The organism is Pseudomonas sp. No.117, from assembly GCF_054558395.1.
On record NZ_BAAJNP010000004.1, the window covers coordinates 560,421 to 618,091 of the forward strand.

Below are 57,671 nucleotides of genomic sequence, written 5' to 3' on the forward strand. Positions count from 1 at the left end.
CCAGTCCCAGGGGCAGGATGATGCTCGCCAGGCGCCGGCTCATCGAACGTAGAACCCGAAGGGTTGCCCAGCGGCCTGGCCGCTGGACAGGCGCTGCGGTGGATCCAGCGGGGTACGCAGCTTCTCGGGATTGCGCACCGGCTCGACCAGGTAGGGGGTGATCAGGATCACCAGCTCGGTCTCGTTGCGCTGGAAGCGCTTGGAGCGAAACAGGTTACCCAATACCGGGAGGTCGCCCAGGCCCGGCACCTTCTCGAGATCCTGGGTGCTGTTACGCTGGAACAGCCCGGCGATGGCGAAGGTCTGGCCACTGCCCACCTCGACCCGGGTATCCGCGCGGCGGACGCGGAACGACGGCACGCTGATGCCGCCAACGCTGACCGCCGTCTCGCTCAGCAGGTCACTCACCTCGGGGCGCACCTGCAGGGCGATGCGCTCATCCGGTAGCAGCGTCGGCTTGAACAGCAGCGACACCCCATAGGACTTGTATTCGATACCCACCAGATCGCGGTTGACCGGCACCGGGACCGGTACCTCGCCACCCGCGAGGAAACTGGCGGTCTCGCCACTGACGGCGGTGATGTTCGGTTCTGCCAGGATTTCCAGCACCCCCTTGCTCTGCAGGGCTTCGAGCAGCGAATCGATGTTGACGTTGCCCGACGCCAGGCCGGCGCTGATCAGATTCGAAGCGCCACTCGCCGCCTGGGCGGGCAGCGCGCCCCCGGTCAGGAAGCCGAAGGAAAAGGTGCCGTTGTTGAACAGCGCATTCCAGCTCACGCCGTAGCGCAGCAGTTCACTGCGTGAAACCTCGGCGAAGCGAACGCGGATATTGACCTGGGGCGAGCCCGAGTAGCGTGCCGTGTTGACGCTGCCCTTCCAGGCCTGGTCCCGCTCGTCGAGCAGGGCATCGAGCTCCAGGGCTTCACCGACGTCCGCGGTGCGGCCGCGGGCCGCCAGGCGATTGCCCGCGCCCCTGACCTGCACGCCGCTGCCAGGATGAGCCTGGCGTAGGGCCTGGCCTACCCCGGCCCCGCTGGCGGACACCTCCAGCGCGATATCGGCCAGGGTATCGCCCGCTGCATTGACCGCTGCCAGGGTGGTATTACCGGGACGTTTGCCAAAGACATAGATGACCCCGGCCGAGACCACCTGCAGGTCGGCGATCTCGGGATCGGCCACCAGTACCGTATCCACCGGAGCCTTGAAATGCAGCAGGCGACCTTGGCCGGAATCCAGCGCCAGTTGCCGTGGCAGGCCGGCCGCCTCGGCGCCGGTGTGATACCCCAGCGTCAGACCCAGCAGGGCCATACCCAGCCAGAGTGCCATCGTCATCCGTCTCATAGGGGGCTCGCTCCCGCCAAGGCGCGCGCCCGGCGCGGCTCCTGCAGCTCACCACCCGCCACCACGCGCGCCGCGTGCAGGCGATAGTCGTCGGCGATCTCGGCGAACGACAAAACCGCGCCCAAGCTGCGCAGACGCTGGCGGGCCAGCCGCCGCACGGCCGGCCGCAAGCCGGGATGCACCACCAGCAGGGGCGGCCGCTTCGCCTCGCGACAACAGGCCGCCAGGGCGTCCACCAGCACGTCCGCCAGCTCGCTGGGCACCTGCTCGCCCGGGCCGCGGCGTACCGCCGCCAGGAGCCGCTCTTCCAGCGCCGGAGCCAGTACCAGAGCACTGATCAGGCGCTCGGGATCGGCATGTCGATGGCTGATCTGGCGGGCCTGGGTGCGCCGGAGGCGTTCCACGAGTAATGGCGTCTCGGTACCGGCACCGCTCTTGACCACCCCTTCCAGCACGCCACGCAGATTGCGCAGCGAGACGCCCTCGGCGACCAGCAGCCGCAGCGTCTCGGCCAGCCGCGGCAAGGGTACGCAGCGCAGCGCCTCGCGCACCAATTCGCCATAGTCCTGCTCCATCGCCGTCACCAGGAGCTGGGTTTCCTGCAGCCCGAGGAACTCCGCTGCCTGCTCCCGATAGAGTCGGCGCAGCCCATCGGCGAGCCATTCGGGCAGCGACCAGTGGGGGAGCTCTGCCGCCTCCAGCAGGGCGCGATACTCGGTAGCGACCCAGTAATTGCCCGGCTCTCCCGCCGTGCGATAGGGAATGTCGAACAGCGCCAGGCGATCCTCTTCGCCCCGCACCAGCAGGGCGTCGCTCGGCCAGGCGCGCCCTTCCAGCGGCACCTCGTCCAGCTCGAAGCCATAGGCCTCGACCGTCGCAGCATCCCGGACCAGACCACAGCGCGGCAAGGCCACACCCAGCTGGTCCTGGACCGCCAACCGCGCGCCCTCCAGGCGCTGGCGGAGGGCCGCGCAGTCCAACACCACGTCCAGGCCGCCAGCGAGGCGCAGTCGTAGCCGTCCCTGGACGTCCTCCACGGGCGCTGGCTCCGCCACCTCGGCGGGCTGAAGCCCTTCGTCGTCTGTCGCCGCGGCAGGCACGCTCGGCGCGGCCGCACGGCCGCGCCGGCCTGCGGCATAGCCGCAGGCGCCGAGGATCGCCGCCAGCACCACGAATACCAGGCTGGGGAAGCCGGGTACCGCGGCCAGGGCAAGGGTCACCGCCGCCGTGAGCAGGAGCGCGGCGCGGCTGGCACCCAGTTGCTGGAAGATCTCGCCGCCCAGGCTGGTGGTGGCCGTCTCGTTGCGCACCCGGGTGACCACGACCCCGGCCGCAACGGAGATCAACAACGCGGGAAGCTGCGCGATCAGACCATCACCGACGCTGAGCAGGGTATACAGGTGGGCCGCTTCCGCAAGGCTCAGGCCCCGCTCCAGCATGCCGATCAGCAAGCCGCCCAGCAGGTTCACGGCGAGGATGACCAGGCCGGCGATGGCATCGCCCTTGACGAATTTCATCGCCCCGTCCATGGCGCCGAACAGCTGGCTCTCCCGCTGCAGGTCGGCCCGGCGGCGCCGCGCCTCCTGGGCATCGATGTCGCCGCTGCGCAGGTCGTTGTCGATGCTCATCTGCTTGCCCGGCATCGCATCCAGGGAGAAGCGCGCCGCGACCTCGGCGACCCGCTCGGAGCCCTTGGTGATCACCACGAACTGGGCCGTGGTGATGATCAGGAAGATCACCAGGCCGATCACCACTTCCCCGGCGATGACGAATTCGCCGAAGGCCTTGACGATATGACCGGCGTTGCCCTGGACCAGGATCAGGCGCGTGGTGCTGATGGCCAGGGCCAAGCGGAACAAGGTGCTGAGCAGGATCAGTGGCGGCAGCGCCGACAGCTCCACCGGATTGGTGAGGTAGAAGGCCACCACCAGGATCAGCAGGCTGAAGGCGATGTTGATGGCGATCAGCACGTCTACCAGCGCGGTGGGCAGGGGTACCACCAGCATGACCACCGCCATGATCATGAACAGGGCGATGATGATGTCGGTGCGCCGCGCGGCGACCTGAGCGAACCGGCTCAGCCGCTCAAGCATGGGTGACCTCCTGGCGAACCCGGGCGAGCCAGGGCTGCAGGCGCTGGCGTGCTTCGTCACGCCGACCGAGCGCCCAGAGCGCCTGGCTGGAGAGACGAAGCACCGCGGGACGCTCGACCGCCTGACCCGCCAGGTTGTCCAGTGCGGCCAGGGCGCGAGTCGCCTGGCCGCTGGCAAGAAAGGCCGCGGCCAGTGCCAGGCGCAGCTCGGTCTGCGCCGGGGCGAGCCGGTCGGCGAGAAGCAGTAACGCCAGGGAGCGCTCGGCGTCGCCTGCCTCGCGATAGAGTTCTGCCAGCCGCTGGAGCAAGCGCGTCGTCAGGGCATCGTCATTCATGTTCGCTCTCCAGGGGATGACGTTGGTCGGCCAGCCATTCCAGGGTCCTCAGTTCGTCCTGCAGCAGTTGTTGCGCCTGCTCCAGAGTCGCGGGATCGAGGTCGAGGGCGGGCAGGCGCCGCTCCAGCAGATCCCGCAGCAGCCGCGGCGCCTCGGCCAACACGCTGGTCTGCCGCGCTGGATTGCCCAGGCTGTCGAGGCTGGCCGAGTCCCGCAGAGTCTCCTGCGGTCGTGCTGCCGGGGCGGCTGGCGCAGCCAAAGGGTGGTGGGCATCGGCGCGTGGCTCGACGAGCCTGGCCAGTGGCTCGGTGCCGACCCTCATCGGCGCGCTTCCAGGCGCGGGACATCCAGCACCAACTGGCGCTCACCGTGCGCCAGTACCAGTTGCCGGTCGGCGATGCGCGCCAGGGTCCAGCCATCGCCGAGGGCCGCGCCCTCGACGAGGCGCTTGCCTTGATCGACGACGACATAGGGCGAAGGACCGAACCAGACCGCCCTGACCGCCAATGCGGGCGGCGGCGCCAAGGCCTCCACGCGCACGGCGTCGTGCCAGGGGTAGCGGCCGCCGCTCACCTCGTCGAAGCGCCGCTGGACAGCGATCCAGGCCGGCTGTTGAGCCGGAGTGATGACCCCGGTGGCGGTCAGGCGCTCGTCCTGCCAGCCGAGGCGAATCGTAGCGAGCTGCCTGGCGTCCAGCAGGGGCTGCATGAGCGCCCGCGGGTCCGGCGTCGGCACAGCCAGGGCCGGTACCGCGGCGTTCGGTACGGAAGACGTCGTCGGCGCGTCCACCGCGGGCCACATGGCGTAGGTGGTCAGGCAAACGCCCATCAGTACCGCCGCGACGCCCCACTGCCAGGGCAGCCTGACCGGCGCTACGGTCGGCTTGGCCGGCCCGTTGAGCACCAGGCGCGCGGCGCCAAGGGTCAGCTCCACGGGCAGTTCCAGGCGGCAACCCTGCCCCGCCTGGAGCCTGATGCCGACACCATCCTGCACCACCTGTACCGCGCCGTGGAGGGCGCGTACCTCGACCTCGCGGCCGGTGAGATCCAGCTCCAGATGCCCTTCGACCACCCCCTCGTCGAGCAGGACGACGTCGGCGCCCGGCTCCGCCCCCACCCGGTAGCGGGCACGGGACAGCGGCAACTGGACACCGCGGTGACGCCCTTCCAGCACCGCGAGCTGGAGGGCATCGGCGAGCGTGGTGGGCAATTCGATGGCGGCGGCGGTCATGATCGGAGGACTCCCACTACACCGGCGACTGGCCAGGCAATCCGAAGATCAGGCGCTCGCGGACATCCGTCTCGCGAACGCCGGGAATTGGAGGCGCGAGCGGCGCGCAGCGCCACCCGCGCGGACGGCTAGTTCTGCGGCCGCTGTTTGGTCGCGTCGAGCTCGGCCTTCTTGGCAGTAGTGAGTTCGGTGATCTTGGCGGATTTCTCGATGGCCATGTCGAACACCGCGGACATCTTGTCGATAGCGGCGTCGGTACCGCCGCTGCTTACCGGGGGCGTATTGCTCATGGTTTAGCTCCAGAAACGAGGTCATGGTGGGCGACGTAGAGGGTCGCTTGCGTAACCGAACGACTGCCTGGTCCGAGCGAGGTCGGGATGGGCATCGGCGCAATCCATGCTAGGCAGGCGTCTGGAGCTCGGGTGTTAAAAGTTGTGAAGTGGCATGAAGCCCCGGCCAGGTGTGATGCAGTCGGCGTCCACGACGGCCGGCGAGGCGTGAAGCTGGTTGCCCGAGCCTCCTGCCCTGCCCCGGCTGTCAATCGCGCGATGACGGGCAGCGTCGCCACTTCGGCAACTGAGCACTGTCCGATGTCTTGAGCGAGTGCCTTGCCTCGTCGCCGGCGAGCGATCATGGCAAGACGCTCTTGCGCCCCTACTGCAGGAATTAGCCATGTGCGGTCGTTTCGCCCAATACCGTTATGCCCTCGACTACCTGGACGCCCTCGGTGCGGGCGTGTCCGAGGTGCGTACCGGCCTGGAACCGCGCGCCCTGGGGCGCTACAACGTGGCACCCGGCACCCGGGTTCTACTGCTCAAGCAGCAGGCCGATGGCCTGCACCTGGATCCGGTGCGCTGGGGCTACCAACCTGCCTGGGCGCGCCAGGCCAAGCGGCCGCCGGTGATCAATGCGCGCGTCGAAACCGCGGCCACCAGCCGGATGTTCCGCAGCCTCTGGAAGAACGGACGGGCCCTGGTGGTCGCCGATGGCTGGTACGAGTGGAAGAAGGATCCGGAGGACCCCAAGCGCAAGCAGCCCTACTTCATCACCCTGAGATCCGGCGAGCCGCTGTTCTTCGCCGCCATCGGCCACTTCGGGCCGGCGGACCAGGCACCCCAGGAGGATGACGGCTTCGTCATCATCACCGCCGCCGCCGATGCCGGCATGGTCGACATCCACGACCGGCGCCCCCTGGTCCTGCCCCCGGCCGTGGCCCGGGAATGGCTGGATCCCCAGCTCTCCTTGGAGCGCGCCGGCGAGATCGGCGAAGTCGAGGGCACGCCCGTGGACGCCTTCGACTGGTACCCGGTGGGTAAGGCCGTGGGCAGCGTGAAGAATGACGGGCCGGAGTTGTTGACGCGGATCGCGGAACCCTTGGTGTAAGGGAGGCGCGGAGCACAGCCCTCTAGGCCGGTACCCTTAGCGCTTTCCCCTCCCGTAGCCGCGCCAGATCACGGTAAGCGGCCGCTGGATGTTCGGCCGGCAGTCGCGCGCCAGCGCCCCCGAGCTTTTCGCGCAGGGTGCCCTCCCGATAGGCGTGCTTGTAGACGCCACGGCGTTGCAGCTCAGGGACCAGCAGCTCCACCACGTCGGCAAAGGTCTCGTGGGTCACGGCATAGGCCAGGTTGAAGCCGTCCACGTCGGTCTCCTCGACCCAGCTCTGCAACTCGTCCGCCACCGTCGCGGGGCTGCCCACCAGCAGCGGGCCGAAGCCGCCGATGCCGACCCAGTCGGCCAGCTCCTGCACCGTCCATTGCTTGCTGGGATCGGCAGTGGAAAAGGCTTCCACCGCCGACTGGATGGCATTGGTGTGCAGGTGCCTGAGCACCTGGTCCGGCCGGTAGGCGGCGAAGTCGATGCCGGTCCAGCCGGAGATCAGCGTCAGGGCACCCTCGTAGCTCACGTAGCCTTTGTACTCCTGCCACTTGGCCCGGGCCTGGGCATCGGTTTCGCCGACGATGACCGTCTGCAGGTTGAAGATGAGCACCTGGCGCGGATCGCGACCGGCCTCGGCGGCGCGGCGGCGGATGTCGGCCACGGTCTTCTTGAGCACCGTCTTGGACGGCGCGGCGACGAAGACGCACTCGGCGTGCTCGGCGGCGAACTGGCGCCCGCGACTGCTGGCGCCGGCCTGGTAGAGCACCGGGGTGCGCTGCGGCGAGGGTTCGCAGAGGTGGTAACCCGGCACCTGGAAATGCCGGCCGTGATGGCCGATGGGATGCACCTTGGCCGGATCGGTGAAGCGCCCGGAGGCGCGGTCGCGTAGCACCGCGCCCTCCTCCCAGCTACCTTCCAGCAGCTTGTAGACGACCTGCAGGTACTCCTCGGCATAGTCGTAGCGGGCATCGTGGTCGGCCTGGGCGGACTGGCCGAGGTTGCGCGCGCCGCTTTCCAGGTAGGAGGTGACGATGTTCCAGCCGATGCGGCCCTTGGTCAGGTGATCCAGGGTGGAGAGCCGGCGAGCGAAGGGATAGGGATGCTCGAAACTCAAGGAGGCGGTGAGGCCGAAGCCCAGGTGGCGGGTCACCGCCGCCATGGGGGTGATCAGCGCCAGGGGATCGTTGACCGGTACCTGGGTGGCCTCGCGCAGGGTAGCCTGGGGGCCGCCGCCATAGACATCGTAGAGGCCGAGGACATCGGCGATGAACAGCCCATCGAACAGGCCACGTTCGAGCAGTTGCGCCAGCTCGGTCCAGTAGTCGAGGTCCTTGTAGTCCCAGGAGCGGTCGCGCGGATGGCGCCAGAGGCCGGGGGACTGGTGGGCCACGCAATTCATATCGAAGGCGTTGAGACGGATTTCACGGGACATGGGGGCTCCTAGCGGGAGGCGTCGTGGCGCCGGGCGAGTTGATTGAGGGTCAGCACCAGGAGGATCAGCAGGCCGGTGGCCACCTGTTGCCAATAGAAATTCCAACCCACCAGCAGCAGGCCATTGGCGGCCATCGCCAGCAGCAGCACGCCCAGCAGGGTGCCGGGCACATTGGGCCGACCATGGCGATTGAGGCTGGCGCCGATGAACACGGCGCCGATGCCGTTGATGAGATAGGCACTGCCCGAGAGTGGCACGTAGGCGTCGATGCGCAGCGCCAGCAGCATCCCCGCCACCGCCGCGGCCAGGGCGGTGGCCAGACAGGTCCAGAGCGCCAGGCGGCGTAGCGCCAGCCCCGAATAACGCGCCACCAGCGGCTGGCTACCCACGGCCAGCAACGCACGGCCCAGACGCCCGCGGGCCAGCACCAGGCCATAAACCCCAGCCAGCAGCAGTACCGTCCAGACCGCCGCCGGTACGCCGAGCCAGTTGCTCGCCGCCGGCCGGAACTCGGGTTTCAGATAGAGCGGCAGGCCACCTTCCGACAACAGCTGTTGCAGGCTGGTACCGATGAACAGCAGCCCCAGGCTGGCCAGAAAGGGCGACAGCCCCACCCCGGCCACCAGCAGGGCATTGGCCACGCCCACCAGCAGCCCGAGGCCCAGGCCACCGGCGAGCGCCACGGCCAGCGGCAAACCGGCGTTGAGCAAGGCGATGCAACCGAAGGCCGCCAGGTCCAGGGCGATACCCACCGAGAGATCGATGCCGCCTGCGGCGATGGCATAGGTCAGCCCCAGGGCCACCAACGCCGGTACCAGGCCATTGTTCAGCAGCAGGCTGAGCAGGTTGCCCTGGCTGAGAAAACCGGGCGCGGCCAGGGCGAAGACCACCACCAGGGTCAGGAACAGCAGTGGCAGCGCCAGGCGCAGGCCCGGGCGGCCGAGAGAGATCGTCGCGCTCATTGGCTGCCCTCCTGGCGCAGACTAGCCGCCGCTACCACCAGCAGGATCAGCGTGCCTTGCACGCCGTTGACCAGGAAACTACTCACCCCGAGCAACTGGAAGCCGTTACCGAGCATGCCCACCAGCAAGGCCGCCAACAGGGTGCCGCCGACACTGGGTTGCGAGCGCCAGGAAAACACCGTACCGAGAAAGGCGATGGCCACCACCGGCAGCAGTAACTCACCCGAACCCGGAGTACTGCCGCTGAACCAGGCGACCGATAGCAGTGCCGCGAGTCCCGCGCAGCCACCCGCCAGCAGGTAGCTGGAAAACACCAGGGTACGTACCGGCAAGCCGGCGGCCCGAGCCGCTTCGGGGTGGTCCCCCACTGCCGCCAGGCGCAGGCCATAGGGCGTATGTTGCAGCAGGACCGCCAGCACCAGGGCGCTGCCCAGCAGCACCCAACCCGCCGCCGGGATGCCGAGGAAACTGCCCATCCCGAGCAGGTCCAGCCAGGGCGTGCTGGCGGGCAGCACGGTGTTCTCGCTCAGCACCAGCTCCAGGCCGGCCACCACATTGAGACTGGCCAGGGTCGCCAGCAGCGGCGGCAGCCCCAGCAGGGTCACCGCCAGGCCGTTGACCGCCCCGACCAGCAGGCCGCAGGCGAGGGTCAGGCCGATCGCCACCGGCGCACCGTATCCCGCGTTGACCAGGGTCGCCTGGACCGCCGCGCAGAGGCCGAGATTGGCCGCCAGCGAAAGATCCAGGCCACCGGCCAGGACGTTGCCACCTCCGCCGACGATCACCAGGGTAAGGCCCAGCGCCAGGATGCCGGGAATGGCGGCCTGGGCGAGGATGTTGGCGAGATTGCCGGCCCCCAGGAACTCCGGCGCTCGCCAGGCGAACAGCGCGGCGATCACCGCGAAGGCCAGCAGCGCGCCGTGACGCCAGGGGTCCAGCCGCCCCGTCGGGACGGGTGCCGTCAAGAATTCAGGAGACGAGGCCAAGATCCGCCCTCCTCTCCAACTCCGCGACCGGTGCGACCGCGCCGGTCGCCGTGGCCAGCAGCTCCTCGGCGCTCAGCTCCCTGGCCGGACGCGCCGGTAGCAAGCGCCCGCGATGCATGACATGGATGCGGTCGCAGAGATTGAGCAACTCGGATAGATCCACCGAGAGGATCAGCACCCCGGCGCCCTGCTCCACCAGACGCGCGACCTGGCGATAGAGTTCGGCCCGCGCGGCGAGGTCGATGCCCACGCTGGGTTCGTCCAGCAGATAGAGCCTGGCGTCCCGTGCCAGCCATTTGCCCAGGGCGACCTTCTGCTGGTTGCCGCCACTGAGGTGGCGCACCGGCGTCTCCAGGTCCGGGGTACGGATGTCCAGCGCCTGGCGTAGCCGTAGTGCCGCCTGGCGCTCGGCGCCTGGCCGACGGAGACCGAACCAGCTGAAACGCTCCAGGGCGGCCAGGGTGAGATTCTCGGTCACGGTAAGGTCCAGGGCCACGCCCTGCTGCCGGCGATTCTCCGGCAACAGTGCCAGCCCCGCCCGCACCGCTGCCCGGGGCTGGGCGAAACGCTGCGGCCGGCCCTCCAGCAGCAATTCGCCCTCCGCCACCGGCAGCAGACCGAACAGGGTCTTCAGCAATTCCTTGGCGCCCGAGCCGACCAGGCCGGCCACGCCCACCACCTCGCCCCGGCGCACCTGCAGATCGACCTCGGCGAAGGCGCCCGGTCGACCGAGCCCGCGGGTCTCCAGCAGCACCTCGCCCGGCACCGCCTGCGCCTTGGGATAGGCCTCGCCGAGTTCCCGGTTGATCATCAACCGCGCCATGGCGGCCGCTGGTGTGACGCGGGGCTCGACCTCCGCCACCACCTGGCCACCCCGCAGCACCGTGGCGCGGTCACAGAGGCGTTCCACCTCCTGTAGGTAATGGGACACATAGAGCAAGGCAAGGCCCTGATCGCGCAACTGGCGCAGCAGCCCGAGCAGACGCTCCACCTCGCCATGAGCCAGGGCCACCGTCGGCTCGTCGAGCACCAGCACCCTGGGCGTGCCCAGCAGCGCCCGGCTGATCTGTAGCAGTTGCTGTTCGGCGCTGCTCAATTCCGCCACCCGGGTGCGCGCCCGGCATTGCAGATCGAAGCGCTCGGCCAGTAGCCGTTCCGCTTCGCGCTCCTGGCCACGACGATCCAGCAGCGGTCCACGGCGCCGCTCCTGACCGAAGAACAGCGCCTCGGCCAGGGTGAAGTTGGGCGGCAGCAACCGCTCCTGGTGGATGATGGACACCCCGCGCTGGGCCAACTCCCGTGGTCCGGCGCCAAGCAGCGACTGGCCCTCAAGGCGCAGGTCGCCGGCATCGGGCGTCACCAGGCCGCCGAGCACCTTGATCAGGGTCGACTTGCCGGCGCCGTTCTCGCCGATCAGGCCGTGGATCTCGCCGGCCCTCAGGGTCAGGTCGACACCGTCCAGCGCCTGGGTCGCCCCGTAGCGCTTGGCGATGCCGCGCAATTCGAGTACCGCCGTAATCATCGATCACCCCGCAGCGCCGCGACCTGGTCCAGATTGACCTTGGTGGTGAGCAGGGTCGGCACATGGGTTTCCTTGGGCAGGTCGCGGGCGCCGGCCAGGTAGCGGGCGACGTTCTGCACCGCGGTACGGCCCATCAGCGCCGGTTGCTGGGCGACCACCGCGCCTACCGGGCTGTCGTCGCGCTTGAGCAGCTCCAGCACCTCGGGGGTGCCGTCGACGCCGTAGGTCTTGATCTCGGTCCGCCCGGCCTCGATCAGCGCCTGGCTGGCGCCGAGCTGGGGAATGTCCCAGGCCGACCAGATGGCGGCGATGCTGCCCTTGGGATACTTGTTGAGCAGCGCCGCGATCTGCCCGCGCGCGTCCTGCACGGTGTTGGGTATCACATCGCGCAACTCGGGCTGGATGATCTTCAGCCCCGGATGGGCGTCCAGCACCTTGCGCAGCTCGGCGTAGCGGATGGCGCACACGGGAACGCCCTGGAAGCCGTTGAACACCAGGATGTTGCCTTGGCCACCGGTGTCCTTCGCCATCTGCTCGGCGAGCTCACGACCGGCCGCGGCGTTGTCGGAGGTGGTGTTGTTGAGGCTGTACTGGGACGGCGCGTCTATGGTGAACAGCGGGATACCGGCCGCCTTGATGCGTTTCAGCCAGGGATCTATCACGCTCAGGGTGCCGAGGGTCTGGATCACCGCATCCGGCTTCTGGGTCACCAGGGTCTGCAGCTGGGTCACCAGGTTCTTGTCGTTACGCCCGGCGTCCAGGGTGATGGGGGTACCGCCCAGCCGCTTGACCTCCTCCACCTGGGCCTGGAATGCCTTGAGATCGAAGTAGTGGCTGGTGCCGGTCATGCTGATGGCGATGCGCTTGCCAGCCAGCGAAGGGATCTCGTCGGCGGCGGCGAAGGCGGTAGTTGCCAGCAGCGGCAACAGCAACAGGGCGCGAAGCAGTGTGCGAAGAGCCATGAGAATCCTTTCTGTTCTAGTCGGTGATCGTCAGGTGGTGCTCGCCCAACAGGCGCTTGAGGTCGCGGGGTGCCGGGCCGGATGAGCGCTGCACGACGGTGTCGGACAGCCATTCGCGCTGCAGGTCGGCGGCGAGCTGGCGGGCACTGTCGGCCGCCAGGCGCGCCTGGATCTGCCGCACCGGTCCGTCATCAGCAGCACTGGCGCGTTGCAGGGCGCGCGCCGCGGCCAGGCGTACCTGCAGGTCGCCGACCGCGGCGATCACCAGGGGGTCGCGGGCGCGTGATGCCTTGGGCAGCGCCTGGCGCAGCTGCTCGAAAACCTGTTCGGCAAAGGTCAGCTCTGCCTGGGTGGCTAGGGCGAGATCGGTCATGGCATCAGTTCCAGGCGTGACGGGGCGGCTCGGCGCCGTTGAGCAGGTAGTTGCCGATGAGGTGGTATTTCCAGCGCACCGGATCGTGCAGCGTATGGGTGCGGGCATTGCGCCAGTGACGGTCATGGCCGAAGCGTTGCGAGACGCTGCGGGTGCCGCCCAGCTCGCACAGGCGGTTGGCCGCTGCTAGGGCAATCTCGGTCGAGGCCACCTTGGCCTGACCCACCACCACCGAGGCCTCGGCGACACTGGCCGCCGATGGCGCGGCCAGGGCCCTATCCACCGCCGTCCCCGCCTCTTCCAGCAGTACCTCGGCCGCGGCCAGGCGCCAGCTCAGGTCACCGATCAGGGCTTGGCTCAACGGATCCTGCCAGCCATGCTCAAGGCCGCTGTCGGTCCAGGGTCGGGCCTGGCGCGCCGCCGCCAAGGTCGCGGCGAAGGCGCCCCGGGCGATGCCGACATCCACCGCCGCCTGGATGATCTGGGACACCGGGCCATCCGCCGTGGGTCGCTCGAAGGCCTTCCAGGCCGGCAGCACCGCGCTGCGCGGTACGCTCACCCCCTTGAGCAACACGCGACCACTGGCGGTGGTGCGCTGGCCGAAGCCGTCCCAATCATCGATCACCGTCAGGCCGCCGGCGTCGCGCGGCACCAGGGCCAGATGCGCCAACCCTTCCTCGTCCAACGCCACCGTGGGCACCACATGGGCGAACAGCGCACCGGTGCAATAGGCCTTCTCGCCATCGATCCAGGCCGTGTCCCCGGTGAAGCGAATGCGCGTCTCGAACTGGGTGACGGTCTTGCTGCGCGCCTCGGAAAAGGCATTGCCGAAGCGATAGCCCTGGAGCACCAGGCCCAGGTAATGGCGCTGCTGCTCGGGAGACCCCGTCAGCAACAGGTTGTTGACCACCCCCAGGTGGTTCTGCGGCAACTGTCCCAGCGAGGGGTCGGCGGCGGAGATACGAGCGATGACCTCCGCCACCGTCCCGAAACCTACCCCGGCCCCACCGAAGGCTCGCGGGACGGTAATGGCCCAGAGGCCACTGGCGGAAAATCTATCCAGTTCGGCCCAGGGCAGCCGGCGCTCCTGGTCACGACTGCGCGCCTCCTGAGCGAAATCTTCCGCCAGGGCAGCGGCGGCATCGAGGGCCTCGGTAGCATCGCGCAGGACGACGGCGGGACGTGCCGGAGCAGCGCGGGGAATGGCATTGAGCGAAGGGGCAACGGCCATGCAGGGACTCCCATGAGGAAACCCTGTAGCCTGAGCACGGGCTGTGCCATCTCTGAAAATCCAGAACTGTCAGTCACTTACGAGTGGCTAGCCACTCTGCCGAGTGGCTAGCCAGACACTTCTGCCGATTCACTGTTGCGTTTCGGACAGTCTGGCCAATGCAGGGCGGTGCCTGCCACAGGAGGGGTCGCCGCCCCTCCCTGCCAGAAATGAGTCCTGTCACCCTGCTGCCGTTGTCGTGCCCGGACCTCGGCACCGCTCGATGAGGCCAAACAAGCAGCTCGAGCCACAGGGGCTGTCGCCTTGATTGCACCCTCGTCATGACCAGCGGCATTCAGCGGCCAGGTGTGCTGACGATTGTAGTGTGGCAGGGGCCCTTGCTATTCGACCCCTGAGAATTTCCTGCAGCTTTACGCGATTCATAAACTTTCAGCTTGTCACTCGAGTGCCAAAGCTTGATACAACCAATCTTCGAGGCTGGACTTTTCTCAGAACTTCACGGCAGGAGAAAGAAGGCATCCAAGGCCAACGCTATAATTAAATTAATCTCGACCGCTAACGCAAACCCATATCATTCGAACACTCATCCAGACTAACAACCAAATTTTTACGTGAAATTTACGGCGCTCAGCCCTTGGAAACCTTTAGCCTTGGGCGGGGCGTTCCAGACACTTAGCAAGTAGGCAAAGGCTAAAGTAAGACCAATAGCCGAGGAATTGATCTGCATAATAATTCACTACCGCTCAGGTCGAGTTTATTACCGCCCGGCTTTATTTACGCAGTATTGAAGTCAAGCGCCGAAAGATACCGCTTCGCTGATGTCCTAGCTTTCCGCATAGCATCGGCCAAACGCCAAGCGACCTTCTTTCGTACTGAGACTCTTCAATGAATCTTCTCGCTCCTGCGGTTTTCGTGATGAATCGCCTCCGGTTCTCCGCCAAGTTTGCCTGCCTGGCAGTCATCGTGCTGATACCCCTGCTCACCCTCAGTGGCTATCTCTACCAGGACATCCAGGAACAGCGGACGAGCCTGCAGCAGGAGGTGCAGGGGCAACGCTTCATGACCGCCCTGGTGCCCGTGCTGCGCGCGAGCATGCTGCAGCGCGCCCTCACCAAGAGGTTGCAGGAGGGTGACACCTCGGCACAGGCCGATTGGCAGAGCAATCGCGATTCATTGGCCCAGGCCTACGACCGCCTGGACCAACTGGACCGCGAGCTGGGCAAGGCGCTTGAAACGGGTGATCGCCTGGGCCAGTTGCGCTCGGCATCCGATCGCCTGGTAAAGGGCATGGCGGCCACGCCAACCCAGGTATTCGAAGCCTGGAACGAGCAGGTGACCAACATCCTGAACCTGTTCTACTACGTGTCGGCCACCTCCGGCCTGGCGCTGGACTCCGACTACAACAGCCTGTTCCTCATCGACCTGACGTCGCTGCGCCTGCCGCGGGAAATCAACCTGGTCGGCCAGTTGCGCGGTCTCGCCTCCGGCCTGAGCGCCACCGGAACCTTCGACGAGGCCAGTCTGAACGTGGCCCGTAGCGTGCTGCGCCAGGAAAAACAGGCCGCGGATGAGTTGGCTCAGAGTCTCGCCCTGCTGGCTCGCCAGGGCCCGGAGTTGACGCAGCAACTGAATACCTCCCTCAGTCAAGCGGCAGGCGACTATGCCGGATTCCGCCAGGGCTTGCTGTCGGTCATAGACGGCCAGCCTTCGGTAGCAGCCCGAGCCCTGGGGGGCCAGGGCAATGCCGTCGTGGCGCGTTATTTCGAGGTACAGGGCCAGGCGCAAGGCATGCTGACGCAGTTGCTCGCCGAGCGCCTGACGCAGCAGAGCAGGCTGCTCGATCTCGTGGTGGGAGGCATCGTGGGCGTGCTGCTGCTGCTGACCTATGCCCTCGCCGGCATCTATTCCGCCCTGCGCCAAGGTATCACCGAGCTGGTGAAGGTCACCGCCAGCGCTGCCGCAGGCGACCTCAGTAGCCGGGTAGTGCTACGGGGTCGAGATGAAATCGCCGATATCGGTCGTGGCCTGAACACCATGCTGGACGCCTTCGGCCGCTCGCTGCTTGAGGTCGACCGAGCCTCCGACGCCGTGGCGAATGCCTCCCACCAGTTGGCAGGATCCATCGGCGCCGCCCGGCGCACACTGCAGTCCCAGCAAGCGGAGACCGATCAGGTGGCAACGGCCATCACCGAAATGACGGCGAGCGTGGCCGAGGTCGCCCGCAATACCGAGGGCGCTGTAGCGGCGGCTCACCAGGCAGAACAGGCCACTCGCGGCGGCTCCCAGGTCATGCAGAAAACCCAGAGCGCGATCGAGCTACTCGCTGCCGAGGTGGACCTTACTGCGACCAAGGTAGCGGACTTGGAAACCCATAGCCAAGCCATAGGCGGGGTTATCGCCGTGATCCGCAATATTGCCGAACAGACCAACCTCCTCGCCCTCAACGCCGCCATCGAGGCGGCCCGGGCCGGCGAACAGGGCCGCGGGTTTGCCGTGGTCGCCGACGAGGTCCGGACGCTCGCTTCTCGTACCCAGACCTCGACCGAAGAGATCCGGCAGATCATCGAGCAACTGCAGGAGGCTACCAGCGACGCGGTCGCCCAGATGCAGGCCAGTCGTACCCATGCGCTAGGTGGCGTGGAAGCAGCCGTACAGGCAACCGCCAGCCTGGCCAGCATAGGCTCGGCCGTGGACCTCATCGTCGACATGAACGTACAGATCGCCAGTGCCGCGGAGCAACAGGCTGCCGTGGCGGAAGACATCAACCGCAATACCACGGAAATACGCACTACCACCGTCCAGGTGCTGGGCGGAATCGAGTCCGACGCCGGCACGGCCGATCGGTTGGCCACGCTCTCCCAAGAACTGCGCGGCGTCGTAGCACGTTTTCGCCTCAGCGCCTGAGTGGGTTCGGCTGACACCGAGGCAGCTATCGCTCGGCTCCGACCTCTAGGCAATTTGCCACCGGGATGCTGCTGGCATCGGCAGCATTTCGAAGAAGATTCTCCTCGGGGTTGCTGGGGCGAGCACCTGGGACGAAAGGTGACAAAGACGGGCATGGGGCAACTGCCTGCCTTGCGCGATCAGCCTGGCGCAGCGCCTGGGATGTCGGTCGAAACAGCCGCGCATCCACGGCGTCGGTCCCGCCAGCACTCAGGGATTTGTTAACGGAAAAGGGAATGCCAATGTCATTCGTGTTCTACGCCTCGAACAAGCTTGAGGACTGGTGTGGCAAGCGGCCGGCAAGCCAGCGAAGGGTCATCGGCGCTTCCGCTTCCCCTCCTCGGGCCTTCGCCTTGCAGAATGGACACCCTGCCCAGTTTCTTCAGGAGGCCGCGGGATGCCCAGCCTAAAACTCTATACCAACGAGGACGCACGACTCCGGGCGCTTGCGGAATATGACCTGGCGAATGGCAATTTCGGCCAGTCACTCGATCACCTCGTCGAGGTCACGTCACGGCTCTTCGACGTGCCCATGGCCTTCATCTCCATCGTCGAACGGGAGCGCCAGGTATTCCAGGCCAGGGTAGGCATCGTGGCCTGCGAAACGGATCGGGGCATCGCCTTCTGCTCCCACACCATCGAGCACGATGACGCCATGGTCATCCTGGATGCTCATCTGGACCCACGCTTCTGCAACAATCCTTTGAGCCGCGGTGAACCCCATATCCGCTTCTATGCGGGCGTCCCGCTGCGGTCGCCGACGGGACAGGCCATAGGCACCCTGTGCGTGGCGGATAGCTGGCCGAGAAATCAGTTCAGCGAAGACGATCTGCAAACGCTCAAGGACCTCGCACAACTGGTCATGGACGCCTTCGAAGCACGGCGGCTCGAAGTGGCGGGCAAGATCGGTCAGACGCGCTTCGAGCAGATAGCCAATACCTCCCCCGATGGCATCGTCTGCGCCGATGCGGAGGGCCGGATCACCTTCTGGAATCGAGCGGCGGAAAAGCTGTTCGGTTATACCCGGGAAGAGTCCCTGGGGCGCGACATAGAACTCATCGTTCCGCCGGCCATGCGCAACCAACACGGTAGCGGACTGAAGAAGGTCGCACAGGGGCGAGAGCCACGGCTGATAGGAAAAACCATCGAATTACCAGCCCTGCACAGGGACGGGACGGAAATCTTCGTCGAGCTGTCGCTTTCCACCTGGTTCGAACAGGACGAGGCGGCCTTCGGCGCCATCTTTCGCGACATCCGCGAACGCCGCAAGAACGAGGAAAAGCTCTTCAAGCTGGCGTACCTCGATCCGCTGACCCAATTGCCCAATCGCAGCGTACTCAAGCAGCGCATCGCCGAACTGGCGACCGCTGGCCGGCCGTTTGCGGTCATGATGCTGGATCTCGACGAATTCAAGCAGGTGAATGATTCCTTCGGTCATCCGACCGGCGACGTCATCCTGCGTAGCGCCGCGAAACGCGTGCTGCAATGCGTCCGTCCGGCGGATACCGTGTGTCGAATGGGGGGCGATGAATTCGCCATCATCCTCACTGACGTTCACTCCATCGACGACGCCACCGCCAAGGCCGACAAGATCATCGCCTTGATGACCGAGCCCTTCAATCATGAGGATCAGCTGCTCTACCTGGGCGCCAGCATCGGCATAACCCTGTGCCCTGAAGACAGCCTGGAGCCCGACGAACTCATCTCCAACGCCGACATGGCGCTCTACGAAGCGAAGATAGCGGGTCGCAACAGATTCGAACGCTATGCCGCCAGCTTGCGCCTGCAGGCGTCGACGGCCCGCACCCTGAGGCAGGAACTGCGGCTGGCGGTGCAGCGCCACGAATTCGAGCTTCACTATCAACCCCAGGTCAGCCTGACGACTGGCCGCCTGATAGGGGCCGAGGCGCTGCTACGTTGGCGACACCCCACGCGTGGCCTCGTCTATCCGGGCGATTTCCTTGGCGAACTGGAAAAGATGCCCGATGCCCTCAACGTCGGCTGGTGGATCTTGAACCAGGCGTTGCAGGACGCCAGCAGCTGGCGCCAACGGGCGTCCCCGGCCTTCCGCATGGCCGTCAACCTGTTCGGGGCGCAATTGAACGCCAGGGAGCTCGAGCTCGAGGTGGCGTGTGCGCTGGAACGAGCGAGCCTACCCGCCTCGGCGCTGGAACTGGAGATCACCGAAAACATCAGCCTTCCTTCGGACTGCGACGCCATACCACGACTTAAGCGGCTCAAGGCCATGGGCGTCAGCATAGCCTTCGATGACTATGGCACCGGCTACGCTTCGCTGAGCCTGCTGAAGCACTTTCCGATCAACAAGCTGAAGATCGATCGAAGCTTCATCATGAACATGGTGTCCTCACCCGCTGATGCGACGATCATCAAAGCCATCCTGGCGATGGGCAAGGGACTGGGCATGAGCGTACTCGCCGAAGGTATCGAAACCTCGGCGGAACTCTTCCACCTGCAGCGCAACGGCTGCCAGGAAGGCCAGGGCTATTTCTTCGGCAAACCCCTACCCGCTGCTGCCTTCGAACAGGAGTGTCTTGGCAAGGATTTCTTCAACAGCCTCACGCGAATCTACTGCTGAAGCGCTCAGCAGCTGGCTGCCGAAGCCTGCGGCAGCCACTCGCAGGCCGCTGAGGCCTTGCCAAGACGTTCAGCAAGGCGCGAGCAGCCAACGCCCCGCGGATGCGGTCTACCTGGGCGACACCCGGCTCCTGCAACCACCGGAACCCGCTACCCTCTGAGTTCAACCAGCTGAACTCAGCATCTCGCTGATCTTGTTGGCCAGCGCCTCGATGGCGAAGGGTTTGGTGATGATCTCCATGTTGGCGGCGAGATAACCGCTCACGTTGGAGCCTTCCGCATAGCCGGTGACCAGCAACACCTTGAGCCCCGAACGCTGGGTCTGCGCCAGATCGGCCAGCTGCCGGCCGTTCATGCCAGGCAATCCGACATCAGAAATCATCAGGTCGATGCGCTGGCGGCTTTCCAGCAGAGGAATCGCCTCCTGGGCATTCGCCGCTTCGAGGGTCTGATAGCCGAGCTCACCCAGCACCTCGACGATGAGCGAGCGCACCACGGCTTCATCCTCCACCACCAACACCACCTCGCCCCCACCCAAGGGTGCGGCCTTGCTCTCCTCGACCGCCAGGCCAGCCAGGTCACCGCCATGGCAAGGCATGTACAGCTGCACGCAGGTACCCTTGCCTGGCTCGGAAAGGATACGCACCGCACCGCTGGCCTGGCGCATGTAGCCATAGACCATGGACAGCCCCAGCCCCGTGCCCTGGCCGATGGGCTTGGTGGTGTAGAAGGGCTCGAAGACCTTGGCCAGCACCTCCGCGGTCATGCCCACGCCGGTGTCGGACACGGTGAGCATCACGTAGTCGCCTTCCGCGAGCTCCATGGCCGCGCCCTCCTCCGCCGATAGCTGCACGGCCGCCGTGGCGATGGTGATGGTGCCGCCGTCCGGCATGGCATCGCGGGCATTGATGGCCAGGTTGATCACCGCACTTTCCAACTGGTTGGCATCCATGCGTACCAGCGAGAGGCCGGCGGCCAACTGGGTGCGGATGACGATGTCTTCCCGGGTGGTGCGGTGCAGCAGATCCTCCAGCGAGGCCACCAAGGGATTGACCTCGATCGGCTTGAGGTCGAGGGTCTGCCGCCGGGAAAAGGCCAGCAGGCGCTGGGTGAGCGCAGCGGCGCGCTGGGCCGAGGTCACCGCCGCCGTGATGTAGCGCTCGTCATTAGCGGCCTCGCCACTGCGGCGACGACGCTGCATCAACTCCAGGCTGCCGATGATACCGGTGAGCAGGTTGTTGAAGTCGTGGGCGATGCCGCCGGTGAGCTGGCCGACCGCTTCCATCTTCTGCGCCTGGTGCAGGGTATCTTCGACCCGGGAGCGCTCCGCCACCTCCGCGACGACCCGGGCTTCGAGGGTCTCGTTGAGTTCGAACAAGGCCTTCTCCGCCTGCTTGCGGGCAGTGATGTCCGCGCAGGTACCCGTCACGTAGGATGGCCTGCCCGCGGCGTCGCGAAAGACCTTGCCCTTGCTCAATAGCCACTGGTTCTGGGCGCCACGGCTCAGGCGAAACTCCACCGCGAAGTCCTTGCCGTGCACGCAATCCATCAGCGAGCGTCGTACTGCGGCGCGATCCTCGGGATGGACGAAATCGAGGAAGCGTTCGATCGGCTCGTAGGTCAGGACGTCCGGCAAGCCGAACAGCTGCTGCAGGGCGCTATCGCAGTAGAACCGCTGTTCGTCGAGGTACCAGTCGAAGATGCCGGCCTCGGAGGCCAGGAGCGCTGCACGAAAGCGCTCGTCGGCTACCTGTGGGGTAGCGCCTGGACGTTGCTGCGTCAGCACCTGTTCGGTGACGTCTTCGGTCTGGTGGATGATGTAGCGGACTTCACCCTGGTCATCCAGTACCGGGACGTTCAGCGGACTCCAGTAACGGACCTCGAAACCACCGCCTGCGCCGGCGGGTCGGGGAATGTCGTATTTGGTAATGGCCATGCGGTCCGGCTCGCGGGTGAGCTGCACCCGCTCCAGCGACGCTCTCAGGACGCCTGCACCGAAATCCGCCTGACCATCCGGGTTGCGGCCGAACACCTCGAAAATCGACCGCCCGATACAGTCTTCCCGCCGGGTATGGGTGCCGCGAAGGCGTCCCTCGTTAGCCGCGACCATGATGAAATCCGGGCCCGGCGAAAGCACCAGGACCAGATGAGGAAGGGCTTCGAACAAGAGCTTGAAGTTTGGATCTTGACTCATGGATTCCTGCACAGGTGTGGACTGCGCCGAGCGCACGGGGACCGCTTCGAAGGCAGGCCAGGCCTCGAAACCTTGCGATCTTTGGTCTTTCTATGGAGAGCGCCCATCGGGCGCAGTTCAACCAGGGAGATGGAGGGCCATCCCTCGGCTTGACGCCCGCGAGCCATGGCCGCACGCCGTCCCTGGACTGGCGGCCAACGAAACCAATGGGCCGTGCTCGGCGGTCGAGCGAAGCGACTCCCGGGCTACCGATGCGCTCCGAAAGGCTTTCCAGAGAGCCAACCTATCCGATAAGAGCCGCTGCTCTGCGATGAGTAGCACGCCCGCGCCCTGGCCCATTACGGGCGACAGACGTCGTCGTAAGGCGGCAGCGGATCCATGATTCCAGGCCCCCTCTCGTACTGGACTCCGAGGTTGCGGCTGCGGATCGCGCCAATCCCTGCAGCCGTTGGCGGAGCCCGCGAATCGCGTGCCCTGGCCCTTCACCCGCGCCTCCCACTGGTACTGGCTTTCAGGCGTCTCGCAGCCTTCCCAGGTGCCCCGTCAGCATCGTGGCCACCGTTCGACAGGTGCTTTCCGCGGGGAGCGCCTCATCGAACAGCAACTCCACGGTGGAGTGGAAGAACTCGACCACGATCCGCGCGACCTGGGCGATTTCCGCCGGCGGTACGCCAGGTAGCAACGCCATCAGCGCCTCGGCCTGCTGCGCCGCCACCCGGCGGTGCGAGTCGAGTCGCACATGCTCCAGCGACGGCACGGCGCGCAGGGCCTTGAGGATCCACATGCCGCCGGCGGTTTCCGCCGTGACGCCATAGGTGTCCAGCAGCAAATCGGTCAGGGCGTCTTCCACCCTCTCCAAAGGACCGGCCAGCAGCTCGGCGTTGATCCTTATCGCGATCTGCGCATTCTGCTTTTCCAGCAGGCGTCGTCCGAGCTCTTCCAGCAGCGCGTACTTGTTGGGGAAGTAGCGGTACAGCGCCGGCGGCGTCAGCCCCGCGCACTCACACACCAGATTGGTCGACAGCCGTTCGATGCCGACTTGGCAGAGCACCTCTGCCGCCGCCGCCAGGATGCGTTCGTAGGTTTCCGCCGCGCGCTGCTGGCTGGGGCGGGCCTTGGGCGTGGCGTGGGAGGGAGAGACAGGTTCTTTGGCGACCATGAAAAGCTCTCTGGCAGGACGAAAAAACACCTTGATAGGCAGCGGAATGATAGTTATAACTATCGTGTAGCGATAACTATCATAACAGCATCACCCCATGCTTTCTCTGCCTCCAGCCACAACCAGAACAAACAGCAGGAGCCTCCACCATGAAAATCTCTTTAACGCTCGTCGTTGCCTTGCTGGCCTTGCCAGTCGCCCTGGTGCAGGCCGCCGAATCGACACCCGTTCAGGGCCTTTGGCTCAGTGCCGACCAGGGCGCCGCGGTCAAGGTAATGCCCTGTCCGGACAACGCCAGCGCCCTGTGCGGCACCATCGTCTGGGACAAGGACGCCGGCAATGCTCATGACACCTGTGGCACCCGCATCTTCCAGATGAGCCGGGACGACGGTGGCACCTGGCGCGACGGCTGGGTATTCGATCCGCGCGATGGCAAGAAATACAAGGGCTACGTCCGCCGCAAGGGCGACGATCTGAACATCCGCGCCTACGTCGGCACCGAGGTGCTCGGCAAGACCGAACAGCTCACCCCCCTGAGCGCCCTGCCCGCCAGCCCGCGCTGCAGCTAACCCTCGCAAGGAGCGACCCCATGACTCTATGCAATCACCGCGCGCCGGCGGCGGCCCTGCTGTGCCTGGCGATCCTGGGCACCACGGCCCAGGCCGACGACGACTTGGCCAGCTATGCCCTGACCATCACCCCGCGCCTGCTTTCAGATGTGCGCAACCGCAGCATCTCGGATTCCCTCAACCAGCCGGGCGCCAAGGTCACCGTGGAATTCGCCCATGAGAGCGGCCTGATCGGCCTGGCCGAATTCGGTACCGTGAACAAGAAGCAGTTCATCGACGGCGATGGCGCCAACGTGCTGCTGGCCGGTGGTTACCGCTTCGGCGATCCCGAGGCCTGGCATTTCGGCGTGGGCCTGGCGGGCGAATTCTTCCCGGGCGCCCATTTCAAGGCGCCCAGCCGCATCGACCCGGATACCGGCGCCCCGGACGGCTATCGCAGCACCAATTACAACAGCCAGTTCGCCGTGCTGGAAATCGGCTACGGCGCCCTGCAAGGCCGGATCCTCAACGTCCTGTCGGAAAACTATCGCGGCGCCAATACCCCCGGCGTCTGCGGTGCCCAGCTGCAATTCAACCCGGACCCCACCAAGGGCCTGGAATGCTACGCGAAGGGCGACCACGACTCCCGCGGCAGCCTGCTCTACGACCTCGACTATCGCTACGAGCTGACGCCGCGCACCAGCCTCAAGCTGCATGCCGGCTACCAGCAGATCCGCAACTTCTCCGAGGCCAACTTCAGCGATTACGGCGTTGGCCTGGTGCATAAACGCTGGGGCTTCGACTTCGGGCTGGACTATGTGAGTCCCCATACCCGCGCCCGCGAACTCTACATCGCCGAAGACGGCGACCATCAGCGCACCACGGACGAGGCCCGCTGGGTGCTGTCCGTGGCCCGCCCCTTCTGAGTCGCCGCCCATGAAACCGCACGTCTTCGCCATACCGCCGGCCCCCGTCCAGGCCACCGCCCTCGACGGGCTGGTGCTGGTGGTGGATCTCGGCACCTCGGGGTGCAAGAGCGCGCTGGTCACCCTGGGTGGCGAGGTGGTCGCCTGGACCTTCCATGGCGTCACCCTGCACGTCGAGGGCCACAGCGCCGAACAGGACCCGGAGGACTGGTGGCAGGCGTTCCTGCGCGGTGCCGGCGAACTGTTGAGCGCGGATCCAGCGCGGCGCCGGCGGGTGGTGGCGGTCTGCTGCTCCACCCAGACCGAAGGCACGGTGTGCGTCGATGCCCAGGGCCAGGCGCTGGGGCGGGCCCTGCTCTGGCTGGACATGCGCGGCGCCGAGTCGGTGGCGCGGCGGGTCGGCGGTGGCCGACTGAAGGTGGCGGGCTACTCACCCTTTAAGCTGTGGCGCTGGATCCGCCTGACCGGCGGCGCGCCCTCGCTGTCGGGGAAGGATTCGGCGGGCCACATCGCCTATCTGCAGGACCACCAGCCGGAACGCTATGAGCGCACGGTGAAGTTTCTCAACGTCCTCGACTTCATGAATCTGCGCCTGACCGGCCGCTGCTGCGCCACCGCCGATTCCATCTGCACCGCCTGGATCACCGACAACCGCGATTCGCGCCAGGTGAAGTACGACGCCGGGCTGATCCGCACCCTCGGCTTCGATCGCGACAAGCTGCCCGACCTGGTGGACTCGGCCGAGGTGATCGGCACCCTCCGGACAACGGTAGCCGACCAGCTCGGCCTGCCGCGCAGCACCCCGGTGGTCGCCGGCTCGGTCGATACCTCGGCGGTGGCGGTGGGCTCGGCCGTGGAGGACTTCGCCCCGCATCTCTACCTGGGTACCTCCTCCTGGCTCGGCGCCCATGTGCCCTTCAAGAAGTCCGATGTCTTGCGGCACATGGCGGCGGTACCCAGCGCGGTCAAGGGCCGCTACCTAGCCATGGCGCTGCAGACCGCAGCGGGCGCCAATCTGTCCTTCCTGCGCGATAAGGTGCTCTATCACCCGGACGAGTTGCTCAGTGACGAACAGCATCCGGATCTCTATGCCCTGCTCGACCGCATCGCCGCCCGGGTGCCGGCCGGCGCCCGGGGCCTGCTCTACACCCCGTGGCTCTACGGCGAGCGCAGCCCGGTAGACGACCCCAGCCTGCGCGCGGCCCTGATCAATCTGTCCTTGGAGCATACCCGCGAGGACATCATCCGCGCCTTCCTCGAAGGCGTGGCGCTCAATACCCGCTGGATGCTCGAACCCTTCGACCGCTTCCTCGGCCGTCGCCCGGAGCGGATCACCGCGGTCGGCGGGGGCGCCCAGTCCAATCTCTGGTGCCAGATCATGGCCGACGTCACGGGTCAGGTGATCGCCCAGCCCGATGCCCCCATCCAGGCCAATGCCCGGGGTTCGGCCTATATCGCCGCCGCCGGGATCGGCGCCCTCGCCTTCAGCGACGTGCCCGACCTGCAACGGGCGCCGCGGCTGTACCAACCCTGTCCCCAGGCACGCGCACGCTACGACGACAGCTACGCCACCTTCCTCGAAGTCCGCCGCCGCCTGGCACCGCTGTACCGGCGACTCAACCCCAACCAGGGAGCCCGACCATGAGCGATACCCTCGAACTGCGCGAGCAGGTAGTGGACCTGTGTTCGCACCTGGTGCGCCGCGGCTTCTTCGCCGCCACCGGCGGCAACCTGGCGTTGCGCCTGGACGCCGAGCGCATCGCGGTGACGCCTTCCGCCCTCGACTACTACGAGATGCGCGCGGAGGACGTCTGCATCCTGCGCCTGGCGGATCTGCACCAGCTCGAGGGCGATCGCGCGCCCTCGGTGGAAACCGGCCTGCACGCCCGGGTGCTGCGGCGCTTTCCGGCGGCGGGGTGCAGCCTGCATACCCACCAGCCGCTGGCCAGCGCCTGCACCCTCCTGGGTAGCGCCCTGACCGTCGACGACCCCGAGCGTTGGCCCGACCTGGGCCGGCGCCTACCGCTGGTGGGCTACGCGCCGTCGGGCACCGGTTGGCTGGCCCGGCTGCTGGATCGCGCCCTGACCGCCGAGAGCCCGGCCTACCTGCTGCGCAATCACGGGGTGCTCTGCTACGGCGTCACCGCCAGCCAGACCCTGGCGGTGCTGGAGCAGCTGGAAGGCTTCTGCCAGCACCACCTCACCCAGCGCATCACCGATCGTCCCGGTATCCCCGCCGCCGACAGCCTGGCTCGCCAGCGCCTGCTGGCCACCCTGTCCGCCTCCTCCCCGTCCTGAGGTCCGCCATGAACCAGCCCCTGACCACCCCGCCGCCCCTCGTCCCCACCCCGCCGGCCATTTCCGCCTGGCCTGATACCGACGCGCTTTACCAACGCTTCGATGCCCTGGTCAAGCAACCCATGCGTCCCCTGCGACGGGACGCCCTGGCCAAGGTCATGGGCTATTTCGACGAGCGTTGCCAGGGCTCGCGGCGCCTGGGCGAGGAGGCCAAGCGCTTCATCCCGGGCGGCATCCAGCACAACCTGGCATTCAACTATCCCTTCCCGCTGGCCATCGCCCAGGCCGAGGGCGCCCACCTCACCGACGTCGATGGCAATAGCTACATCGACTTCCTCCAGGCCGGCGGCCCGACCCTGCTGGGCTCCAATCATCCGGGCGTGCGCGATCAGGTCCAGCGGATCCTCGCCGAGTGCGGTCCGGTGACCGGGCTGCTGCACGAGTACGAGGTCAAGCTCGCCGAGCTGGTCTGCCAGAGCGTTCCCGGCATCGACCAGGTGCGCTTGCTCGGCTCGGGCACCGAGGCGGCGATGGCCGCGGTGCGCCTGGCGCGGGCCTACACCGAACGCCGCTGGATCATCAAGATCGGGGGCGCCTATCACGGCTGGAGCGACCAGTTGGTCTATGGCATGCGCCTGCCCGGCACCGGCCGGATGGAAGCCCTCGGCATCCCGCGTGGCGCCACCGCCCATACCCAGGAAAGCCCGCCCAACGACCTCGACGCCCTGCGCCGGCGGCTACAGTTCAATCGCCTGCGAGGCGGGACCGCGGCGGTGATGGTGGAGCCCTTCGGCCCGGAGAGCGGTACCCGCCCGGTACATCCGGAATTCAATCGCGAGGTACGCAAGCTCTGCGACGAATTCGGCGCCCTGCTGATCTTCGACGAGGTGGTGACCGGCTTCCGCGCCGGCATGGGCGGCGCCCAGGGCTACTTCAAGGTGATCCCGGATCTCACGGTGCTGGGCAAGTGCCTGACCGGTGGCTATCCCATGGCCGGCGCCCTGGGTGGCAAGGCCGCCGTCATGCAACTGCTGGTGGGAGGGATCGGCACCTCGTCGAAGCGAGCCTTCGTCGGCGGCACCCTGTCCGCCAATCCGCTGTGCTGCGTGGCCGGCTATTACGCGCTCAAGGAAATCCAGCGCCTGGACGCGGCCGGCCAAGCCGGCCGCGCGGGTGACCGCCTACGCCGGGGGCTCGACGAAATCATCCAGCGTCGCAACCTGCCCTATGTCGCCTACAACCTCGGCTCCATCGTCCACCTGCAGACCTCCGGAGTGCTGCTGCTAGACACCAGCAATCCGCTCAAGCTGCTGCGCGTGCGCAACGAAGCCAAGGCGCGCAAACACATGATGGAGGAGATGGGGGCAGCCTATACCGCCCACGGCCTCATCACCCTGGCCGGCAGCCGGATCTACACCAGCCTAGCCGATACCGATGCCGTGATCGACGACGCCCTGGAGCGCTTCGACCAGGTGTTCCAACTGGTATGAGGCCCACCATGAAAGCCGAATTACGCCAGCAATGGCTGGACCTGCAGCAACGCCTGACGCGCCAGGGCGAACGCGCGAACCTCGCCCTGTCCGTACGGGTGCCAGGCGCGGCGACGCTCTGGTACGGCACCTTGACCGACGCCGTCCCCGGCGAGATCGAGCTGGGCCGGACCACCGGCCTCGCCGCGGAGCACGCCCTCGTCTACCGCACGCGCGCGGACATCGGCGCGATCATCCAGGGCGGTGGTCGCTACGGACAGCACGTGGTGGACTTCGGCGGCCGCCTGCCGGAGCTGTTCGACGAGCAGGCGCGGCACCTCGGGCGCATGGCACCGGCCGTGGACCGCGCGAGCGAGTTGCCCGCGGCCCTGGCCGAACGGGGCAACGTTCAGCTGCTGGCCGGCCAGCCGCTCTGCCTGGGCACCACGACCAGCCGGGCGGCGCTCAATGCCGACCTGTTCGAGAAATGCGCCAAGGCGTACACCCTCGCCCGGGCCACGGGAACGAACCTTACCCGGTTGCCCTGGTGGGTGGTGCTGATCGCCACTCGCCGCCTGCACCGTGACCAGCGCGCTGCCGCCCAGGCCTTCGTCCAGGGCCGATTGCCAGCGGAAAGCCGCGGCTACTAGCCGTCCATTCGAGGTACATCGGCATGAGCACCCTCGCACCGTCCCCGTCGCGCCAGATCTGCGCCGCCCTGTTGCTGGGCTCCCTGGCGTTGCTGATTCTCGGTCTGCAACCCCTGCTGCTGGGCGAATTGTTCACCAGCGGACGGGCCACCCTCGACGGCCTGGGCCTGGTCGCGATGGGCGAGATCGTCGCTCTGGGCCTGGGCGTGATCGCTGGCGAGGCGGTGGGGCTACGCCTGGGGTTACCGCGGGTACTGGTACCCGCGAGTCTGCTGGCCATCGCCGCCGACCTCGCCAGTGCCCAGGCCAGCGGCGATCTTCTGTTGCTGGGGCTACGAGCCCTGGCCGGGTTGGGCGAAGGCCTGCTGCTGTGGGCCGCAGTGGCCCTGATCGTCCGCCAACCCGCGGCGGAGCGCCTGTCAGGGCTGTTCATGGCGCTGCAGACGCTGTGCCAGGGGCTGCTGGCGGCGGTCCTGGCGCTGTGGATCCTGCCGCGTCTGGGTAGCGCGGGCGGCTTCGTGCTGCTGGCCGCGGTCACCGCGCTTGCCCTGCCACTGACCGCGGTCCTCCCGCGTCGTCTGGCGGCGGTGGAAACCGTCCAGGCGGCCACCCCACGCCGCAACTGGAGTCCTGCCCAAGCCCTGCTGCTGGCCTTCGTCGGCATGCAGCTGGCAGCCGTCGGGGCCCTCTGGGCCTATCTCGAACCCTACGGCGAGGCGCTCGGGATGCGCGCAGCCGAGGCCCAGTTGCTCATCGCGGCCACTTTCGGCACCCAGTTGCTCGGCGGCCTGACCAGCGCGCTCCTGGTGACCTGCCTGCCGGCGGCCACCACGCTGGCCTTGGCCACCCTGCTGCTCGGCAGCCTGGCGGTGCTGATCTATGGCCTCGACCCCGGCGCATACCTGACCTTCGGGGCGCTCTGCCTGGTCTTCACCTTCGTCTGGCAGACCCTCACCCCGTTCCAGATCAGCCTGGCTCTGCGTCTGGACCCCACCGGGCGGGTCGCGACCCTGGTGCCCTCGCTACAATTGCTCGGCAGCGCCGCCGGTCCGGCCCTCGCCTCGCTCTGGCTGGAGGGCGCCGAAGTCCGGCCCGCCGCCCTGACCAGTGCCCTGCTGGCGATCGGCGCGCTGGGACTGGCCGCGCTGCTGGCGCTCAGCGCCCGGGTCACCCGGCCGTCGATGTCGTGGCGTTGGCAGCGCCCTGGCTGACCCTTGCCCACCCCACTCGTCGCCTCCTTCGCCCTGCGGAGCTCCGCCATGCACGCGTCCCTGACCACCCCGCCGTCGCCCCTCGTCGTACACCACGACCTGCACCGCCTCTTCGCCGCCCAGGGTCCGCGCGCCCTGGTGTTGCGCTCCTCCACCGCCGCGGAGCGCCTGGTCCTGCTGCAACGCCTGCACGGCGCCCTGGTACGCCGACGCCAGGCGCTCTACCGGGCGTTTCGCGATGACTTCGGCAAGCCCGAGGTGGAGGTCGAACTCTCCGAGATCATGCCGGTACTGGAGGAAATCCAGCATGCCCGTCGGCACCTGCGCCGCTGGATGCGGCCGCGGCGGGTCCGGCCAACCCTGACCTCGCTGGGTTGCTCAGCGCACGTCCATAGCCAGCCGCGGGGGCGCTGCCTGATCATCGGCCCCTGGAACTACCCCGTCTCCACCCTCCTCGGCCCCCTGGTGTCGGCGCTGGCGGCCGGCAATACCGTCATGCTCAAACCGTCGGAATTCACCCCGGCGGTCAACGCGGTACTTCGCGACCTGCTGGCCGAGGCCTTCGAGACGGACACCGTGGCGCTCTGCGAGGGCGCCGTCGACACCGCCCAGGCCCTCTTGGCACTGCCCTTCGATCACTTCTTCTTTACCGGCTCGACCGCCGTGGGACGCCTGGTGATGCAGGCCGCTGCCCAGCACCTGGCTTCGGTCACCCTGGAGCTGGGCGGCAAGTCGCCCGCGATCATCGATGCCAGCGCCGATCTGGACGCCGCCGCGGAACTGCTGCTCTGGGGCAAGTTCCTCAACGCCGGTCAGTCTTGCGTGGCCCCCGATCATGTCTTCGTACCCCGCCGACTGCTGGCCGCCTTCAACGCTCGCTGCCGCACGATTCTGCTGCAGCGCTACGGCAAGGATCCGGCCAGGAGCCCCGATTTCGCCCGCCTCATCCACCCGCGCCACACCCAGCAGCTGGCGACCCTGCTGAGCGAGGCCCAGGCAGCGGGTGCACGGCTGGTGTACGGCGGCGAGCACGAGGTCGCGGGCTGTTACCTCGCGCCGACCCTGGTGGATTGTTCGGACACCGCCAGCGCCCTGGATAGCCAGGAAATCTTCGGCCCCCTGCTGCCAGTGATCGCCTACGATGACCTGGACGAGGTACTGCAGCGCATCGACGCCGGCCCCAAGCCGCTGGCCCTCTACCTCTGGAGCCGGGATCGCGGGGTACAGCGGCGTGTCCTCGCCCGTACCAGCTCCGGCAGCGTCGGCCTCAATCTGTGCATGCAGCAATACACCCAGCTCCACCTGCCCTTCGGTGGCGTCAACCAGTCCGGCAGTGGCAGCGCCCATGGCCAGGCCGGCTTCCGCACCTTTTCCCACGAGCGCAGCGTGCTCGCCGCCGGTCCGTTGCTGGCGATCCGCCTGCTGCTGCCGCCCTACTCGCCGCTCAAGTTGCGCCTCGCGCAATGGGTGTCCCGGCTGACCGGTGGTGGCTAGCGAGGGCCTGACCGGCGCACCATCCGCCGGGAATGACGCTTCCAAGGATGCAAGACCGGCGCACCAACCCTTAGAATGACCGGGCTGCCGGCTGAGGCCGTGCCGATTCGTGAATGGCGTGGTCGAACGCCGGCACGGATGACCCTTGCACGTGAATTCTATTTGGAGCGGTGAGCTGAACGATGGGCTTTGAGCAACTAGCTGAACTACGCGACCGCCTGCGGGCCGAAAAAGCGCAGGTAAAGACCGAGAGCAACGAGCGGCCGGCGCGGAGACCTTCACCGAAAGCCAAGCCCCGCGAGCACAAGCCCCGCGAGCAGGATCCGGTGGTCGAAGGCATCCGCCGGCTGCAGAAGCAATTCCCGCTGGCCTTCCCGGTGAATCCCGCACCCAAGGTGCCGCTCAAGGAAGGCATCCTCAAGGACGCCGAGCAACACCTGGAGCGCCTGGGCATCACCGGCGAGCAACTCAAGCAGGCGATCGCGACCTGGTGCCGCGGCACCCGCTACTGGGCGGCCATGACCGAAAATGCCCCGCGGCTGGATCTGCAGGGCCAACCGGCCGGCACCGTGACTGCCTCTCAGGCGGTCTATGCCAAGCAGCAGGCTCGCCGTCAACGCGCCCAGGCCCGTCGTGAGCAGGCCAAGGCGAAGGCGGAAACGGCCGCACCGGTCGAAGCCGAAGCGCCTGCAGCGGCCGAGGCCGGCGCCGCCCCGGCAGACGACACTTCCGCCTGAGGCACCCTGCCCCTGTCGGCCTGACAGGGGCAGCCGTTCCAGACGCCCGCCGCGCTAGGACCGGCGTCCCGGCAATTCGATCCGCATGACCGTGCCGCCACCCTCGCGCCCTAGGGCGACGATACGCCCCTGATGCGCCGCGCAGATGGCGCGGGCGATGGAAAGACCCAGTCCGCTTCCACCCAAGTGCCGCGCGCGGGAGCTGTCGGCACGCCAGAAGCGATGGAAGACCCGTTCGCGATCGGCCTCCGGAATGCCCGGACCGCGGTCGCGAAATTCCAGTACCACCCCTTCGGCCAGCGACGCCTGGACTATGTCCAGTTCGCCGCCCGCTGCTCCGTAGCGCAAGAAGTTTTCCAGCAGGATAGTGAGCAACTGGCCGAGCCGATCGCGGTCGGCGAACAGCGCCTGCCGTGGATCCAGGTCCAGTCGTACCTGGATGGCCTCGGCCTGCAGCTGGGGGGCGAACCAGGCCAGCCGTTCCTCCACCAGCGCCGCCAGTACGAAGGGCCGCTGGTCCAGGGCCAGTTGCCCGGCTTCGGCCAGCGACAGGGTGTGCAGATCGCCCACCAGGGTATTGAGCAGATCGAGCTGGCGCTTGACCATCTGCAACTGCCGGGCGTCGGCGGGAAAGACCTCGTCGAGAATGCCCTGCACCCGCACCGAAGCGGCGTTCAGCGGGGTGCGCAATTCATGGGCGAGGATGGCGCTGGAATCGCGCACGTCGCGTTCGTATTGCTGCAGTCGCGCGGTCAGGCTGTTGAAGTCCAGGGCCAGCCGGCGCAGCTCGGCAGGCGCTGTCTCGCTCATCTCGAGCCGGGTGTCCAGCTTGCCCGAGGCGACCTGGCGCGCCGCCGCGGCGATGGCGGAGAACTCGCTCGACAGCGGTCGCGACAGCCGGAAACCCGCGAGCAGGATCAGGGGCACGGCGGCCAGCACCAGGCCTGCCAGCACCCACCAGTCGCGGCTGGCGATGCCGGGCAGGAAGTAGCGCACGGGATAGTAATGGCTGAACAGCTGCCATAACCGGGCCTCGTTCTGCTGCGGATCGGCGCGTAGCTGGAGGATCTCCGCGCGCGCGAGCTCAGGCACCTGGCGCAACACCCACCAGTCGCCGAACAGGAACCAGAGGTACATGCCGGCGGCGATCAGCAGCACCGCGCCCAGCGCCAGCAGACTCATCCGCCAGCCGACCCAGCGCCCCAAGGGCGCCTGCCCTTTCATGCGAAGCGATAGCCGACAGCGCGCACCGTCACCGGCACCCCGGGAATGCCCGCGGCTTCCAACTTGCGCCTGAGATTGTGCAGGTGGGTGTCCACCACCCGCGCCAGGGCCTCGCTCTCCGGGAGGCAACGCTCCAGCAGCTCCTCGCGGGTAAAGGCCTTGTGCGGGGTGCGCATCAAGGTCGCGAGCAGGCCGAACTCGGTGGGCGTCAACTCCAGCGCGCAGGATTGCCCGCCCTGGTCGACCAGGGCACTGAAGCTTTCCAGATCCACCGCGAGGGCGCCATGCCGCAACCAACGCTCGTCCCGTGGGGCCTGGTGGCAGCGGCGCAGCACGGCATGGACGCGTGCCACCACCTCCTTGGGGTTGTAGGGTTTCACCACGTAGTCGTCGGCGCCATAGCGCAGCGCACCGAGCTTTTCCGGCTCGTCGCCGATGGCGGTCACCATGATCACCGGCGTATCCCCCGCACGCCGGATCTGGGCCAGCACCTCGGTGCCGCCGAGGCGTGGCAGCATCAGATCCAGCAGGACCAGGTCGGGCTGCCGACGCTGGAAGAGCTCCAGCCCCTGGCGACCATCCTCGGCGAGCACCACCGCGAAGCCGTCGCGCAGCAGATAGGCCTCCAGCACGCTGGCACTGTCGGGGTCATCCTCGACGATGAGTATGAGTTTGTCGCTCACGTCCGCTCTCTTGATCGAATCTCGACAATTCGCCGAAGGAATCTTGATCCGGTGTTCCTAGGCTGGTGACCAGAGCCTGAAGCCCGGTCCTACCGCCATGCCTGCTACCCTCGCCGCCGCCAGCCGTTCGCTCCTGCTCACCAGCCTGCTGAGCCTGGCGAGCTGCTCGCTGATTCCCGCTTATCAGCGCCCGGCGCTGCCGATCCCGGTCGAGCAGGGCGAGCTGCAGCGAGAGATCCTCCCGCCCGCCGCGGCCAGCGACCTCAGCACCGACGAACGCCAGTTGCTGGCTGCGGTAAGCGACGAAGACCTGTTGCCCGCGGTGGTGTCCCAGGCGCTGGCAGGCAACCGAGACTACCGGATAATCCAACTCAGGGTCGAGCAGGCCCGCGCTCAACTGGCGGGCCGCCAGGCCGAACGTTGGCCGACCCTGGGCCTCAGCGTCCAGCGCCCACGCCAGCGCTTCGCCGATCCCGCCCTGGACGAGCGCTACCAGCAGGACCTGGCGACCGCGACCCTGGAGGTCGATGCCTTCGAGCTGGATTTCTTTGGCCGCCAGGCCAGCCTCGGCGAGGAAGCCCGGCACCAGTTGCTGGCCAGCCGCTACGGCCAACAGGCCGCACGAGGCGCCCTGGTCGCCGAGGTAGCCCGGCTCTTCCTGCTGGCGCGAGAAGCCGACGCTCAGGTCGCCAGCGCCCAGGCGATGGAGACGCTCAGCGAGCAGCTGGTGCAGCGGACCCGCGCCCGCATCGCCGCCGGCGACCTGCCTGCCGCAGCCCTGGAGCCGCTGAACCAGACCGCCCTCGACGCCCATCAACTCACGCGCCAGCGCCTGAGCCAGCGCGCCGACGCCTATCAGGCGCTGGCCTGGGTGACCGGCTATCGCCTGGCCCCCGCGCCAGGCGCCGCCCGCCCCCTCGCCAGCACACCGCCGGCGTCCCCTGGCGAGCTGGCCAACCTGCCGTCCACCCAGCTGCTTGAGCGCCTCGATGTTCGCGCTGCGGAAGAGCGGCTGCAGGCCGCCAATGCCAGCATAGGCGCGGCCCGCGCCGCCTTCTTTCCCAGCATCCGCCTGAGTACCGCGGTGGGCCTGGCCAGTCCGCAGCTGCAGGACCTCTTCAGCGCCGGCCACGGCTTGCGCCTGCTCACGCCGTCCCTGTCGCTGCCACTGCTTGACGGGGGGCGCAACCGGGCCAACCTGGACGCCGCCACCAGCGCGCGCGACCTGGCGCTGGCCACCTACGAGCGCACCTTGCAGGACGCCTTCCGCCAACTGGCGGACGGCCTCGAAGAGCGGCGCCTGCTGCTCACCCAGTGGCAGACGCTGGAGGCCCGGATCCAGCTGAATTACCAGCGGGACCAACGCCTGGCGCACCAGTGGGAAGCCGGCGCCGGCGACCCCACCACCCGGCTGCAGGCGGAGCTCGAAGCACTGCGTACCAGCGAAGCGCTGCGCCAGACCGACCAGGCGCTGCGCTTCAACCGCCTACGCCTGTACCGCGCCCTGCACGGGCTGGACAACCCTTCCGCTACCTGAGGACCTGCCATGAACACCCGGCTCTTGTTCCCGCTGCTGCTCTGCCTGCCCCCTCTGGCCACCCAGGCCGCCGATACCTCTCCCTGGGGCGATCACACCGACGTCAGCCTCGGCCTGGTGGCTGGTGCCGTCAGTCGTTACATGGGCTCGGCGGACTACCGCCCGCAGTTGCTACCCCTGGTGGTCGTGCAGCGCGGCCTGTTCTTCGCCGACACCACCCGCGGCCTCGGCCTGCAATGGCAGTCGGCCCAGGGCCTGACCCTGAGCGGCGCCCTCAACTACGACCTCGGGCGGGACGACCGCGACAACGCCTCGCGTCCGGGCGCCGACCGCCTCAGAGGCATGGGCGAGGTTGAGGGCGCCACGGTGTTCGATCTTACCCTGAGTCAGGCCCTGGCTCCCTGGCTCAGCCTCAATGCCGAGGGCGAATGGCGCCTCGCCGGCGCCCAGCGTGGCACGAGATACCGCCTGGGCCTGGAAGCCATAGGCCTGCACACCGAGCGCGACACCCTGGCCCTGGACCTGGACGCCCATGCGGGTGACAGCCGCTTCAACCAGACCTACTTCGGCGTCACCGACGCCCAGAGCATCGCCAGCGGGTTCGCGCCGGCCCGTATCGATCGAGGCCTCTATGCCTATTCCGCGGCCCTGAACTGGTTGCACACCTTCGATCCGCACTGGAGCTCGGTCGCTACCCTGACCACCACCCACTACACCGACCAGGTGCGTGACAGCCCCTTGCTCCAGCGGGCCACCGCCACCACTGCCCAGCTCGCCCTGACCTACAGTTTCTGATTCTGGAGCTCGTCATGCCCGGCCCGCGTCTGTTCTCCGCCTTCTCGCTGCTCCTGCTGCTCCCCTTGCTGGGCGGCTGCTCGCCCGATTCCCTTCCGGAAGCGGAGCCCGTACGGACCGTGAAACTCGCCGCAGTTGGCAGACTGAAGCCTCAGTCACCGCTGCTGCCCGGTCTCATCCGCCAGCCGCGCACCACGGCGCTGAGCTTCGAGAACGGCGGTCGGGTCGTGCAGGTGGCTGTCGAGGTAGGCGCCCGGGTCAAGGCCGGACAGGTGCTCGCCGAGCAGGACGCCGAGCCCGCCCGGCTGCGCCTGGAGCAGGCCAGCGCCCACCTGCAGGCCGCTCGGGTGGAGCTGGACCAGCGCCGGGTTGGCCAGCGCCGGGCTCACCAGCTGTTCGCCGATGGCAACCTCGCCAGAGCCGAACTGGAAGCCGCCGACGCCGCGCAGGGCACCGCGCTGGCGCAACAGCGCGGTGCCGAAGCCGAACTGGCGTTGGCCCGGCGCGCCCTGGAGCGGACCCGCCTGGTGGCCCCCTTCGCCGGCCAGGTCGTCACTCGGGTAGCCGATCCGTTGCGTCTGATCAGCGCCGGCGAGCCCCTGCTGGGCCTGCAGGCCGAAGGTAGCCGCCAGGTGGTGGTGCAGATCCCGCTCAGCCTGGCGGACAGGCTGCAGCCGGGGGCCCGGGCCCAGGCTACATCCACCGCCGGCGGCGCGTCCCTGGCGCTGAGTCTGGTAGGGATTTCGCCAAGAGCGGATCAGGGGCTGCTGCAGGAAGCGGTGTTCGCCCTGGATACCGCAGCGCCAGCCCTGCCCAGCGGCAGTCTGCTGGACGTCCGCCTGGCGGATGCGGCGGACAGCCACCTGGCCATTCCGCTGGGCGCGCTGCTGCCAGGGCAGACCGGCACGGCGGGCCAGGTCTATGTCTACCAGGCAGACACGCAGCAGGTGAAGCTGCGTGGGGTGACCCTGGTCGCCCTGCAGGACGGCCAGGCGCTGATCGACAGCGGTCTCGCGGAGGGCGAGCAGATCGTCGTGGCCGGCGCCGCCTTCCTGCGCGCAGGCGAACACGTGCTGCCCTACCGGCCTATCACCGTCCTGACCGGGGAGTAGGCCATGTCCCTGACACATTTCGCTCTGAATCGCGGGCGACTGGTGCTCTTCGTCGCCGTCGCCCTGCTGTTGGGCGGCCTCTATGCCTTCCTCGACTTTCCGTCCCAGGAGGAACCGAGCGTGACGGTTCGCGACGCCCTGGTCAGCGTCGCCCTGCCCGGCCTGCCCAGCGACCGCGTGGAACAGCTGCTGGCCAAGCCTCTGGAAGATCGGCTACGTGAGCTGCCCGAACTCAGGACCCTGGTCACTACCCTCAGACCGGGCCAGGCCATCCTTCAGCTCACCGCGCGGGATGACGTCAAGGATCTGCCGGCCCTCTGGCAAAGGGTGCGAAACAAACTGGCCGAGGTCGCACCCGGTCTGCCCGAAGGTACCCAGGGCCCGAGCCTGGACGACGACTTCGGACGGGTGGCGGTGGCCTCCATCGCCGTGACCGCGCCGGGTTTCTCCCCGAGCGAGCTGCGCACCGAGGTGGAACGCCTGCGCCGGGCGCTCTACGCGCTGCCCGGCGTCGAACGCATCGCCCTCTACGGCCTGCAACAGGAACGCCTGGTCCTCGAGCTGGATGCCACCGCGCTGGCCCGGCTCCGGCTGCCGCCACAGGCCCTGCTGGAGCAGTTGCGCACGCGTAACCTGCTGGTCACTGGCGGCACTCTTCACCTGGGCGAGCGCGACCTCAGCCTTTCCATCAGTGGTGAGGTGCCGGACCCGGCCGCATTGGCGGCGCTGCCGATCCAGCTGCCTGATGGTGCCGCCGTCCCCCTGGCCACCCTGGCACAGATCCGGGTCGCGTCCGAGCAGCCGCCGCGCAGCGCCGCCTTCTATCGCGGCGAGCGGGCCCTGGTCCTGGGTATCGCGATGACGCCCGGCCGCAACGTCGAGGCCTTCGGCGCCGAGCTGCACGACCGGCTCAAGGCACTGGAGGGAACGCTACCCACCGGCTTCGCCCTGCACCGGGTGACCTTCCAACCCGAGGTGGTGCACCACGCCATGGAGCGCATGCAGCATGTGCTGATGGAGACCATGGTGATCGTCATGGCCGTGGTGATGCTGTTCCTCGGCTGGCGCCTGGGGCTCATCGTCGGCGCCATCGTGCCGCTGACGGTACTGGCCACCCTGCTGGTCATGCGCGCCCTGGGTATCGAGCTGCAGACGGTGTCCATCGCCGCCCTCATCCTGGCCCTGGGTCTGCTGGTGGACAACGGTATCGTCATCGCCGAGGACATCGAGCGACGGCTACGCGCCGGCGAGGCACGGCGGGACGCCTGCGAAGCGGCCGGCCGCACCCTGGCCATCCCGCTACTGACCTCCTCCCTGGTGATCATCCTGGCGTTCTCGCCGTTCTTTCTTGGCCAGACCAGTACCAACGAGTACCTGAGATCCCTGGCCGTGGTCCTGGCGCTTACCTTGCTCGGCTCCTGGTTACTGAGCCTGACCGTGACGCCCCTGCTCTGCCTGCGCCTGGTACCCGACCCCACCCATGCCAGCCCGACCTCCGGCAGCGTCCTGCATCGCGGCTATCGGCGGCTGCTGGAGACCCTGCTGGGCCACAAGCTGGCCTACCTGCTGGCCATGCTCATGCTCCTGGGCCTGGCCACCTTCAAGGTACTCAGCCTGCCCTACGACTTCCTGCCGCCTTCGGATCGCCACCAGTTCCAGCTCCCCATCCAGCTGGAACCTGGCACCCCAGCCCAACGCACCCTGGAACTCATGCAGGATTTCAGCCGCTGGCTAGGCACGGAGGCGGATATCGTCGAGAGCATCGGCTACGTCGCCGACGGCGGCCCGCGCATCGTCCTGGGGCTGAATCCACCGCTGCCCGGTCCCAACGTCGCCTACTTCACCGTGACGACCCGCCCGGACGCCGATCTGCAACAGGTCATGGCCCGGGTCGGTGAACACCTGTCGCGGCAGTACCCCGAGGTCCGCGCCCAGCCCAAGCGCTTCTCCCTGGGCACCACCGAAAGCGGTCTGGCGGTCTATCGCCTGAGCGGGCCGGACGAAGCCGTCCTGCGTCAGCTCGGCGCCCAGCTCGAAGACCTGCTCGGCGCGGTGCCCGGGACCCGCGACATCCAGGACGACTGGGGTCCGCGGCTGCTGCGCTACCAGGTGGAGGTCGACCAGGCCCGCGCCCGCGCCGCGGGTATCGACAGCCGGGATCTGGCCCAGGCGCTGCAACTGGCGGGCGATGGGCTGCCAGGCGCACAGCTGCGCGATGGCCAGTATCCCGTCGACATCGCGGCCCGCAGCCGCACTCCCGGCACCTCGCTGGATAGTGTCCTGGTCTATCCCCATGGCGGCGGCGAGCCGCTGCCACTGGCCGCGATCGCCCGGGTCGAACTGGCCAGCGAAGCCGGCGTAAAGGTGCGCCGCAACCTGGAGCGGACCCTCACCGTCAGCGCGCGCAACCCAGGCATGACCGCCGCCACCCTTGTTGCCACCCTCGCACCCCAGTTACCCACCCTGCGACTACCGCCCGGCTACCGCCTGGAACTGGGCGGCGAGATCGAAGACTCCGCTGCGGCCAACGATGCCCTGCTGCGCTACCTGCCGCTGGCCGCCGTCGCCATGCTGCTGCTCTTCCTCTGGCAATTCGATTCCTGGCGCAAGGTACTGATCATCGTCGCCGGCATTCCCTTCATCCTCATCGGGGTCGCCCTCGCGCTTTGGCTGAGCGGCCATCCCTTCGGCTTCATGGCCACCTTCGGATTGCTGTCCCTGGCCGGCATCATCGTCAACAACGCGGTGCTGCTGCTCGAACGCATCGAGACCGAGTTGCAGGCTGGCAAGCCGCTGACGCCCGCGTTGCTCGATGCCGCGAGCGAACGCCTGCGGCCCATCATCATGACCAAACTCACCTGCATCCTCGGTCTCATCCCGCTGATGCTCTTTGCCGGTCCCCTATGGACGGGCATGGCGATCAGCATGATCGGCGGCCTGGCCCTGGGCACCCTGGTCACCCTGGGGCTGATCCCGGTGCTCTATGGGTTGCTGTACGAGCGACGCTGACCGGGCCTGCGGGCGCGGTGGCGGGCCGCTTCGCTGGTGTAAATAGCCAATGACGTTATGCTGGAGGAGATCCGTGGCCGCCTTCGCGTGCGGCTGCCCCTCGCCGCGGTGCCACGTCGCGCGCGCCGTCAAGGAATGCCTCATGACCAGACTCCCGTCCCCACCGGAGGCTGTCCCGCTTCCCCCGCTCATCGTGATCGGTGCCTCCGCCGGCGGCATCAGCGTCATCCAGCAGCTGTTCGAAGCCCTGGGCGCAGAGCTGCCGTTCGCCTTCATCGTGCTCCAGCATCTCCCGCCGGGCAGCCCCAGCGGTCTGGCGGGTCTGCTCCAGCACTGGACGGCGATGCCGGTCCAGGCCGCCGAGCGCGGTACCCGCCCCCTGCCCACGCGGGTCCATCTGCCCTCCCCCGACGACATCCTCACCCTGGAGGATCGCTGCTTCCATACCCGCCCCGCCGCAGGCGGACAGCGGCGCCCTGGAACGGATGCCATCGATGCCTTTCTGGAGAGCCTGGCACCCCCGGAGGCCGCCCGTACCGTTCTGGTGATCCTGTCCGGCAGCGGCATGGACGGCACCGCCGGCGCTGTCCACATCCGGCAACGCGGCGGTACGGTCATCGTCCAGGATCCGCTCACGGCGGCCTACGAAAGCATGCCGAACGCCATCGTCCGACGCGGTTTGCATCACCTGGCCCTGTCCATCGGCGATATCGCCCGTTATCTCATCGGCTGCGCCGCGCCGGATCACCCTTGGCCGGAGGCGACGACGCAGCAGATCCCCCTGTCGGCCAACCTGGAGCATATCCTTGCCCTGATCCGCCGCCAGGCCGCCTTTGACTTCAGTGGTTACAAGGCCTCCCCCTTGCTCTGGCGCATTCAGCAACGCATGGATATCCGTCGGGTCTGGGGCTTCAGTGACTATGCCGCCCTGCTCGAGGACGATCCTGCGGAGCTGGTGGCCTTGGTCAAGGGCATTCCCGTCCACGTGACCGAGTTTTTTCGTGACGCCGATGTCTGGGACAGGCTGCGCGAAGACGTCCTGTTGCCGCTCCTCAGCCGGTCGGAAAGCGAGCCGGTGCGCATCTGGATTCCGGCCTGCTCCACTGGCCAGGAGGCCTATTCCATGGCGATGCTGCTGGAGGAACTGCGCAGCGCGCACGGGTGCGGGCGCCGGACCCAGCTATTCGCCACGGAGCCGGTACCCGAGACGCTAGCCCAGGCCAGCCGTGGCCTCTATCGCGGCAACGAACTGGCGACGCTATCCCCGGCGCGTCGAGAGCGGTTTTTCTACACGGTCGATGGGGCCTATCGGGTCAAGCGCTGCCTGCGCGAGCGCATGGTGTTCGCCGCCCAGGACCTGCTGCTCGATCCACCGCTGGCGGCGATGGACATCATCAGCTGTCGCAATCTATTGATCTACCTCCAGCCGGAGACCATCGCCTTCGTCCTCAAGGTGCTGCACAGCGCCTTGCGGCCGGGCGGCTATCTATTGCTCGGCAAGAGCGAAGCCTATCCGCTGACGCGTTACGGCTTCGAACCGGTTGCCCTGCGCTGGAATCTACATCGCAAGGCAGGGCCGCTGCCAGGTCAACCCCCCGTCCTGCCGCGCCGACGGTCCAGCCGGGCCATGCGCGCCGTCGAAGCCGAACGCAGCGCCTTGGAACAATTCGAACTCCCGTCGGTGCTGATCGATGTCGAGGGGCAGGTACTGCGGGTCTACGGCAACACTCAAGCCTTTCTCGGTCTCGCTGCTGGCGAACCAAGCTATCGGCTGCTGGATCTGGTTCCCCGTACCTGGGTCGCGCATCTACGCCACCACCTCAGGGGTGCACTGCACGGCGGCGGTGCGTCGCTGGTGGCCGGTTTACCGGATCGATTCGACGCCAGCCTGAGCGTAACGCTGCGGATCACGCCGCTGGATGGCCCCGGGCAACGTGATCAGGTGCTGGTGTCCTTCCTCCGCCAAGGCGCCGACCTCGTACAGCCCGAGCACGCGAGCGGATCGGAGCCTGTCGCGGCCGTGACGGAAGCGGACTGGCGCGAAGCGATCCGCTTCTCCCAGGAAGAGCTGGAGGCCTCCCGAGAGGAACTGCAGGCTCTCAACGAAGAAATGAACGCCTTGAATGACGAGCTCAAGGACACCAATGAACATCTGCAACTGAGCAACGAGGATTTGCAGCGGGCGAACGGCTCGCTCCAGGAGCATATCGAACAATTGCAGATGCAGCGCCGCATGCTGTCGTCAGGCTCGGTGATGACCTTGTGCCTGGATGACGCCCTGAGGATCCGCTGGTTCACTCCGGCCATGAGCGACCTGTTGCCCTTGAGGCGAGCCGATACGGGGCGTCACGTCCAGGATCTGGTGCCGAAATTCCAGGATCCGAGCCTCTTCGAGGACATCGCGCTCGTCCTGCAGAACGGCGAGCCCCTGACCGAGGTCGTGCAGTCCGACCAAGGGCGTTGGTTCCTGCGGCGGATTTGCCCGGATCCCGGCGACAGTCAGCCCATCACCGGCGTCGCGATCACCTTTGCCGACATTACCTTGCGGACGCAGGCGGAACAGGCGCTGCGTCAACGTGAGCGTGAGCTGAGGCGCAACCAACAATGGCTAACGGCGCAAAACGAAGCCTTTCAATCCGCCATGAAAGGCGAAAGCCTGAGTCAGTCACTGGGCATTCTCGTCCGCGCCCTGGTAACCGCGGCAGGTGACCAACGCCGCTGTGCCTTCTATCTGGCCCAAGGCGGCACTCTGACCCACGTAGTGGGCATGGCAGAAGGCTATGCGCAGGCGGTTGAGGGCTTCATCATCTCCGAGGATTCGCTGTCCTGCGGACTCGCCGTCGCCCGCGGCCAGCCCGTGATCACGCGCGACGTGCTGGCGGAGCCGCTGTGGAAGCCCTGGTCCTGGCTGGCCCGCCGCTATGATTTCCGTGGCTGCTGGTCCTTTCCGGTCAAGACCGCCGAAGGCAAGAGCCTGGGATCCCTGGCCATGTATTTCCAGCACCCCCAGCTTCCGGACGCCATCGATTTGGAACTGGCCGCCGCCTTCACTCACACCGCGGCCATCATCATCTGGCGCCACCTGCAACCGGATGGCGAAACCTCCGAGGCCAAGAATGCCCGCGTCCTGGCCAGCCACTGAGCTCTGGACGTCCGGACGAAATGTCCTGTTGCCACGGGTGAGTCCAATCTACCAAATGCTTGCCATCGTGTTCGTTGCAGAACGGATGCACTGGCCTCAACCGACGGCAGGCTAGTCACTCCCCAGGGTCGGCCAAGGCTTCAGGAGCTACAGGTCCGCCTGGCGCAGAAGCTGTGCCACGAGTAGAAGCGCTCCAGGGTAATGCTCAGCCGACGATCTTGAAGACCCCCTTCATCAGGGTGCGATGCCCGGGGAAGCTGCAGAAGAATTCGTAGGCCTCGTCGCTCTTCAAGGCGCCCAGGGAGAAGGTCACGCTGTCGGCTTCGCCACCCCCTATCAGCCGGGTATGGGCGATGACGCGTGAATCCTTGGGTTTGAGGTAGTCCTGGTCGAACCCGGCGCTGCCACCGTCCGCATCGATGGCCTCGGCATCACTGGCCTTGGCCAGCACCCAGTTATGCCCCATCACGCTCTTGGGCATGTTGCCCGAGTGGGTCAGGTGCAGCGTGAAGGTCTGGCAGCTGCGACCAGCCTCGAGCGTCTGGACGCTGTAGGTCATCATGTCGGTGCCGTCTATCGTCGCCTCGCAAGAGGCCGCCTGGGCGCCCAGAGCGAAGGTGGCTAGGGAGGCAAGGCTGAGGATACGGAGCAGCATGGGGTAATCCTTGATCAAGGCTGGAGACGAAGAAACTGAAGCTGGGGATCGGCCTGGATCTGGCGCTCGGTGAACGGCAGCTCTGGCCAGGCCTGGCGGGAAAACAGCAGCGTCTGGTCGCGGAAGTGCGCCGAGCGCGGATCGCTCGACTGGGAAAAGGCCAGCAGACCCCGCGCCTGGGGGCCATCCGCGGTGAAACGCACCAGCTGGATATAGCTGCTGCCCGACACCACTTCGCGATGATCGCCCCGCGCCTCGCTCTGGATGGCGTTGTAGATGCCCAACTGACCATCGCCTCCGGGAATGGCGATACCAGCGCTGCGTTGCACCTCTCCCCAGAGCCGGGACGTCCGTTCAGCGAGTGCCTCCGTCAGCCAGCGCGCCAGGCGCTCGTCAGCCCCCGCGCGGTCGAGCGCTATCCCGGCGGGCGTGTGCAGCGGATCGGCGGGATCGAAGGGACGCCGCCACAGGCTGGCATCCGCGGTCAGCCGCCGCATGACGCCGGCGAAGACCTGCAGCCCCGGTCCGGCCGCGACATTTGCGGTACCGTCCCAATCGGCCAGCTCCTGGCAGGCGGTCCGTACCGCCGGCACGCGAGTGGGCCGGGCACAATAGACCAGTAGATCCGGCAGCACCCAGTCACGGCTGGCCACGCTATTGGCCGTCACCAATTGGCGCAGGTCATTGGCGCTGATCCGAGGCATGGCAACCAGCCGCGACAGCGCATAGCGCGTGCGACCGCCGAGAGGTTCACCCGCGCGACTCACCAGCGGCGAGAAACCTTCCAACGGTCGGGCCGGGTCGGTCAACCAGGCACTGTCATTACTGTTCTGCAGGACGCCGGTGCCGGACAACTGCGGTTGCAAGGCCGCCGGGACGATACCTGGTTGACGCGCCTGCGGATCGCCGCGCCAGGCACAGGCCGCGAGATCACCGCGCAGGCCCGGCAGGCCATGGGCCGCCAGCTCGGGCAGCAGGCAGGTCTGCAGCTGTGCGGCATCCAGATAGGGCACCACCGATAGATCGAGGTAGGTGACCTGGCCACGGTCGTCCGCAGCCAGGGTATTGACCCAGGGAATGCCCTGGCGGGTGGCGACCGCCCGGGTCAGGGCGGCGGTGCTATCGGCGCGGTTGATGGCATCCCACTGGGCGAGCACCCGGGTGTTGTCCAGGTTGGCGTCGCGCAACGCCCAGGCCTGGGTGGCGGTCTCCTGCAACTGCCCTGGCACCCGGATCAGCGGACCGAAGCGCGAGACCCAGACGGTGCGCTCGAGGGTCCTGATCTGGCCACTGGGGTCTCGTATCGCAACCTTCACCCTGTCCTCGCGCAGGGGTAGCGACTGATCGTCGACCCGATAGTGTCGGGGCCGTAGGGGATCCAGGGCGAGCCGATAGAGGGTGAAATGCGCGGAAGTATCCACGGTGTGGGTCCAGGCCAGGTGCCGGTTGAAACCGATGTTCACCAGCGGCAAACCTGGCAGCGCGGCACCCATGACATCGAGCTGGCCCGGCAGGGTCAGGTGCAGTTGATAGAAACGTAATGCGCCTTGCCAGGGAAAATGCGGATTGGCCAACAACAGGCTGCGTGCCCCGGCAGCGCGGTCGCTACCAACGGCGACCGCGTTGCTACCGCGCTCCTGGCGCAATCGACGAGAGCCGGCCTGCAGATCGGCCACGGCCTTCTCCGCTGGCCCCGTTGCTTCGAGCGGCACGGTCGCCATGGTGAAGGCCTCGCCGAACTGGCCGAGCCCGCCCTCCACCAGTAGGCGCCGCGTCAACCGGAGCAGATCCGCGCGCACCAGCGGTCGTACCCAAGGCTGGTCGGTACAGCCCAGCGGGCTGGTAGGCGCCTGCACATAGCGATTGAAACCGGCGACATAGCCATCGAGGCGGGCGATCAGGGAAGCGGGTTGCGCCTGGTCGAACTGTCGCACCCGGTCCTCGCTGTTGACCCAGGTGAAGAGCACGTCGGACGCGAGATTGGGCAGCCCGGCCGAATTGGCCCCCTGCTCGCCTAGATAGCGCGAGCGCTCGCCCTGGGCGGTCATGGCTTCCTCCAGGAGCAGGCAGGCGTTGTCGCGGGCGTAGGCATAGCCGATACCGAAGCCGAGACCGCGCTCGTCCGTCGCCCGGATGTGCGGGATGCCGTACTGGGTCCAGCGGATCTCCACACCCGGGTCCGCCGCGGCCAGCGCGGTGAAAGATCCGAAGCCCAGCAATGCGGCCAACGGGAAGTAGCGGAATGAAAAACGCACGGAGGCGATACCTGCAAAGCTCGACTTGATGCAGAGCAAACGAGCGTTTGGCAGAAAAATTTAAACTAGCCCAGGCGGTTAGCGTCTCTAGCGCAGCTCTGGTGTAAAGAAGCTGAAAAATAGCCCCAAGGCCTTTACGGTTTCCCCCTGAAACCGGTTAGCCTTGCCCCCTTTCCTCGCCTACCCGACCTTTCCGACCATGACGCCTCCCGCCGGACCTTCCGAGCAAGACATCGCGGACGCCGCCGTCGACTGGTGCATTCGCCTCCACGACACCGACTGCACCGCCAAGGACCGTGCGGCCTTCGAGCACTGGCTCGCCCTGGATCCGCGGCACCGCCAGGAATATCAGCGGGTGGAGCGCACCTGGCAGCTCAGCGGGCTGATTCCGGCGCAGGCCAGCCCGGCCACGCGGCGCACCCGGCGACGCAGGCGCAGTCCGCTGGCGGCGGTAGCCCTGGTGATCCTGGGGACCTCCCTCGCTGGCTGGAGCGGTTGGGAACTGGGCTGGCTACCCAATGACTATCACCGTTATCAGGCCGAACACGAGTTGCGTCGGCTGACCTTGCCCGATGGCAGCGAGCTCGAACTCGACCAGCGCTCCACCCTGAGCTTCGCCAACTTCAAGGACCGTCGCCAACTCTGGCTGAGCCAAGGCAGCGCCTATTTCCACGCCAGCCATGACCGGGAACAGCCTTTCCAAGTGAACGCCGGCCAGGTGACAGTCACCGTGACCGGTACCCGCTTCAGCGTCCGCGAGCTGGGCGACGAGGTCCGGGTGACGGTGGCGGAAGGCTCGGTGAAGGTGGCCAGCGGTGCCAATGGCGAAGATGCCATCCTCACCCCCGGCACCCAGGCCCGCTATCGGGCGGGCGTGGCAAAACCCGAGGTCGGCGCGGTAGACCTGGATACCGCCCTGGCCTGGCGCAGTGGGCGGCTGGTGCTCAACGACCTGACGCTGGCCGAGGCACTGCCCCTGATCAATCCCTACCTGGAGCGCCCCCTGGTACTGGCGGATGCCACCACCGGCCAGTTGCGCGTCGGCGGGGTGTTCGGTACCGGCAATCTACCGGCACTGGTCAAGGGACTGCCGCAGATCCTGCCGGTGACGATACAGGCGGAAGCCGACGGCCGGCTGAAGATCGCCCGGCGCGCGTCAGCAGCCAAAGGCCCCTAAATCCGTCGCCGCGCCGCTCGTCTAGGGGGATAGCCTTCCAGGTACCCTCAAGATTCCCATGACGCCCTCTCGCCATCCCCTTGCCGCCTTGGCCCTGGCTGCGGCCCTCACCCTGTGCGCCCTGGCCGCCTGGGCGCTGCTGCCACGCAGTGATCAGCACGGCCCGACGGTCCTGGTCAGCCGGGCCGATATCCAGAGCCAGGTAACCGCCCTGGGCACCCTGCAGCCCAGGCGCTATGTCGACGTCGGTGCCCAGGCCTCCGGGCAGATCCTGCGTCTGCATGTCGAACCGGGCAGCGAAGTGGAAGCCGGTCAGCTGCTGGTGGAAATCGACCCGGCCACCCAGCGCGCCCGCGTCGAGGCAGGCCACGCCCAGATCGATGCCCTGCAGGCGCAACTCGCCGAGCAGCGCGCCTTGCAAACCTTGGCCAGCCAGCAGCACCGTCGCCAGTTGGCACTCGCTCGCGGCAATGCTACGCGAGAGGAGGACGTGCAGGGTGCCAAGGCACAGCTGGACGCCAGCGCCGCCCGGGTACGCGGCCTGGAGGCCCAGATTCGCCAGGCCCGCGCCGGGCTGCGTCGCGATGAGGCGGAACTCGGCTACACCCGCATCTATGCGCCCCTGAGTGGCACCGTGGTGGCCGTGGATGCCCGCGAGGGGCAGACCCTCAACGCCCAGCAGCAGACCCCGCTGATCCTGCGAATCGCCCGCCTCTCGCCAATGACGCTCTGGGCCCAGGTCTCGGAAGCCGATATCTCCCGCATCAAGCCCGGCATGACCACCTGGTTCACCCTGCTCAGCGGCGATCCGCGCCGCTGGCAGGGCAAGGTGCGGCAGATCCTGCCCGTCCCGCCACGGCCGCTAGAGCAGAGTAACCAGGGTGGCGGCAGTCCGGTTGGCGGCCAGGGTGGCCAGCACCGGGTGGTGCTCTATACGGTGCTGATCGATGTCGACAACGAGGATCGCGCCCTGATGGCCGACATGACCGCCCAGGTCTCCTTCGTGGTCGATCAGGCCACGGCGGTACCGAGCCTTCCCGTTGCCGCCGTCCAGGACGACGGTCGCGGTGGACGCCTGGCCTGGGTCCTCGATACCGATGGCAAGCCCAAAGCGCGGCAGCTGGAAGTCGGCCTGAGCGATCGCCAACGCATCCAGATCCGCAACGGTCTGGTCGAGGGCGAGCGAGTCCTGGTGGATCCTCCCCAGGAGACAACGCCATGACCGGCGCGCCCCTGATCGAACTGGACACGGTGCACAAGGCTTATGGCGGCGGCGAGACGCCACGCATCGAGGTGCTCAAAGGGATCTCCCTGCGCATCGACGCGGGCGAATTCGTCGCCATTGTCGGGGCCTCCGGATCAGGCAAGTCGACCCTGATGAACATTCTGGGCTGCCTGGACCGCCCCAGCAGCGGCCACTACCGTTTCGCCGGTCAGGACGTCTCGGCCCTGGACCGCGATGCCCTGGCGTGGCTGCGCCGCGAGGCCTTCGGCTTCGTCTTCCAGGGCTACCACCTGATTCCCGCGGCCTCGGCCCAGGAAAACGTCGAGCTACCTGCACTCTATGCCGGCACCTCGGCCAGCCAGCGTAGTCGCCGCGCCAACGCCCTGCTGGAACGCCTGGGCCTGGCGGAGCGTACCGCCAACCGCCCTCATCAATTGTCCGGCGGCCAGCAACAACGGGTATCCATTGCCCGCGCGCTGATGAACGGCGGCCACATCATCCTCGCCGACGAACCCACCGGGGCACTCGACAGCCATAGCGGCCAGCAGGTCATGGCCCTGCTCGACGAACTGGCCGCGGAAGGCCACGTCATCATCCTCATCACCCACGACCGCCAGGTCGCCGAGCGTGCCGCCCGAGTGATAGAGATCAGCGACGGCGAAATCGTCGCGGATCGTCGGTTGCGACCGGCCGGCCAATCCGGACACCTGGCCCTGGACCCTTCCCGCCGCCAGGAAACACCCCGCGGCCTGCTGGTCGCCGAAGGGCTCGAAGCCCTGCGGGGTGCCTGGCGCACCCTCTGGAGCAATCGGGTACGGACCGTGCTGACCCTGCTCGGTATCGTCATCGGTGTAGCCTCGGTGGTGGTGATGCTGGCCGTGGGCGAAGGCAGCAAGCGCCGCGTGATGGCGCAGATGGGCGCCTTCGGCTCCAACATCATCTACCTGGGCGGTCGCTCACCCGCGCCCCGGGCACCCGAGGGCGTAGTGACCCTGGATGACGTGGCTGCTCTGGCGACCCTGCCCCAGGTCCGCCGGATCATGCCGGTGAATGGCGCAGAACTCATCGTGCGCCATGGCAACAGGGATATGCAGGCCTATGTGGGTGGCAACAACCCGGACTTTCCCAAGATCCTCAATTGGCCGGTGGTGCGCGGCAGCTACTTCAGCCAGGCCGACGAAGCCCAGGCCGCCACCGTCGCGGTGATCGGCGAGCGGGTGCGCCGCACCCTGTTCGAGGAGCGCGATCCCATCGGCCAGCAGATCCTCATCGAGAACGTGCCCTTCCGGGTGGTCGGGGTACTGGCCGCCAAGGGCGCCAGCTCCGGCGACCAGAATGCCGATGACCGCATCGCCATCCCCTACTCTGCCGCCAGTATCCGCCTGTTCGGCCGCCACGAGCCGGAATACGTGATCATCGCCGCCAGCGATGGTAGCCAGGTCCAGCGCGCCGGCGCCGCCATCGAGCGGCTGATGCTGCGTCTGCACAATGGCCGCCCGGATTTCGAACTCACCAATGACGCCGCCATGATCCAGGCCGAGGCGCGCACCCAGGGCACCCTCTCGCTGATGCTGGGCGCCATCGCCGCCATCTCTCTGCTGGTGGGTGGCATCGGGGTGATGAACGTGATGTTGATGACGGTCCGCGAGCGAACCCGCGAGATCGGCATTCGCGTCGCCGTGGGCGCCCGCCAGCGCGACATTCTCCGGCAATTCCTCACCGAGGCCGGGCTGCTGGCCCTGGTCGGCGGCCTCATTGGCCTGGCATTGGCCCTGGCCGTAGGGGCTGCGCTACATCTGGCCGGCGTGGCGTTGGTCTTCACCCTTCCTGCGGTACTCGGTGCCTTTGGCTGCGCCCTGCTCACCGGGGTGCTGTTCGGCTTCATGCCGGCCCGCCAGGCGGCCCGCCTGGATCCCGTCATTGCCCTGGCCAGCTAATGAATTCCCTCCTGCCGCGCTACCTACCGCTGTGTCTGCTGCTGACCGCCTGCGCCCATCCACAGTCCCCCCTGCCCCCTGCCACAGAAGCCCCCATCCAGTGGCAGGCAGGCGCCCAGCCACTACGCGAGCGCTTGGACACCTGGTGGCAGGATTTCGCCGATCCTGCGCTAGCGTCCCTGATCGAGCAAGCCCGACGCAACAGCCCCGATCTCGGCGCCGCCCTTGCTCGGGTGGAGCAGGCACGCGCCCAGGCCCAGGTCGCCTCCGCCAACCGTTTGCCAACCCTGCAGGCGGGCTTCAACGGCAATCACGAGCGACTGCTCAAAGGCCCCGGCTACAGCGGTATCGATACCTACCGCGATGATCGCCGCCTGGAGGTCTTCAGCCTCGGTCTGGCAGCCAGCTACGAGGTGGACTTCTGGGGTGGGGTAGCCGCCCGGGCGCGCAGTGGCGTGGCCACCTGGCAAGCCAGTGCCTTCGACCGTGACACCCTGGAGCTCACCCTGGTCACTGCCGTGGCCGCGAGCTACCTCGACCTCAGCGCGATCCAGGCGCGTACCGCCATCGTCCAGCGCAACCTGGACAATGCCGAGCAGGTACTGGCGCTGGTCAGCACCCGCCAGGCCGCCGGTGCCGCCAGCCCCTTGGAAGAGGCCCAGCAGCGCGGACTGGTCGCCCGCCAGCACCAACGACTCGAAAGCCTGCGGCAAGACGCTGCCAATACCCGCCTGACACTGGCCACCCTGTTGGGCGAGCCGGTGGAGCGGCTGCGCCTGGCCGCCGGTGACTTCGCCCAACTGCGGGTACCGGAAACGGGCGCGGGCTTGCCCAGTGACCTGCTCGCTCGCCGCCCCGATGTGGCCCGTGCCGAAGCCCGACTCGCGGCGGCTCAGGCTGATGTCCAGGTAGCGCGGAGCCTGATGTTGCCGCGGCTGACCATCAAGGCCAACCTGGCGGTAGGCGCCGACCACCTGGCCGACTTGGTTTCCAACCGCTACTACGACCTGGGCGGCGCACTCCTGGCACCGATTTTCAACGCCGGCGCCCTACGGGCCGGCTACCAGGCCAGCCAGGCACGTCAGCAGGAGCTGCTGGAAAACTACCGCAGGGCCCTGCTGGACGCCTTCGCCGACGTAGACCGGGCGCTCAACGACAGCAGCGGACTGGATCGACAACTGCACTGGCAGGCTCAAGCCCTGGACCAGGCCCAGCAGGCCTTCGCCTTGGCCGAGACCCGCTACCGCGCCGGCGCCGACACCCTGCTGACCCTGCTCGACGCCCAGCGTAGCCTCTACCAGGCCCAGGAAGATGCCATCACCCTGCGTTTGCAGCGCCTCAAGGCCAGCGTCGCGCTGTTCAAGGCGTTGGGAGGCGGCTGGGAGGCGGGAAAGACTCACTGAGGATTGCCGATCTAGAGCCTCGCTCGTATTATTGATAACAATTATCAATGACAATAACGGTCATGACCAGTCAGCCGCCTGTCCTTCCTTCCCGCGATGACCGCGCGCTCATCGATCACCTCTACCGCGAACACCAGGGCTGGTTGCGTGGCTGGTTGCGCAAGCGGCTCGGCTGTCCACAGCATGCGGCCGATGTCACCCACGACACCTTCCTGCGCATCCTCTCCGCGCCCGAGCGACTCGAACTGCAGCAGCCGCGCTCCTTTCTGGGCACCGTCGCCCGCCGCCTGCTGGTTGACCGTGCCCGCCGCGAAGTCCTTGAACGCGCCTACCTGGAGGAATTGCAGCGCCAGGTGGATGCCGGCGACGCCATGCCCTCGGCCGAGGCGGTGGCGAGTGCCCTGCAGGTGCTCGAGCAACTCGCGGCGGCCTTGCGGAGCCTGGCGCCGCGGGTGCGCACGGCCTTCCTGTTGCGGCAACTGGAGGGGCTGGGCCAGGAGGAGATCGCCATCCGCCTCGGCGTCTCGACCCGCATGGTGCGCAAATACCTGGTGCAGGCCTTGCTGCACTGCCATCAGCAACTGGGTGACGCGACGTGAGCCGCCACGAAGCGGCCATTCTGGCCAAGGCGGCGGACTGGCTCGTGCGCCTGGAAGATGCCCCTGAATACCACCAGGCCTTCACTGCCTGGTGTGCAGAGGATCCGCGCCACCAGGCAGCGGTCGACAGCCTGCAGCAGACCTTGCAACGCCTCGAGCCCCTGGCCGCCATGCCGGCCCAGGCGGCCCTGAACGCGGTACAACGTCTTGCGCCTGAGCACAGCGGTCGAGGTCGCGCCCTCACCGCCCTGACGCTCACCCTGGGCCTGTTGCTACCCACGACCCTTTGGCTCCAGGCCAATCCCCCCGCCTATCTAATGGCCGACCTCAAGACCGGTACCGCCGAATGGCGCGAGACCCGCCTGGCCGACGGTAGCCGCCTGCTCCTCGACGCCCAGTCGGCGGTGGATCTGGAATTCGACGCCCAGCAACGCCGCCTAAGGCTCATCCAGGGTGACATCCTGGTCGATGTCGCCCACGACAGTGACAGGCCCTTCATCGTCGAGACGTCTTACGCGAGCATCCGCGCTCTGGGAACGCGCTTCGTCGTCGAACAAGGCGATTCGGCGACCTGGGTGACCATGCTCGAGTCCCGCACCGAAATTCGTAGCACCGCTACCGGCGCCCGCATCACCCTGGCCGCCGGACAGCGCCTGCGCCTCGACGCCCAAGGACCGAGTTCGCCCCAGAACCTGGATGTCACGCCGCTGGAGCAGGCCTGGCAGCGACGGCAACTGGTGGTCTGGGACCGCCCGTTACCAGAGGTGCTGGCCACCCTTGCCCGCTCCCAACCAGGCTACCTAAGCTACGACGCCCAAGCCCTGGCCGACTTCAAGGTTTCCGCGGTACTGCCCCAGGACGATCCCCAGGCAGCCCTGACCTTGCTGGCGCGCAGTTTTCCCCTGGACGTGAGGCACTACGGCCCCTGGCTGACCCGCGTCACCCTCGCCCAGAAAAAATAATGCCGCCTGCGGTTCCGCTTTGGCGGGCTCGTCCGTCCTGGTTAGCACACGCCAACCAGACAGGTACGTCCATGCGCCTCTTCCACCCTCGCCTCGCCCCCCTGACCTTCGCCCTGCAGTTGGGCTTGCCCCTTGCCCTGGGCCTTACCCTCCCACCCGCCCAGGCCCAGACCCACGTCCAGCGCTACGACCTGCCCGCAGGCCCCTTGGGCGAATCCCTCAACCGCCTCGCCAGCCAGGCCGGTATCGCCCTCACCTTCGACGCCAACCGCGTGCGCGACCTCCGCGCGCCGGCTCTGCAGGGTAGCTATAGCCTTGAGGAGGCTTTCGCACGCCTACTGAAAGGCAGCGGACTTGAGGCTCAAGGTGGCAACGAGGGATATGTGCTGGTGGCCATCGATCACAATTCAGGACCGGTGGACTTAGGTGGCATAACCATCACTGGTAGTGAATCTGCCTGGGGCCGGGTAGACGGCTACGTTGCGAAGCAGAGTGGCACCGGCACCAAGACAGATACACCTCTGAAAGAAATCCCGCAGACCGTAAACATCATTACCCAAGATGAAATCAAAGCACGTGGCTCTCAAACCGTAACCGACGCCCTGAAGTACACCCCGGGCATAACAGGTGGCGGCTTTGCAGACCGGGTTGAGGTATTTGATGAACCAACGGCCAGGGGCTTCAGTCCAGCTCCCCTTTATCTAGATGGCCTGCACCTGCCCTATGGTGGGGGTAGCACGGGTGGAGCTCTACAGATCGATCCCTATACCCTGGAGCGTGTTGAAGTACTGAAGGGACCTGCATCCGTTCTATTCGGACAGAATCAGCCCGGTGGTTTGGTGAATTTGGTATCCAAGCGTCCCACCGCAGAGCCGATCCGCGAGGTGGTATTAGGCGGTGGTAGCCAAGACCGTCGTTATGGCGCCTTCGACGCAGCCGGAGCACTCGATGACCAAGACAACTATCTCTATCGGATCACCGGGGTAGGTCGCGATATTAACTCTGAGATTGATTACGCCGAACAAAAACGCTTCATGCTAGCCCCGAGCCTCGCTTGGAACCCCAATGATCAGACCAGCGTGACGCTATACGGTCAGTACCAAAAAGATAACGATGTACCTGAAGCTCAGGGACTGCCTGCCTATGGAACGGTTTTTAATACAACCAACGGACGAATCAAACGGAATAGATTCATTGGCGAACCGGATTTAAACTCCTACGACCGCGACCAGTTCGTTTTGGGTTACGAGATAAACCACGTCATCAATGACACTTGGACTTTCAAACAAAACGCCCGCTATGCTTATGTGGATGACAGATATGTAGCACCTCTGCACGGCTACCGCTTCGTGGCCAATCCGGCAACTGGGATAGAAGACCAGCGCTATACTACTCGCTTCGGCGTTGACTGGTCCCAAACCAACAAGGTATTCGGCCTAGACAATATCTTGCAAGTCAACTTCAACACCTCTGACATCGAACACACTGCGCTTATCGGCCTTGATTATTACCGTTCCAAATCGAATTTCCTTGGCCTCTATTCATACGAATCGTCATCACCCATTATCGACCTTTATAAGCCAGCCTATGGTGAGTCTTTTAGTTTCGGCAATCCCTACCGGTGGGACCGAACCATCTTCCAGACCGGAATTTACGTACAGGATCAAATAAAATGGAACCGCTGGTTTTTGACGCTTGGCGGACGCTACGACTGGGCGGAAACCGATAGCAAGGAAACCGCTGGAAATGCTAACGCAAAAGACGAAAAGTTCAGCGGGCGCGCCGGCTTCGGCTATGAGTTTGCAAGTGGGGTAACGCCATATGCGAGTTATGCCGAATCATTCCAACCTGTGAGTGGTTACAACGTCGACGAGAACTCGAAAGCGTTCAGGCCTACTACCGGAAGGCAATATGAATTAGGCGTAAAATACCAGCCAGCAGGACAGGACAGCTTCATCCAGGCCTCCGTTTACCAGATCGATCAGAAGAACGTCCTCACCACGAATCTGGAAAATCCTAACTTCTACAACCAGTCCGCAGCGATGCGCTCTACCGGATTTGAACTGGAAGCTAAAGCAGGTCTTTCCAGCAACCTAGATGTCATCGCTTCGTTCTCACAAAACAATATCGAATACACCAAAGACAACGATGGCCGAAAAGGGCGACATCCTGCCGGAACTCCGCCGCTAACTGCCGCCGTCTGGATTGACTACTTGGTGGAAGGACAGACTGCTTCAGCTGGTCTTGGCCTAGGCATAGGGGTGCGATACGTTCGCGGCAGCGACGGTACCGATACTGCAGATGACCACTTCACCATCCCCTCCTACGTATTGTATGACGGCAAGCTATCTTACGATTTCGAAAAGTCGCCATTGCGATTTAAGGGCCTTAAGCTTCAGATGAATCTACAGAATCTTACGGACGAAAAATACGTAAGCCGATGTGCCGGGATATGGGACTGTTACTATGGCCAAGGTCGGACCATAACCACCGACCTGACCTACAACTGGTGATTGTCAGGGGAAGGCCCTATTGGCTTCCCCTACAAACCGCCAAGCACTCGCCTAGCCCTCTTTGCCAGCCATCATGGGCTCGATGAGTATAGGAACTCCTTGTCAACGGCATACCTTCCCTGGAGCTGGATAACACAAGATCGTCTCAACGTAACAGGCTGCCGTCGCTGAGTACGACGGCGGCCCCTTCGGCCTCAGCAGGTCTCACCTAGCTGCCGGAGGCAACTCAATGCCTCAAAGCCCCAACCGCACCACTCCATCGCTTCCATTCTCCCGCCATAGTTCATGCTTGCGATCGAGGGGTGCCTTCACCGTCAGGTAGACGGCTTTCTCGTCAGGGGCAACGGCTAGGCTGTTGGGGTGCACCGGCAGGGAAACGTTGCGCAGCAGCCGCTGACTGGCGAGATCGTATACCAGGACTCCGCCCGAGCCGCGGGGCTCGCCGTGACCACTGCCACGGTAGGTGGCGACCAAGCGACCGGTCGTGGGCAGCACCTTGATGTCCAGCAGTCCCTTGACCCCGGTGGCGATGGGCGCGCCAAAGCGACCGCTGGCCAGGTCGAAGGTCAGGATGTCACCGCTATTGGAATCGGTCATGTAGAGCCGGTGTGCCTTGGCGTCCATCGCCATGTTGAGCAGGAAGTGACGGGACGCCTTGGGTTCATCGCTGTTGGTGTCTCCAGTGCGATAGCGCGTGCGGATCTGACCGCTAGCCGGATCGATGGCCACCAGCTCGTCGCGCCCTCCCTGGCTGGCATAGAGCAATCCGCTGGCAGCGTCGTACGCCAGCCCTGCCGTCCACAGCCCCGTCATCACCGTATGCTTGAGGGTGAAGGTCTTGCCATCGACGATCCAGACCCGGCCCCGTTCGCCTGGACTGCTGATGAAAATCAGCCCACTGGCCTCGTCCACTACCACCTTGCGGGTATGCGGTGTAGCGACCACGCCATCAGCATCGCGCTCGGGCTGCGCGAGCTTGAGGATACGCCTGACCTGGCCGCTGTCAGCGTCGAGTTCAGCCAGGCTGCCATCCAGGGTGAGACCGGCATAAAGGGTGCGAGTACGGGCATTAAGGGCCAAGGCGAATGGCCGTTCGAGGAGCTGGATCGTTTGCACCGCAGCGAGCGTGCCCGGGTCCAGTCGATAGATTACCCCGCTACTGTGCTCGTCGAAGGAGGGACTCGCCGCGACGAACAACTCGTTGTGCGAGAAATCACCGACGAGCTCGTAAAGCCCTTGATAACCGTCCTGGCGCCAGAAGGTGGTGGATGCCCCAGACGAGTCGGCCAGGGAGCGTGCTGGGGCGTACGCGGTAGTGGTCGCGGCACAGCCACCCAGTCCAAGAGAAGCGATCAATATACCTAGCGCAGGGATTT

The 57,671-nt window shown here is 66.7% G+C and carries 45 protein-coding genes and 1 pseudogene (2 of these 46 cut by a window edge); 25 read left to right on the forward strand and 21 right to left on the reverse strand.

The annotated features are described in order from the left end of the window. The 7 genes from ACYJP6_RS12460 to ACYJP6_RS12490 form a co-directional block, all read right to left on the reverse strand. On the reverse strand, window positions 1–43 hold the beginning of the coding sequence (locus ACYJP6_RS12460; protein ID WP_459475284.1) for a hypothetical protein. 344 nt of this gene lie to the left of the window's left edge; the window shows 43 of its 387 coding nt (coding positions 1–43); its start codon is at window positions 41–43; its stop codon lies beyond the left edge, outside the window. After that, the gene (locus tag ACYJP6_RS12465) at window positions 40–1,332 is read right to left on the reverse strand and encodes a type II and III secretion system protein family protein (RefSeq protein WP_459475374.1); all 1,293 of its coding nucleotides are present in this window, start codon (window positions 1,330–1,332) and stop codon (window positions 40–42) included. Before ACYJP6_RS12465 ends, ACYJP6_RS12460 begins: the two co-directional genes overlap by 4 nt. Before the next feature lie 5 nt (window positions 1,333–1,337). Then, on the reverse strand, window positions 1,338–3,434 hold the full coding sequence (locus tag ACYJP6_RS12470; RefSeq protein WP_459475285.1) for an FHIPEP family type III secretion protein: 2,097 nt from the start codon (window positions 3,432–3,434) through the stop codon (window positions 1,338–1,340). After that, window positions 3,427–3,768 carry a tetratricopeptide repeat protein gene (locus ACYJP6_RS12475; protein WP_459475286.1) on the reverse strand — a complete coding sequence of 114 codons (342 nt, stop codon included), beginning with the start codon at window positions 3,766–3,768 and terminating at the stop codon, window positions 3,427–3,429. The genes ACYJP6_RS12470 and ACYJP6_RS12475 overlap by 8 nt, the downstream gene beginning before the upstream one ends. Further along, on the reverse strand, window positions 3,761–4,090 hold the full coding sequence (locus tag ACYJP6_RS12480; protein WP_459475287.1) for a hypothetical protein: 330 nt from the start codon (window positions 4,088–4,090) through the stop codon (window positions 3,761–3,763). Before ACYJP6_RS12480 ends, ACYJP6_RS12475 begins: the two co-directional genes overlap by 8 nt. Beyond that, window positions 4,087–4,998: a SctD/MshK family protein gene (locus ACYJP6_RS12485; protein WP_459475288.1), complete on the reverse strand. Its 912-nt coding sequence runs from the start codon at window positions 4,996–4,998 to the stop codon at window positions 4,087–4,089. The genes ACYJP6_RS12480 and ACYJP6_RS12485 overlap by 4 nt, the downstream gene beginning before the upstream one ends. 128 nt (window positions 4,999–5,126) lie before the next feature. After that, complete coding sequence (locus ACYJP6_RS12490; RefSeq protein ID WP_181902077.1) at window positions 5,127–5,288, reverse strand: hypothetical protein; 162 nt, start codon at window positions 5,286–5,288, stop codon at window positions 5,127–5,129. Window positions 5,289–5,670: 382 nt separating this feature from the next. Here ACYJP6_RS12490 and ACYJP6_RS12495 point away from each other — a divergent pair, with 382 nt between their 5' ends. Next, complete coding sequence (locus tag ACYJP6_RS12495; protein WP_459475290.1) at window positions 5,671–6,381, forward strand: SOS response-associated peptidase family protein; 711 nt, start codon at window positions 5,671–5,673, stop codon at window positions 6,379–6,381. A gap of 22 nt (window positions 6,382–6,403) precedes the next feature. Here ACYJP6_RS12495 and ACYJP6_RS12500 read toward each other — a convergent pair whose 3' ends face one another. The 7 genes from ACYJP6_RS12500 to ACYJP6_RS12530 are packed head-to-tail and all read right to left on the reverse strand — an operon-like array spanning window position 6,404 to window position 13,843. Continuing rightward, complete coding sequence (locus tag ACYJP6_RS12500) at window positions 6,404–7,807, reverse strand: LLM class flavin-dependent oxidoreductase (protein WP_459475292.1); 1,404 nt, start codon at window positions 7,805–7,807, stop codon at window positions 6,404–6,406. Between the two features lie 8 nt (window positions 7,808–7,815). Beyond that, a complete protein-coding gene (locus ACYJP6_RS12505; RefSeq protein WP_459475293.1) occupies window positions 7,816–8,769 on the reverse strand; it encodes an ABC transporter permease in 954 nt (317 codons plus the stop codon). Next, window positions 8,766–9,755 (reverse strand): ABC transporter permease, encoded by a 990-nt coding sequence (locus ACYJP6_RS12510; RefSeq protein ID WP_459475294.1) that lies wholly within the window; start codon window positions 9,753–9,755, stop codon window positions 8,766–8,768. Before ACYJP6_RS12510 ends, ACYJP6_RS12505 begins: the two co-directional genes overlap by 4 nt. Next, on the reverse strand, window positions 9,739–11,277 hold the full coding sequence (locus ACYJP6_RS12515) for a sugar ABC transporter ATP-binding protein (RefSeq protein WP_459475295.1): 1,539 nt from the start codon (window positions 11,275–11,277) through the stop codon (window positions 9,739–9,741). Before ACYJP6_RS12515 ends, ACYJP6_RS12510 begins: the two co-directional genes overlap by 17 nt. Next, window positions 11,274–12,239 (reverse strand): sugar ABC transporter substrate-binding protein, encoded by a 966-nt coding sequence (locus ACYJP6_RS12520; protein WP_459475296.1) that lies wholly within the window; start codon window positions 12,237–12,239, stop codon window positions 11,274–11,276. Before ACYJP6_RS12520 ends, ACYJP6_RS12515 begins: the two co-directional genes overlap by 4 nt. Window positions 12,240–12,255: 16 nt before the next feature. After that, window positions 12,256–12,612, reverse strand: coding sequence for a hypothetical protein (locus ACYJP6_RS12525; RefSeq protein ID WP_459475298.1), 357 nt, complete (start codon window positions 12,610–12,612; stop codon window positions 12,256–12,258). A 4-nt stretch (window positions 12,613–12,616) separates the two neighbouring features. Continuing rightward, window positions 12,617–13,843: an SfnB family sulfur acquisition oxidoreductase gene (locus tag ACYJP6_RS12530; RefSeq protein WP_459475299.1), complete on the reverse strand. Its 1,227-nt coding sequence runs from the start codon at window positions 13,841–13,843 to the stop codon at window positions 12,617–12,619. Window positions 13,844–15,631: 1,788 nt separating this feature from the next. Here ACYJP6_RS12530 and ACYJP6_RS12535 point away from each other — a divergent pair. The 3 genes and pseudogenes from ACYJP6_RS12535 to ACYJP6_RS12545 all read left to right on the forward strand — a co-directional run. After that, window positions 15,632–15,877, forward strand: a pseudogene (locus tag ACYJP6_RS12535) (HAMP domain-containing protein); the annotation flags it as partial. Window positions 15,878–16,036: 159 nt separating this feature from the next. Further along, entirely contained in the window at window positions 16,037–16,747 is a 711-nt protein-coding gene (locus ACYJP6_RS12540; RefSeq protein ID WP_459475375.1) for a methyl-accepting chemotaxis protein, read from the forward strand. Between the two features lie 322 nt (window positions 16,748–17,069). Further along, on the forward strand, window positions 17,070–19,382 hold the full coding sequence (locus ACYJP6_RS12545) for a putative bifunctional diguanylate cyclase/phosphodiesterase (protein ID WP_459475300.1): 2,313 nt from the start codon (window positions 17,070–17,072) through the stop codon (window positions 19,380–19,382). Window positions 19,383–19,544: 162 nt separating this feature from the next. On the opposite strand, the gene ACYJP6_RS12550 is transcribed toward ACYJP6_RS12545, so the two are convergent. Together ACYJP6_RS12550 and ACYJP6_RS12555 are read right to left on the reverse strand one after the other, a co-directional pair. Next, the gene (locus ACYJP6_RS12550; RefSeq protein ID WP_459475301.1) at window positions 19,545–21,575 is read right to left on the reverse strand and encodes an ATP-binding protein; all 2,031 of its coding nucleotides are present in this window, start codon (window positions 21,573–21,575) and stop codon (window positions 19,545–19,547) included. Window positions 21,576–22,086: 511 nt separating this feature from the next. Continuing rightward, a complete protein-coding gene (locus tag ACYJP6_RS12555) occupies window positions 22,087–22,734 on the reverse strand; it encodes a TetR/AcrR family transcriptional regulator (protein ID WP_459475303.1) in 648 nt (215 codons plus the stop codon). A gap of 149 nt (window positions 22,735–22,883) precedes the next feature. Here ACYJP6_RS12555 and ACYJP6_RS12560 point away from each other — a divergent pair, with 149 nt between their 5' ends. The 9 genes from ACYJP6_RS12560 (at window position 22,884) to ACYJP6_RS12600 (ending at window position 32,067) form a co-directional block, all read left to right on the forward strand. Further along, complete coding sequence (locus tag ACYJP6_RS12560) at window positions 22,884–23,303, forward strand: DUF2147 domain-containing protein (RefSeq protein WP_459475304.1); 420 nt, start codon at window positions 22,884–22,886, stop codon at window positions 23,301–23,303. Between the two features lie 20 nt (window positions 23,304–23,323). Continuing rightward, window positions 23,324–24,208 carry a TorF family putative porin gene (locus ACYJP6_RS12565; RefSeq protein ID WP_459475305.1) on the forward strand — a complete coding sequence of 295 codons (885 nt, stop codon included), beginning with the start codon at window positions 23,324–23,326 and terminating at the stop codon, window positions 24,206–24,208. A 10-nt stretch (window positions 24,209–24,218) separates the two neighbouring features. Then, entirely contained in the window at window positions 24,219–25,853 is a 1,635-nt protein-coding gene (locus ACYJP6_RS12570) for a xylulokinase (RefSeq protein WP_459475306.1), read from the forward strand. Further along, the gene (locus ACYJP6_RS12575) at window positions 25,850–26,506 is read left to right on the forward strand and encodes a class II aldolase/adducin family protein (protein WP_459475307.1); all 657 of its coding nucleotides are present in this window, start codon (window positions 25,850–25,852) and stop codon (window positions 26,504–26,506) included. Before ACYJP6_RS12570 ends, ACYJP6_RS12575 begins: the two co-directional genes overlap by 4 nt. A gap of 8 nt (window positions 26,507–26,514) precedes the next feature. Next, a complete protein-coding gene (locus ACYJP6_RS12580) occupies window positions 26,515–27,996 on the forward strand; it encodes an aspartate aminotransferase family protein (RefSeq protein ID WP_459475308.1) in 1,482 nt (493 codons plus the stop codon). A gap of 8 nt (window positions 27,997–28,004) precedes the next feature. Further along, on the forward strand, window positions 28,005–28,625 hold the full coding sequence (locus ACYJP6_RS12585) for a hypothetical protein (RefSeq protein ID WP_459475309.1): 621 nt from the start codon (window positions 28,005–28,007) through the stop codon (window positions 28,623–28,625). Window positions 28,626–28,648: 23 nt separating this feature from the next. Continuing rightward, window positions 28,649–29,836: a hypothetical protein gene (locus tag ACYJP6_RS12590; RefSeq protein WP_459475310.1), complete on the forward strand. Its 1,188-nt coding sequence runs from the start codon at window positions 28,649–28,651 to the stop codon at window positions 29,834–29,836. Window positions 29,837–29,884: 48 nt separating this feature from the next. Next, complete coding sequence (locus tag ACYJP6_RS12595; RefSeq protein ID WP_459475311.1) at window positions 29,885–31,330, forward strand: aldehyde dehydrogenase family protein; 1,446 nt, start codon at window positions 29,885–29,887, stop codon at window positions 31,328–31,330. A gap of 182 nt (window positions 31,331–31,512) precedes the next feature. Next, window positions 31,513–32,067, forward strand: coding sequence for a ProQ/FinO family protein (locus ACYJP6_RS12600; protein ID WP_459475312.1), 555 nt, complete (start codon window positions 31,513–31,515; stop codon window positions 32,065–32,067). 54 nt (window positions 32,068–32,121) lie between these two features. Here ACYJP6_RS12600 and ACYJP6_RS12605 read toward each other — a convergent pair whose 3' ends face one another. Together ACYJP6_RS12605 and ACYJP6_RS12610 are read right to left on the reverse strand one after the other, a co-directional pair. Continuing rightward, the gene (locus tag ACYJP6_RS12605) at window positions 32,122–33,291 is read right to left on the reverse strand and encodes a sensor histidine kinase (RefSeq protein WP_459475313.1); all 1,170 of its coding nucleotides are present in this window, start codon (window positions 33,289–33,291) and stop codon (window positions 32,122–32,124) included. Further along, entirely contained in the window at window positions 33,288–33,974 is a 687-nt protein-coding gene (locus tag ACYJP6_RS12610; protein WP_459475315.1) for a response regulator, read from the reverse strand. The genes ACYJP6_RS12605 and ACYJP6_RS12610 overlap by 4 nt, the downstream gene beginning before the upstream one ends. Before the next feature lie 97 nt (window positions 33,975–34,071). On the opposite strand from ACYJP6_RS12610, the gene ACYJP6_RS12615 reads away from it, so the two are divergent. From ACYJP6_RS12615 to ACYJP6_RS12635, 5 genes are all read left to right on the forward strand, one after another. Beyond that, window positions 34,072–35,511 carry a TolC family protein gene (locus ACYJP6_RS12615; RefSeq protein WP_459475316.1) on the forward strand — a complete coding sequence of 480 codons (1,440 nt, stop codon included), beginning with the start codon at window positions 34,072–34,074 and terminating at the stop codon, window positions 35,509–35,511. Window positions 35,512–35,520: 9 nt separating this feature from the next. Then, window positions 35,521–36,306 (forward strand): MipA/OmpV family protein, encoded by a 786-nt coding sequence (locus ACYJP6_RS12620; RefSeq protein WP_459475317.1) that lies wholly within the window; start codon window positions 35,521–35,523, stop codon window positions 36,304–36,306. Window positions 36,307–36,320: 14 nt separating this feature from the next. Then, entirely contained in the window at window positions 36,321–37,418 is a 1,098-nt protein-coding gene (locus tag ACYJP6_RS12625; RefSeq protein ID WP_459475318.1) for an efflux RND transporter periplasmic adaptor subunit, read from the forward strand. 3 nt (window positions 37,419–37,421) lie between these two features. Next, window positions 37,422–40,427, forward strand: a complete 3,006-nt coding sequence (locus ACYJP6_RS12630; RefSeq protein WP_459475320.1) for an efflux RND transporter permease subunit — start codon at window positions 37,422–37,424, stop codon at window positions 40,425–40,427. A gap of 73 nt (window positions 40,428–40,500) precedes the next feature. Then, window positions 40,501–43,569, forward strand: a complete 3,069-nt coding sequence (locus ACYJP6_RS12635) for a CheR family methyltransferase (protein WP_459475321.1) — start codon at window positions 40,501–40,503, stop codon at window positions 43,567–43,569. A gap of 205 nt (window positions 43,570–43,774) precedes the next feature. Here the strand turns inward: ACYJP6_RS12635 and azu are convergent, their stop codons facing one another. Continuing rightward, window positions 43,775–44,224, reverse strand: a complete 450-nt coding sequence (azu, locus tag ACYJP6_RS12640) for an azurin (protein ID WP_459475322.1) — start codon at window positions 44,222–44,224, stop codon at window positions 43,775–43,777. 14 nt (window positions 44,225–44,238) lie between these two features. Continuing rightward, the gene (pvdQ, locus tag ACYJP6_RS12645) at window positions 44,239–46,479 is read right to left on the reverse strand and encodes a bifunctional acylase PvdQ (protein ID WP_459475323.1); all 2,241 of its coding nucleotides are present in this window, start codon (window positions 46,477–46,479) and stop codon (window positions 44,239–44,241) included. A gap of 199 nt (window positions 46,480–46,678) precedes the next feature. Here pvdQ and ACYJP6_RS12650 point away from each other — a divergent pair, with 199 nt between their 5' ends. The 7 genes from ACYJP6_RS12650 to ACYJP6_RS12680 all read left to right on the forward strand — a co-directional run bounded on the left by ACYJP6_RS12650 (window position 46,679) and on the right by ACYJP6_RS12680 (window position 56,295). Further along, on the forward strand, window positions 46,679–47,656 hold the full coding sequence (locus tag ACYJP6_RS12650; protein ID WP_459475324.1) for a FecR family protein: 978 nt from the start codon (window positions 46,679–46,681) through the stop codon (window positions 47,654–47,656). A gap of 58 nt (window positions 47,657–47,714) precedes the next feature. Then, window positions 47,715–48,878, forward strand: a complete 1,164-nt coding sequence (locus ACYJP6_RS12655; RefSeq protein WP_459475325.1) for an efflux RND transporter periplasmic adaptor subunit — start codon at window positions 47,715–47,717, stop codon at window positions 48,876–48,878. Continuing rightward, on the forward strand, window positions 48,875–50,818 hold the full coding sequence (locus ACYJP6_RS12660; RefSeq protein WP_459475327.1) for a MacB family efflux pump subunit: 1,944 nt from the start codon (window positions 48,875–48,877) through the stop codon (window positions 50,816–50,818). The genes ACYJP6_RS12655 and ACYJP6_RS12660 overlap by 4 nt, the downstream gene beginning before the upstream one ends. Continuing rightward, window positions 50,818–52,221 carry an efflux transporter outer membrane subunit gene (locus ACYJP6_RS12665; protein ID WP_459475328.1) on the forward strand — a complete coding sequence of 468 codons (1,404 nt, stop codon included), beginning with the start codon at window positions 50,818–50,820 and terminating at the stop codon, window positions 52,219–52,221. Before ACYJP6_RS12660 ends, ACYJP6_RS12665 begins: the two co-directional genes overlap by 1 nt. Before the next feature lie 62 nt (window positions 52,222–52,283). Further along, complete coding sequence (locus ACYJP6_RS12670; protein WP_459475329.1) at window positions 52,284–52,820, forward strand: sigma-70 family RNA polymerase sigma factor; 537 nt, start codon at window positions 52,284–52,286, stop codon at window positions 52,818–52,820. Then, a complete protein-coding gene (locus tag ACYJP6_RS12675; protein ID WP_459475330.1) occupies window positions 52,817–53,782 on the forward strand; it encodes a FecR family protein in 966 nt (321 codons plus the stop codon). Before ACYJP6_RS12670 ends, ACYJP6_RS12675 begins: the two co-directional genes overlap by 4 nt. A 71-nt stretch (window positions 53,783–53,853) precedes the next feature. Then, entirely contained in the window at window positions 53,854–56,295 is a 2,442-nt protein-coding gene (locus tag ACYJP6_RS12680) for a TonB-dependent siderophore receptor (RefSeq protein ID WP_459475331.1), read from the forward strand. 234 nt (window positions 56,296–56,529) lie between these two features. Here the strand turns inward: ACYJP6_RS12680 and ACYJP6_RS12685 are convergent, their stop codons facing one another. After that, window positions 56,530–57,671, reverse strand: partial view of a YncE family protein gene (locus tag ACYJP6_RS12685; RefSeq protein ID WP_459475332.1) — the 3' portion only. It continues 19 nt past the right edge of the window; the window shows 1,142 of its 1,161 coding nt (coding positions 20–1,161); its start codon lies beyond the right edge, outside the window; its stop codon occupies window positions 56,530–56,532.

Bases quoted from the DNA above. Each gene is read 5' to 3' on its own strand.
- ACYJP6_RS12465 (WP_459475374.1), bottom strand. From the start codon at position 1,332: ATGACGATGGCACTCTGGCTGGGTATGGCCCTGCTGGGTCTGACGCTG.
- ACYJP6_RS12470 (WP_459475285.1), bottom strand. From the start codon at position 3,434: ATGCTTGAGCGGCTGAGCCGGTTCGCTCAGGTCGCCGCGCGGCGCACC.
- ACYJP6_RS12475 (WP_459475286.1), bottom strand. From the start codon at position 3,768: ATGAATGACGATGCCCTGACGACGCGCTTGCTCCAGCGGCTGGCAGAA.
- ACYJP6_RS12480 (WP_459475287.1), bottom strand. From the start codon at position 4,090: ATGAGGGTCGGCACCGAGCCACTGGCCAGGCTCGTCGAGCCACGCGCC.
- ACYJP6_RS12485 (WP_459475288.1), bottom strand. From the start codon at position 4,998: ATGACCGCCGCCGCCATCGAATTGCCCACCACGCTCGCCGATGCCCTC.
- ACYJP6_RS12490 (WP_181902077.1), bottom strand. From the start codon at position 5,288: ATGAGCAATACGCCCCCGGTAAGCAGCGGCGGTACCGACGCCGCTATC.
- ACYJP6_RS12495 (WP_459475290.1), top strand. From the start codon at position 5,671: ATGTGCGGTCGTTTCGCCCAATACCGTTATGCCCTCGACTACCTGGAC.
- ACYJP6_RS12500 (WP_459475292.1), bottom strand. From the start codon at position 7,807: ATGTCCCGTGAAATCCGTCTCAACGCCTTCGATATGAATTGCGTGGCC.
- ACYJP6_RS12505 (WP_459475293.1), bottom strand. From the start codon at position 8,769: ATGAGCGCGACGATCTCTCTCGGCCGCCCGGGCCTGCGCCTGGCGCTG.
- ACYJP6_RS12515 (WP_459475295.1), bottom strand. From the start codon at position 11,277: ATGATTACGGCGGTACTCGAATTGCGCGGCATCGCCAAGCGCTACGGG.
- ACYJP6_RS12520 (WP_459475296.1), bottom strand. From the start codon at position 12,239: ATGGCTCTTCGCACACTGCTTCGCGCCCTGTTGCTGTTGCCGCTGCTG.
- ACYJP6_RS12525 (WP_459475298.1), bottom strand. From the start codon at position 12,612: ATGACCGATCTCGCCCTAGCCACCCAGGCAGAGCTGACCTTTGCCGAA.
- ACYJP6_RS12530 (WP_459475299.1), bottom strand. From the start codon at position 13,843: ATGGCCGTTGCCCCTTCGCTCAATGCCATTCCCCGCGCTGCTCCGGCA.
- ACYJP6_RS12540 (WP_459475375.1), top strand. From the start codon at position 16,037: ATGACGGCGAGCGTGGCCGAGGTCGCCCGCAATACCGAGGGCGCTGTA.
- ACYJP6_RS12550 (WP_459475301.1), bottom strand. From the start codon at position 21,575: ATGAGTCAAGATCCAAACTTCAAGCTCTTGTTCGAAGCCCTTCCTCAT.
- ACYJP6_RS12555 (WP_459475303.1), bottom strand. From the start codon at position 22,734: ATGGTCGCCAAAGAACCTGTCTCTCCCTCCCACGCCACGCCCAAGGCC.
- ACYJP6_RS12560 (WP_459475304.1), top strand. From the start codon at position 22,884: ATGAAAATCTCTTTAACGCTCGTCGTTGCCTTGCTGGCCTTGCCAGTC.
- ACYJP6_RS12565 (WP_459475305.1), top strand. From the start codon at position 23,324: ATGACTCTATGCAATCACCGCGCGCCGGCGGCGGCCCTGCTGTGCCTG.
- ACYJP6_RS12570 (WP_459475306.1), top strand. From the start codon at position 24,219: ATGAAACCGCACGTCTTCGCCATACCGCCGGCCCCCGTCCAGGCCACC.
- ACYJP6_RS12575 (WP_459475307.1), top strand. From the start codon at position 25,850: ATGAGCGATACCCTCGAACTGCGCGAGCAGGTAGTGGACCTGTGTTCG.
- ACYJP6_RS12580 (WP_459475308.1), top strand. From the start codon at position 26,515: ATGAACCAGCCCCTGACCACCCCGCCGCCCCTCGTCCCCACCCCGCCG.
- ACYJP6_RS12585 (WP_459475309.1), top strand. From the start codon at position 28,005: ATGAAAGCCGAATTACGCCAGCAATGGCTGGACCTGCAGCAACGCCTG.
- ACYJP6_RS12590 (WP_459475310.1), top strand. From the start codon at position 28,649: ATGAGCACCCTCGCACCGTCCCCGTCGCGCCAGATCTGCGCCGCCCTG.
- ACYJP6_RS12595 (WP_459475311.1), top strand. From the start codon at position 29,885: ATGCACGCGTCCCTGACCACCCCGCCGTCGCCCCTCGTCGTACACCAC.
- ACYJP6_RS12600 (WP_459475312.1), top strand. From the start codon at position 31,513: ATGGGCTTTGAGCAACTAGCTGAACTACGCGACCGCCTGCGGGCCGAA.
- ACYJP6_RS12605 (WP_459475313.1), bottom strand. From the start codon at position 33,291: ATGAAAGGGCAGGCGCCCTTGGGGCGCTGGGTCGGCTGGCGGATGAGT.
- ACYJP6_RS12615 (WP_459475316.1), top strand. From the start codon at position 34,072: ATGCCTGCTACCCTCGCCGCCGCCAGCCGTTCGCTCCTGCTCACCAGC.
- ACYJP6_RS12620 (WP_459475317.1), top strand. From the start codon at position 35,521: ATGAACACCCGGCTCTTGTTCCCGCTGCTGCTCTGCCTGCCCCCTCTG.
- ACYJP6_RS12625 (WP_459475318.1), top strand. From the start codon at position 36,321: ATGCCCGGCCCGCGTCTGTTCTCCGCCTTCTCGCTGCTCCTGCTGCTC.
- ACYJP6_RS12630 (WP_459475320.1), top strand. From the start codon at position 37,422: ATGTCCCTGACACATTTCGCTCTGAATCGCGGGCGACTGGTGCTCTTC.
- azu (WP_459475322.1), bottom strand. From the start codon at position 44,224: ATGCTGCTCCGTATCCTCAGCCTTGCCTCCCTAGCCACCTTCGCTCTG.
- ACYJP6_RS12650 (WP_459475324.1), top strand. From the start codon at position 46,679: ATGACGCCTCCCGCCGGACCTTCCGAGCAAGACATCGCGGACGCCGCC.
- ACYJP6_RS12655 (WP_459475325.1), top strand. From the start codon at position 47,715: ATGACGCCCTCTCGCCATCCCCTTGCCGCCTTGGCCCTGGCTGCGGCC.
- ACYJP6_RS12660 (WP_459475327.1), top strand. From the start codon at position 48,875: ATGACCGGCGCGCCCCTGATCGAACTGGACACGGTGCACAAGGCTTAT.
- ACYJP6_RS12665 (WP_459475328.1), top strand. From the start codon at position 50,818: ATGAATTCCCTCCTGCCGCGCTACCTACCGCTGTGTCTGCTGCTGACC.
- ACYJP6_RS12670 (WP_459475329.1), top strand. From the start codon at position 52,284: ATGACCAGTCAGCCGCCTGTCCTTCCTTCCCGCGATGACCGCGCGCTC.
- ACYJP6_RS12680 (WP_459475331.1), top strand. From the start codon at position 53,854: ATGCGCCTCTTCCACCCTCGCCTCGCCCCCCTGACCTTCGCCCTGCAG.